At 63.2% G+C, this 57,671-nt stretch carries 48 protein-coding genes and 5 pseudogenes (2 of these 53 only partly in view); 31 read left to right on the top strand and 22 right to left on the bottom strand.

The annotated features are described in order from the left end of the window. Nucleotides 1-763 carry the 3' portion of an acyl-CoA thioesterase gene (locus ACQP2U_RS24245; RefSeq protein ID WP_433709583.1) on the top strand. 116 nt of this gene lie to the left of the window's left edge, so only the last 763 of its 879 coding nucleotides appear in the window; its start codon lies beyond the left edge, outside the window; the stop codon is at nt 761-763. A gap of 58 nt (nt 764-821) precedes the next feature. Then, a complete protein-coding gene (locus ACQP2U_RS24240) occupies nt 822-2,006 on the top strand; it encodes an acyl-CoA dehydrogenase family protein (RefSeq protein WP_433709582.1) in 1,185 nt (394 codons plus the stop codon). A 6-nt stretch (nt 2,007-2,012) separates the two neighbouring features. Here the strand turns inward: ACQP2U_RS24240 and ACQP2U_RS24235 are convergent, their stop codons facing one another. Together ACQP2U_RS24235 and ACQP2U_RS24230 are read right to left on the bottom strand one after the other, a co-directional pair. Further along, nucleotides 2,013-3,026, bottom strand: coding sequence for a transposase (locus ACQP2U_RS24235; RefSeq protein WP_433709485.1), 1,014 nt, complete (start codon nt 3,024-3,026; stop codon nt 2,013-2,015). Between the two features lie 106 nt (nt 3,027-3,132). After that, nucleotides 3,133-3,459, bottom strand: a pseudogene (locus ACQP2U_RS24230) (hypothetical protein); the annotation flags it as partial. A 113-nt stretch (nt 3,460-3,572) separates the two neighbouring features. Here ACQP2U_RS24230 and ACQP2U_RS24225 point away from each other — a divergent pair. Together ACQP2U_RS24225 and ACQP2U_RS24220 are read left to right on the top strand one after the other, a co-directional pair. Beyond that, nucleotides 3,573-4,676 (top strand): acyl-CoA dehydrogenase family protein, encoded by a 1,104-nt coding sequence (locus ACQP2U_RS24225; RefSeq protein WP_433709581.1) that lies wholly within the window; start codon nt 3,573-3,575, stop codon nt 4,674-4,676. A gap of 1,172 nt (nt 4,677-5,848) precedes the next feature. Beyond that, complete coding sequence (locus ACQP2U_RS24220; protein ID WP_433709580.1) at nt 5,849-6,295, top strand: SRPBCC domain-containing protein; 447 nt, start codon at nt 5,849-5,851, stop codon at nt 6,293-6,295. 913 nt (nt 6,296-7,208) lie between these two features. Here the strand turns inward: ACQP2U_RS24220 and ACQP2U_RS24215 are convergent. After that, nucleotides 7,209-7,580, bottom strand: coding sequence for a hypothetical protein (locus tag ACQP2U_RS24215; protein ID WP_433709579.1), 372 nt, complete (start codon nt 7,578-7,580; stop codon nt 7,209-7,211). Between the two features lie 690 nt (nt 7,581-8,270). On the opposite strand from ACQP2U_RS24215, the gene ACQP2U_RS24210 reads away from it, so the two are divergent. After that, the gene (locus ACQP2U_RS24210) at nt 8,271-8,720 is read left to right on the top strand and encodes a WhiB family transcriptional regulator (protein WP_433709578.1); all 450 of its coding nucleotides are present in this window, start codon (nt 8,271-8,273) and stop codon (nt 8,718-8,720) included. A 1,123-nt stretch (nt 8,721-9,843) separates the two neighbouring features. Here the strand turns inward: ACQP2U_RS24210 and ACQP2U_RS24205 are convergent. After that, nucleotides 9,844-10,203, bottom strand: a complete 360-nt coding sequence (locus ACQP2U_RS24205) for a nuclear transport factor 2 family protein (protein WP_433709577.1) — start codon at nt 10,201-10,203, stop codon at nt 9,844-9,846. Nucleotides 10,204-10,534: 331 nt separating this feature from the next. Further along, nucleotides 10,535-10,792, bottom strand: coding sequence for a hypothetical protein (locus tag ACQP2U_RS24200; protein WP_433709576.1), 258 nt, complete (start codon nt 10,790-10,792; stop codon nt 10,535-10,537). Nucleotides 10,793-10,991: 199 nt separating this feature from the next. On the opposite strand from ACQP2U_RS24200, the pseudogene ACQP2U_RS24195 reads away from it, so the two are divergent. Beyond that, nucleotides 10,992-11,288, top strand: a pseudogene (locus ACQP2U_RS24195) (Tn3 family transposase); the annotation flags it as partial. A gap of 153 nt (nt 11,289-11,441) precedes the next feature. Here ACQP2U_RS24195 and ACQP2U_RS24190 read toward each other — a convergent pair. The 3 genes from ACQP2U_RS24190 to ACQP2U_RS24180 all read right to left on the bottom strand — a co-directional run bounded on the left by ACQP2U_RS24190 (nt 11,442) and on the right by ACQP2U_RS24180 (nt 15,236). Then, nucleotides 11,442-12,866 (bottom strand): MFS transporter, encoded by a 1,425-nt coding sequence (locus tag ACQP2U_RS24190; RefSeq protein WP_433709575.1) that lies wholly within the window; start codon nt 12,864-12,866, stop codon nt 11,442-11,444. A gap of 32 nt (nt 12,867-12,898) precedes the next feature. Then, nucleotides 12,899-13,906, bottom strand: a complete 1,008-nt coding sequence (locus tag ACQP2U_RS24185; protein ID WP_433709574.1) for an alpha/beta fold hydrolase — start codon at nt 13,904-13,906, stop codon at nt 12,899-12,901. 70 nt (nt 13,907-13,976) lie between these two features. Then, nucleotides 13,977-15,236, bottom strand: coding sequence for an SGNH/GDSL hydrolase family protein (locus ACQP2U_RS24180; RefSeq protein ID WP_433709573.1), 1,260 nt, complete (start codon nt 15,234-15,236; stop codon nt 13,977-13,979). Between the two features lie 95 nt (nt 15,237-15,331). On the opposite strand from ACQP2U_RS24180, the gene ACQP2U_RS24175 reads away from it, so the two are divergent. From ACQP2U_RS24175 to ACQP2U_RS24160, 4 genes and pseudogenes are all read left to right on the top strand, one after another. Continuing rightward, nucleotides 15,332-16,264, top strand: a complete 933-nt coding sequence (locus ACQP2U_RS24175; RefSeq protein ID WP_433709572.1) for an AraC family transcriptional regulator — start codon at nt 15,332-15,334, stop codon at nt 16,262-16,264. A gap of 183 nt (nt 16,265-16,447) precedes the next feature. Beyond that, nucleotides 16,448-16,564, top strand: a pseudogene (locus ACQP2U_RS24170) (zinc finger domain-containing protein); the annotation flags it as partial. 174 nt (nt 16,565-16,738) lie between these two features. Then, entirely contained in the window at nt 16,739-17,143 is a 405-nt protein-coding gene (locus ACQP2U_RS24165) for a recombinase family protein (RefSeq protein ID WP_433716571.1), read from the top strand. A gap of 2 nt (nt 17,144-17,145) precedes the next feature. After that, the gene (locus ACQP2U_RS24160; protein WP_433709571.1) at nt 17,146-17,340 is read left to right on the top strand and encodes a hypothetical protein; all 195 of its coding nucleotides are present in this window, start codon (nt 17,146-17,148) and stop codon (nt 17,338-17,340) included. Nucleotides 17,341-17,482: 142 nt separating this feature from the next. Here the strand turns inward: ACQP2U_RS24160 and ACQP2U_RS24155 are convergent, their stop codons facing one another. Together ACQP2U_RS24155 and ACQP2U_RS24150 are read right to left on the bottom strand one after the other, a co-directional pair. Further along, nucleotides 17,483-18,829: an alpha-amylase family protein gene (locus ACQP2U_RS24155; RefSeq protein WP_433709570.1), complete on the bottom strand. Its 1,347-nt coding sequence runs from the start codon at nt 18,827-18,829 to the stop codon at nt 17,483-17,485. Then, the gene (locus ACQP2U_RS24150) at nt 18,826-19,992 is read right to left on the bottom strand and encodes an acyl-CoA dehydrogenase family protein (protein ID WP_433709569.1); all 1,167 of its coding nucleotides are present in this window, start codon (nt 19,990-19,992) and stop codon (nt 18,826-18,828) included. Before ACQP2U_RS24150 ends, ACQP2U_RS24155 begins: the two co-directional genes overlap by 4 nt. 129 nt (nt 19,993-20,121) lie before the next feature. On the opposite strand from ACQP2U_RS24150, the gene ACQP2U_RS24145 reads away from it, so the two are divergent. From ACQP2U_RS24145 to ACQP2U_RS24135, 3 genes are all read left to right on the top strand, one after another. Next, nucleotides 20,122-21,300, top strand: coding sequence for an acyl-CoA dehydrogenase family protein (locus tag ACQP2U_RS24145; RefSeq protein WP_433709568.1), 1,179 nt, complete (start codon nt 20,122-20,124; stop codon nt 21,298-21,300). Between the two features lie 456 nt (nt 21,301-21,756). Continuing rightward, entirely contained in the window at nt 21,757-22,110 is a 354-nt protein-coding gene (locus ACQP2U_RS24140) for a hypothetical protein (protein ID WP_433709567.1), read from the top strand. After that, a complete protein-coding gene (locus ACQP2U_RS24135) occupies nt 22,107-23,795 on the top strand; it encodes a hypothetical protein (RefSeq protein WP_433709566.1) in 1,689 nt (562 codons plus the stop codon). Before ACQP2U_RS24140 ends, ACQP2U_RS24135 begins: the two co-directional genes overlap by 4 nt. On the opposite strand, the gene ACQP2U_RS24130 is transcribed toward ACQP2U_RS24135, so the two are convergent. Together ACQP2U_RS24130 and ACQP2U_RS24125 are read right to left on the bottom strand one after the other, a co-directional pair. Then, nucleotides 23,734-24,297, bottom strand: a complete 564-nt coding sequence (locus tag ACQP2U_RS24130) for a hypothetical protein (protein WP_433709565.1) — start codon at nt 24,295-24,297, stop codon at nt 23,734-23,736. The two genes, ACQP2U_RS24135 and ACQP2U_RS24130, sit on opposite strands and share 62 nt — an antisense overlap. 515 nt (nt 24,298-24,812) lie before the next feature. Continuing rightward, the gene (locus tag ACQP2U_RS24125; protein ID WP_433709564.1) at nt 24,813-26,279 is read right to left on the bottom strand and encodes a purine-cytosine permease family protein; all 1,467 of its coding nucleotides are present in this window, start codon (nt 26,277-26,279) and stop codon (nt 24,813-24,815) included. A 106-nt stretch (nt 26,280-26,385) separates the two neighbouring features. Here ACQP2U_RS24125 and ACQP2U_RS24120 point away from each other — a divergent pair, with 106 nt between their 5' ends. Next, nucleotides 26,386-27,951, top strand: a complete 1,566-nt coding sequence (locus ACQP2U_RS24120; RefSeq protein ID WP_433709563.1) for a PucR family transcriptional regulator ligand-binding domain-containing protein — start codon at nt 26,386-26,388, stop codon at nt 27,949-27,951. 163 nt (nt 27,952-28,114) lie between these two features. On the opposite strand, the gene ACQP2U_RS24115 is transcribed toward ACQP2U_RS24120, so the two are convergent. Genes ACQP2U_RS24115 through ACQP2U_RS24105 form a run of 3 tightly spaced genes read right to left on the bottom strand, consistent with a single transcriptional unit; the run spans nt 28,115 to nt 30,730 of the window. Further along, nucleotides 28,115-29,005 carry a polysaccharide deacetylase family protein gene (locus ACQP2U_RS24115; protein ID WP_433709562.1) on the bottom strand — a complete coding sequence of 297 codons (891 nt, stop codon included), beginning with the start codon at nt 29,003-29,005 and terminating at the stop codon, nt 28,115-28,117. Then, the gene (locus ACQP2U_RS24110) at nt 28,981-30,102 is read right to left on the bottom strand and encodes an NADH:flavin oxidoreductase (RefSeq protein ID WP_433709561.1); all 1,122 of its coding nucleotides are present in this window, start codon (nt 30,100-30,102) and stop codon (nt 28,981-28,983) included. Before ACQP2U_RS24110 ends, ACQP2U_RS24115 begins: the two co-directional genes overlap by 25 nt. Further along, entirely contained in the window at nt 30,089-30,730 is a 642-nt protein-coding gene (locus ACQP2U_RS24105; protein WP_433709560.1) for a DUF1989 domain-containing protein, read from the bottom strand. Before ACQP2U_RS24105 ends, ACQP2U_RS24110 begins: the two co-directional genes overlap by 14 nt. Nucleotides 30,731-30,883: 153 nt before the next feature. On the opposite strand from ACQP2U_RS24105, the gene ACQP2U_RS24100 reads away from it, so the two are divergent. Then, nucleotides 30,884-32,239, top strand: coding sequence for an amidase family protein (locus ACQP2U_RS24100; RefSeq protein WP_433709559.1), 1,356 nt, complete (start codon nt 30,884-30,886; stop codon nt 32,237-32,239). A gap of 431 nt (nt 32,240-32,670) precedes the next feature. Continuing rightward, nucleotides 32,671-32,925: a hypothetical protein gene (locus ACQP2U_RS24095; RefSeq protein WP_433709558.1), complete on the top strand. Its 255-nt coding sequence runs from the start codon at nt 32,671-32,673 to the stop codon at nt 32,923-32,925. A 256-nt stretch (nt 32,926-33,181) separates the two neighbouring features. On the opposite strand, the gene ACQP2U_RS24090 is transcribed toward ACQP2U_RS24095, so the two are convergent. Next, nucleotides 33,182-35,323, bottom strand: coding sequence for an acetate--CoA ligase family protein (locus ACQP2U_RS24090; RefSeq protein WP_433709557.1), 2,142 nt, complete (start codon nt 35,321-35,323; stop codon nt 33,182-33,184). Between the two features lie 78 nt (nt 35,324-35,401). Further along, nucleotides 35,402-36,184 carry a TetR/AcrR family transcriptional regulator gene (locus ACQP2U_RS24085; RefSeq protein ID WP_433709556.1) on the bottom strand — a complete coding sequence of 261 codons (783 nt, stop codon included), beginning with the start codon at nt 36,182-36,184 and terminating at the stop codon, nt 35,402-35,404. Nucleotides 36,185-36,337: 153 nt separating this feature from the next. On the opposite strand from ACQP2U_RS24085, the gene ACQP2U_RS24080 reads away from it, so the two are divergent. Genes ACQP2U_RS24080 through ACQP2U_RS24050 form a run of 7 tightly spaced genes read left to right on the top strand, consistent with a single transcriptional unit; the run spans nt 36,338 to nt 42,723 of the window. Continuing rightward, nucleotides 36,338-37,117, top strand: a complete 780-nt coding sequence (locus tag ACQP2U_RS24080; RefSeq protein WP_433709555.1) for an enoyl-CoA hydratase/isomerase family protein — start codon at nt 36,338-36,340, stop codon at nt 37,115-37,117. Nucleotides 37,118-37,134: 17 nt separating this feature from the next. Further along, nucleotides 37,135-37,914 carry an alpha/beta fold hydrolase gene (locus tag ACQP2U_RS24075; RefSeq protein ID WP_433709554.1) on the top strand — a complete coding sequence of 260 codons (780 nt, stop codon included), beginning with the start codon at nt 37,135-37,137 and terminating at the stop codon, nt 37,912-37,914. Beyond that, nucleotides 37,911-38,891, top strand: coding sequence for a MaoC/PaaZ C-terminal domain-containing protein (locus tag ACQP2U_RS24070; protein ID WP_433709553.1), 981 nt, complete (start codon nt 37,911-37,913; stop codon nt 38,889-38,891). The genes ACQP2U_RS24075 and ACQP2U_RS24070 overlap by 4 nt, the downstream gene beginning before the upstream one ends. Next, nucleotides 38,884-40,179 carry an acyl-CoA dehydrogenase family protein gene (locus tag ACQP2U_RS24065; protein WP_433709552.1) on the top strand — a complete coding sequence of 432 codons (1,296 nt, stop codon included), beginning with the start codon at nt 38,884-38,886 and terminating at the stop codon, nt 40,177-40,179. The genes ACQP2U_RS24070 and ACQP2U_RS24065 overlap by 8 nt, the downstream gene beginning before the upstream one ends. Further along, entirely contained in the window at nt 40,179-40,595 is a 417-nt protein-coding gene (locus ACQP2U_RS24060) for a Zn-ribbon domain-containing OB-fold protein (protein WP_433709551.1), read from the top strand. Before ACQP2U_RS24065 ends, ACQP2U_RS24060 begins: the two co-directional genes overlap by 1 nt. Beyond that, complete coding sequence (locus ACQP2U_RS24055) at nt 40,592-41,806, top strand: thiolase family protein (protein WP_433709550.1); 1,215 nt, start codon at nt 40,592-40,594, stop codon at nt 41,804-41,806. The genes ACQP2U_RS24060 and ACQP2U_RS24055 overlap by 4 nt, the downstream gene beginning before the upstream one ends. After that, complete coding sequence (locus ACQP2U_RS24050) at nt 41,803-42,723, top strand: SDR family oxidoreductase (protein WP_433709549.1); 921 nt, start codon at nt 41,803-41,805, stop codon at nt 42,721-42,723. Before ACQP2U_RS24055 ends, ACQP2U_RS24050 begins: the two co-directional genes overlap by 4 nt. Nucleotides 42,724-43,064: 341 nt before the next feature. On the opposite strand, the gene ACQP2U_RS24045 is transcribed toward ACQP2U_RS24050, so the two are convergent. After that, nucleotides 43,065-44,120 carry a sigma-70 family RNA polymerase sigma factor gene (locus tag ACQP2U_RS24045; RefSeq protein WP_433709548.1) on the bottom strand — a complete coding sequence of 352 codons (1,056 nt, stop codon included), beginning with the start codon at nt 44,118-44,120 and terminating at the stop codon, nt 43,065-43,067. 111 nt (nt 44,121-44,231) lie between these two features. Between ACQP2U_RS24045 and ACQP2U_RS24040 the strand changes: the two genes are divergently transcribed. The 3 genes from ACQP2U_RS24040 (at nt 44,232) to kynA (ending at nt 47,588) form a co-directional block, all read left to right on the top strand. Continuing rightward, nucleotides 44,232-44,852: a dihydrofolate reductase family protein gene (locus ACQP2U_RS24040; RefSeq protein ID WP_433709547.1), complete on the top strand. Its 621-nt coding sequence runs from the start codon at nt 44,232-44,234 to the stop codon at nt 44,850-44,852. Nucleotides 44,853-45,439: 587 nt separating this feature from the next. After that, complete coding sequence (locus ACQP2U_RS24035) at nt 45,440-46,426, top strand: menaquinone biosynthetic enzyme MqnA/MqnD family protein (protein WP_433709546.1); 987 nt, start codon at nt 45,440-45,442, stop codon at nt 46,424-46,426. A gap of 214 nt (nt 46,427-46,640) precedes the next feature. Further along, nucleotides 46,641-47,588 (top strand): tryptophan 2,3-dioxygenase, encoded by a 948-nt coding sequence (gene kynA, locus ACQP2U_RS24030; protein ID WP_433709545.1) that lies wholly within the window; start codon nt 46,641-46,643, stop codon nt 47,586-47,588. Nucleotides 47,589-47,871: 283 nt separating this feature from the next. Here the strand turns inward: kynA and ACQP2U_RS24025 are convergent, their stop codons facing one another. Then, nucleotides 47,872-48,501: a hypothetical protein gene (locus ACQP2U_RS24025; protein WP_433709544.1), complete on the bottom strand. Its 630-nt coding sequence runs from the start codon at nt 48,499-48,501 to the stop codon at nt 47,872-47,874. Between the two features lie 313 nt (nt 48,502-48,814). On the opposite strand from ACQP2U_RS24025, the gene ACQP2U_RS24020 reads away from it, so the two are divergent. Continuing rightward, nucleotides 48,815-49,306 carry a hypothetical protein gene (locus tag ACQP2U_RS24020; RefSeq protein ID WP_433709543.1) on the top strand — a complete coding sequence of 164 codons (492 nt, stop codon included), beginning with the start codon at nt 48,815-48,817 and terminating at the stop codon, nt 49,304-49,306. A 166-nt stretch (nt 49,307-49,472) separates the two neighbouring features. Beyond that, the gene (locus ACQP2U_RS24015; RefSeq protein WP_433709542.1) at nt 49,473-49,898 is read left to right on the top strand and encodes a hypothetical protein; all 426 of its coding nucleotides are present in this window, start codon (nt 49,473-49,475) and stop codon (nt 49,896-49,898) included. Nucleotides 49,899-50,169: 271 nt separating this feature from the next. On the opposite strand, the gene ACQP2U_RS24010 is transcribed toward ACQP2U_RS24015, so the two are convergent. After that, the gene (locus ACQP2U_RS24010) at nt 50,170-50,550 is read right to left on the bottom strand and encodes a hypothetical protein (protein WP_433709541.1); all 381 of its coding nucleotides are present in this window, start codon (nt 50,548-50,550) and stop codon (nt 50,170-50,172) included. Between the two features lie 751 nt (nt 50,551-51,301). Here ACQP2U_RS24010 and ACQP2U_RS24005 point away from each other — a divergent pair. After that, nucleotides 51,302-52,294, top strand: a complete 993-nt coding sequence (locus ACQP2U_RS24005) for a GlxA family transcriptional regulator (RefSeq protein ID WP_433709540.1) — start codon at nt 51,302-51,304, stop codon at nt 52,292-52,294. An 875-nt stretch (nt 52,295-53,169) separates the two neighbouring features. On the opposite strand, the gene ACQP2U_RS24000 is transcribed toward ACQP2U_RS24005, so the two are convergent. After that, nucleotides 53,170-53,769: a TetR/AcrR family transcriptional regulator gene (locus ACQP2U_RS24000; RefSeq protein WP_433709539.1), complete on the bottom strand. Its 600-nt coding sequence runs from the start codon at nt 53,767-53,769 to the stop codon at nt 53,170-53,172. 457 nt (nt 53,770-54,226) lie between these two features. Here ACQP2U_RS24000 and ACQP2U_RS23995 point away from each other — a divergent pair. Then, nucleotides 54,227-54,712 (top strand): annotated as a pseudogene (locus ACQP2U_RS23995) (ATP-binding protein); the annotation flags it as partial. A gap of 234 nt (nt 54,713-54,946) precedes the next feature. Beyond that, entirely contained in the window at nt 54,947-57,133 is a 2,187-nt protein-coding gene (locus ACQP2U_RS23990; protein WP_433716570.1) for a LuxR C-terminal-related transcriptional regulator, read from the top strand. Between the two features lie 42 nt (nt 57,134-57,175). On the opposite strand, the pseudogene ACQP2U_RS23985 reads toward ACQP2U_RS23990, so the two are convergent. Beyond that, a pseudogene (locus ACQP2U_RS23985) lies at nt 57,176-57,671 on the bottom strand (MFS transporter); it runs 890 nt beyond the window's last position.

Here is a 57,671-nt window from a genome sequence, read left to right as displayed (position 1 = left end):
CGGCGGCCAGATGGCAGCACAAGCGTTGGCCGCCGCCGGTCGAACGGTGCAGGAAGGGAGCGAACCTCACTCCCTGCATGGGTACTTCATTCGCGCAGCCGACGCTGAACGGCCTATCACCTATATGGTCGAGCAAACCCGCGACGGCCGTTCCTTCTCAACTCGTCAGGTAACCGCTGGTCAGCACGGTCGGACAATCTTCACGTTGATGGCATCATTTCACCGTGGCGAAGATGGTCCGTCGTATGGGCCCCCGATGCCCGACATGCCGTTGCCCTCGGACGTGCCCAGTCCTGCCGAATTGGCAATGCTCGCAGGAGGATTGGCCGGCGATATTTGGCGGATGCAGCAGACGCCGTCGCAGGTGCTCGATGTCAGGGTCGTTCCGCAACCGATGATTGCGACCCCGGCAGGCGAGGATCGTCGGCTGTTCTGGGTACGAGTGCGTGATCGGCTCCAGGAAGAGCATCTGGCTCATGCCAGCATGCTGACATATATCTCCGATATCAATATCGCCAACACGGCGGGGAGGCGCACGCCCGGCGAGCGCCGGATAGCTGCCTCACTGGACCATGCCGTGTGGTTTCATCGCCGGTTCCGGGCCGACGAGTGGCTGCTGTATGTCCTGCGCAATGAAACTGTAGCGGCGGGCAGAGGCCTCGCACGGGGTGAGTTCTACACCCTCGAAGGCGATCTTGCTGCGTCAGTGATGCAGGAGGCGCTAGTTCGAGAACTGCACACGGACAGCAACCCGAGCGCATGACTCTGCAGCTCGGCCAGGGGCGCGAAGCGTACCCGCTGTAGGGAAAGGACGACACCCAATGAACCTTGAACTCACCAACGCGGAGATCGCATTCAGGAACGAACTGCGAGCTTTCTTCACCACAGCCTTTCCGGACGACATACGGGAACGCGCGGCCTCCTTCGGCCAGCTGGGGCGCGAGGACATCGTTACCAGTCAACGGATCCTCAATTCCGCAGGCCTCGCGGTCCCCCACTGGCCGATCGAGTGGGGCGGTAAGGACTGGACGCCTGTGCAACGTCATATCTACCAGGACGAGATGGACCTTGCTTCGGTTCCGGCACCGCTCGCCTTCAACACCGCCATGGTCGGTCCGATCATCGCGACGTTCGGATCGCGAGAACAAAAAGAGCGTTTCCTACCCGCAACAGCCAACCTCGACATCTGGTGGTGTCAAGGGTTTTCCGAACCGGAGTCAGGATCGGACCTGGCCTCTCTCACGACGCGAGCCGTCCGGGACGGCGCGGACTACATTGTCGACGGGCAGAAGACCTGGACCACCCTCGCCCAGTACGCCGACTGGATCTTCTGTCTCGTCCGCACCGATCCGAACGCAACACGGCCTCAACACGGAATATCGTTCCTGCTCATCGACATGACCACGCCCGGGGTCACGGTGCGCCCCATTGAACTGATCGACGGCACCTACGAAGTCAACGAAGTCTTTTTCCAGAACGTGCGGGTGCCGGTCGAGAATTTGGTAGGCGAGGAGAACGCCGGTTGGAGCTACGCCAAGTTCCTGCTCGGCAACGAGCGCACCACCGTGACCCGGACCGGGCAATCGAAGGTCATGATCGCCGCCGCCAAAAAAGCCGCCGCGGGCGTGCGGCTCCCGCGCGGAACGTTGCTGGACGACCCGATTTTCGCTGCACGCCTGGCCGAACTCGAGAACGAACTGATGGCGCTCGAATTGACCCAACTGAGGGTGGTCGCCACGTCCGCCGAAGGCAAACCTAATCCGGCGTCGTCGGTGCTCAAACTGCGGGGATCACAGTTGCAACAGGCCGCGACCGAACTAGCGGTGGAGGTAGCAGGCCAGGACTCGCTGCCGATCGGGATCGACGGCATCGGCTCGCCCAACTGGGCACAGCGCTCGGTGCCGCATTACCTGAATAGCCGGAAAGTCTCTATCTATAGCGGATCCAGTGAGGTACAGCGTTCCATCATTGCCTCGTCGATCCTCGGAATCTGTCAAACCGGATGAGACCGGTCATGCCACGAATTCTGTGTTGATGTTCTCCTTCGCCGGTTCGTTGATCCAGGCCGCGCTGGGCAGCTTGGGTGGGGTGGGAGGCCGCCGGAACCGGCCGGGGTTGGCTGCGTAGGCGGCGGACAGCACCGTGGCGCGCTCGGCGCGGATCTGGTGGGCGGTGCCGTCGTGAACCGTTGCGGGGGTGTGCAATCCGATGCCGGAGTGCCGGTGATGGTTGTTGTAGTAGGTGAAGAACGCCTCACAGAAGCGCTGGGCCTCGCGGATGGAGGCGAAGCGGTCCGGGAAGGCCGGACAGTACTTGAGGGTCTTGAAGTTGGCCTCGGAGTACGGGTTGTCGTTGGACACGTGCGGGCGCGAGTGCGAGCGGGTGATGTTGAGGTCGATCAGCAGCTCGGAGACCGGTTTGCTGATCATCGGGCCGCCGTTGTCGGCGTGGATGTAGTCGGGCACGACCCCGTCGTTGGCGGCGATCGCGTCGAGCTGGAATTGCTTGGCGATCCACTGGGATTCACGCGGGACCACCCGCCAGCGGATCGCTTTGCGGGAGAAGATGTCCAGCATCACCAATAGCACGTAGTAGATTCCTTTGCCCGGTCCCGCCAATTTCGTTGTGTCCCAACTCCATACCTGGTTCGGGCCGGTGGCCACCAGCTCCGGTTTGGTCCGGGCCGGGTGGGTGGCCTGGCGTCGGCGCTCGGCCACCTCGCCGTGACCGCGCAGCAGCCGATACATCGTCGAGACCGAGCACAGATACCGGCCCTCGTCGAGCAGGATCGCCCACACCTGCGCCGGAGACTTGTCCACGAACCGCTCGCTGCGCAGCTCGGTCAGCACCGCGGCCTGCTCGGCCGCGGTCAGGGCGGCCGGATGCACCGCTGGCCGCCGCGGACCCTGGACTGGTGGTTTCGGGTTTCGGTGCCGGTGCAGGGTCGCCCGCGACTTGCCGGTCAACCGGCACGCCGCGCGCTGGCCGACCAGCACCTCCAACTCGCCGGTCGCGGCGTCGATCACTTCGGCGGCTTCGGCTCGGAATCCGAGCTGCTGGAGAGCATCTCCAGCAGCTCGACAGCTTTCCCAGCACGGCCATCGCTTTGTCCTTGCGCTCGAGCTCCGCCCGCAAACGCGCGTTCTCCGCTTCCAGCTTCTCGGCCCGGCGATCGGCCTCGGATTTCGCCGGCTTCGGCCCGGTTGTCTTGGCAGCCAACGCATTCAACGCACCCGCGTCCCGCGCCCGCCGCCACTCGATCACATGAGAGTGATACAGGCCCTCCCTGCGCAGCAGCGCGCCCCGCGCGCCCGGCTCGGTCAGCAAGTCGTACTCGGCCACGATCGCGGCCTTGTACTCCGGCGTGAACGATCGTCGCTTCGGCCGCGCCGAATTCGTCCCCTTCTTCTTCGGCTTCTTCGCCGCGCCGTTGTCGGCGGGCAGATCGGCCGCACCCATCGTCACCTTGCTCGTTGTCCCTGAACTCGCCCTACATCATCTACAGGAAAGATACAGACCGCATGGTCTCATCCGAGTTTGGCAGGTAGGGCCTCGGATTGTGAGTGGCAACAATGAATTTCGAGCTCACCGACGAGCAGATTCTGCTGCGCGACACTACCCGTGAAGTGCTGAGGCGCAGGTCCAATACCGAGCCGGGTGGGAACGAACCTTTATGGAATCAACTCGCCGAGATCGGCCTTCTGGGACTCACCTTCAGCGAAGCGGACGGCGGATCGGGTGCAGGCCTTGCCGAGGCCATGATGGTCATGACCGAGATAGGGCGCGCCCTCGCACCGGTGCCCTACCTCGAGGGCGTGCTCATTCCCGGTGAACTGATCGTCGCCGTCGGGACCCCGACGCAACGCACCCGATATCTGCCGGCACTCGCATCTGGCTCGACCACCCTCGCGTTTGCCCATCAAGAACCCGGCAGCAGATGGCCTGCCAACACCGTCGCGACAACAGCGGGGAAGTCGGATGATAGGTGGACAATCACCGGTGTCAAGAACCCTGTACTCCACGGGGACCGCGCGAAAACCTTGATTGTCACGGCCACACGGCCTGGTGATGGCATTGGACTCTTCCTTGTCGACGCCGACTCGGCCGATGTAACCCGCACGTCATACCGCACCCACGACGGGCGAGGTGGTGCCCAGATCCGCTTCGAAGCCGCTGAGGCGGAACCTCTCGGAAGCGACGACGAGTCGGCCGCGATCGCTAGGATCGACGTATTAGCCCAAGGCGCACTATGTGCCGAGGCGGTCGGACTTATGGAAGAAGTCCTGAAGCTGACCGTCGACTATCTGAAGCAACGCAAACAATTCGGTACTGCGCTCGCGAAGTTCCAAGCACTTGCCCACCGAGCGGCCGACATGTACGTCGCGTTGGAGCTGGCAAAGAGCATGAGCTTGTACGCGACAATGTCACTGGCCGACCGGATCAACGATCCCGTGCGTGCATCGCGGGCCAAGCTCGCGGTCGGGAGGGCCGCACTACTGATCGGGAAAGAAGCGATACAGATGCACGGCGGCATCGGGATGACGTCGGAATACGCTGTCGGACACTATGTCTCGAGGTTGATGGCGATCGAGGACACGCTGGGAAGCTCCGACACGCACCTTCGGGTGCTTGCAGACAATATCGCTTCGTACGCCAGGGTCAACGTGACCGAATGACGATGCGAACCAAGAACAGCCCCCAGCCACCCTTGGGTTCCAACCCGGGGCGCTCTGTGCGGGGAGGCCGGTAAACGTTGATTGTGCTGTCCGTGGTCGGTGACCAATGCCAAGTAGAACAGTCCAAGATCACCACCGAGGGCGGCGACACCAGGTGGATCACCTGGGGAACCGACAACCGCCACCTGCTTCCCAGCTGCATCGCCGGCCGCGAGTCCTGCCCGCTGTACCTGTCGGAACACCGACCGGTCCGCACCGCGGGCCACCATCGACCCGAACGACATCTGCCCGGAAACAGGCCGCGTCCGGCTCGGCTACGACCGTGCCTGCATCCTGCTCGCCCACTACGGCGACGGCTTTGGCTGCACCTCCGGCACTCCTCGGCCACCCACCTCAGCGACGCCAACGTCATCACGACCAAGCCCGGACGCAAATCTCTAGGTCAGTGCAGCGCTACGTCAAACCCGGCCTCGCTGCCTTCCACGAAGCCACGAGCCCTGACCAGCCCTGCCCATACGGCAAAAGCACCAGGTCAGTGGGCTGCAGCTCGGCTACCTGACCCCTGGCCGTAGCCTCGGGAGTATTGGCCTGATCCGACGGTCGGGTGGGAGCATCGCTGGGTGATAGACGACAGTTCCAGCCCATCGGCAGTGACGTTGAAGTTCAAGACACAGCACTGGTCGGTGCGTCCGTCGATGGTTGCCGTCGGGGCCGCGGGAGAACAGCACCCAGCAGGGCTGGAGATGTCCACTGGCAGCCAACTGTCGGCGCATTTGCCGGTGCGATCGGGACAGGCCAGCATGTTGGACATCATTCAACGTCGTCATGTTGGGCTGGTCGTAATTCCAATAGCGGCAGTACTTGTCCGGATTGGTAGTGGCGTCGGCTGAGGCGGTTGCCTATGCGAACGGGACAACCGCTGCAATGGCGAGGACGAAGGTGGCTGCTACCAGGACGCGTCAGCTTAGCGTGGCCGTGGAGGTGACCGCGGCGAGTGCGTTGTCGAGCCGGCGTAGGCGCCGGCCCGGTCGCGAAGTAATGACTTCGATCTGAAGATGCGTCAGAAGCCACGCCGTCACAAAGACGGATCGGCCACGGTGACGCCTATTTACAAGACGACCGTCCGCTGCGGTCATACCGTCGACGTAATCGATCGATGGGAGTTGAAATCAATGACCGGATACGTGGCCACCGCGGAAACCGATATCAGTGCCTCGCCGGCGCAGGTATGGGCTGTGCTGGTCGACCCCGAGCAGATCCGCCGGTTCATGTTCGGGGCCGAGGTGCACACCGACTGGCAGGCGGGCAGCTCGATTGTTTGGAAGGGCGAGTTCGAAGGGCGGGCGTACGAGGACAAGGGCGAGATCCTTGCCGTGGAGCCCGGCCGGTTGCTGAAGGTAACCCACTACAGTCCGCTCGGCGGCCAGCCGGACGCGCCAGAGAATTATCACACGCTCACATACAAGCTGACCGAGAACGACGACACCACGACCCGCCTGTCGCTGAGCCAGGACAACAACGCCAGCGCCGAGGAGGCCGAGCACTCCCGCGGCATGTGGGAGGCGCACGTCAGCGGCATCAAGGAGGCCGTTGAGCGCTTAGTTGAAAAGCGGGAGTAGTGGTGCTGGGACCTCGCTACGCAAAGCGATACCGCTCAACCACGCTGCGGCGACCCGTACCGCCGGGCGAAGTATGATCATTTCGCCAGGTCCTCTGCGGTGGCATAGGTGAGCAGTAGGCGCTTTCGGAGCATGTCGAGTTTCGTCGGCCATAGCACTGTGTTTCTGGTGTTTTAGGTTCACGGTACCCTCGGTTGGGCCATTGCTCCACGGCGGGGTGAGCCCCGCGGTGACCGCGGCGAAATCGTGTTCGAGACCAGTGACGAACGGGTGCAGTGTGGGCACGTCGCCGCGTGCGTGATTCATTCCAGGAGGCGGTTGCCGCGCCGGTCCCACATCATGACCGCGCAGGCGCCGACACGGTGGCGGGCGGCCGTGATTTCCGCGCGACAGGCGAGGATTCCGACGAGCCGTTGGCATCGTCGCTGGCGAGCGCGTCCGGGTCGCGCATGCCCATGCGGTCACGGGTGCGAATCTTTGGTGCCGCCGACGGGATCGCCGCCCGCCGCCGTGTCGATTTGCGGTCGGCGCGGTAGGGCTGTAGGTAACGGTAGATGGTGCGCTCGCTGCCGCGGTATCCGAGTTGATCAGGTCAGCAGTGAGGACTGCATGTCGGTGCAGCCGTCATTTCACCGCGTGAGCAGATGCGGGATGAATCCATCGAGCAGCCCCCAGGAGGTGGCGGCGGCAATCACGTCTTCGGGGGCGGAAGCCGCAACGAACCGGCGAGCCGTTTTCCGCTCGATGCCAAGCTGTTTCGTGATCGTGCGCAGCCCCCTGTGCCTTGGCGGTGCAGCGGGTGGATGGTGTTGTAGCGTTTGATGGTGTGGGCACGCAGTCGCGAAGGACGATCGTCGGCCCCAGCTGTATGTGGCGGTGAAACTGCACCGCCTCGATCGACTGCCATGGGTTCTTAAAATAAGCCTTTCGGCAACCGACGGCTGACCATCGGCTCGGTGACCCGCCCCCTCGACGAACTCACCCCCTGATCGACTGGCTCGGATACCGGCAGGGACGCTGGCGTGACACCGCCAACCCGCACCTGATCATCAACAAACGAGACTGCCTCGACACCCGAGCCATCAGCGACATCGTTCTCAACGCGCCGTTCCGCCCCCGAGCTGCCACCCTGGAAGCCCTCCGCGTCGACGGTCAACTCGACGACGCACTCACCCACGGACCCGACACGCTCCACCTGGCCATCGTGTTCGGACTCGACGAGACCACAGCGATCCGATACGGCGCAGCCGCGCGACAACTCATATAAACCCCAGCCGAGGAACATGATCCACTCCACTGGATTAAGCACGAACCCAAGGATCAACTCGCCCTAAATCTACATCAGCATCCTTGGGTTCCCGCCGAGAAACCCTCAGTCGCATGAACCCCGGGCAAAGCCCGGCCCTCCCGCCGTACCCAGCGTGCCCATTATTCAGCACCGGACTCTGCACGAGATCACGCCGCAGGACTGGATGATTGCGATGCTGTCGGCCAGCGTGCGGGAATTGTTTTGCACCGGTAGCGAAATCGGATAGTCGACACCGCCGAGAGGTCGAACAGTTCGACTCCGTCGAAGGCGATCGGTTGCCATCCCTGTTGGGAATTTAACCGCCGCTGGATAGCCTCCCAGGACAAGCGATGTCGATGCATAACCCAATCCGCGTGCAACGACCTCCGCGAGGCCATTGCGTGCTCAAGTTTCGCCACGACTGTATGCCGATCGTGGATGACGGCGCTGACTGCACGGATTTCAGAGCATCAATAGGCCCATAACTCCACCTTCGCAAGATCATCCGCGACCAGCCTGGCCCATTGGTCTCGATCTGAGATCAGCCAAGCCACGGAAGTATTCGATCGTCGGTAGGCGAACACAGTGTGCGCACCACACGGGAGGCCAAAATCTGCGTAGGTTCTCCGATGTTTGCTGGGAGTGTTCCGGGCAGGCTCAAGTCCAGACCTGAGCCCGCAGGAGGCCATGATGAGCAACATTGAGGACAACCTAGCGCTGAGGCAGCGGACCAAGCTACGGGTTCCGTGTTCGGCCCGGCCCACCGACTGGGACTTGGACGCGGGTGGGCCGCAGGAGTGGCAGCAAGCTATCGAGACATGTAGGCAATGCCCTGTGCTTGCACAATGTAGTGACCTCGCCCAGGTATTCACCACCGCGGGTATGGAGCCGCGCGGGGTGATTTGGGCCGGAGTGCCATACGACGACAGAGGCAGAATCGTCGTGGATTTAAACCAGTACAAGAATTCTCTAGTGCTCCGCGGTCCGACAAGAATTTCCCGCAGGAAGGTGGGCGCGTCGCCATTTCATCGACCGATATGCGAGTCGTTCGAGGTCACCAAGGTGAAGGGCGTGCAGTTGACCATACGCCGCCGGAGCCACATCAGAGGATTGCCAGACGCGGGAACTTCCCACTGAAATCCCATGCAGGGCACCCACATCGTGTAACCGGCCATTAACTAGTTCGGCGAAATCTACGCATTTGTACTCATGTCTTCCGCGATGTCGATGTGAGGAATCAGGACTTCCTTGACTGTCTGTTATCAAGTGACGCTTGACGTTTCAGCCAGCTAGTGATGGTGTGTCGGCCGTTGTCGGTGTCGATCGGGAAGGCGGTTCGTGTATCAGCAGGCGCTGGCGGAGTATCGGTATCGCGCAGTGTGCGAGGTGCTGGGTGTTGCTTGATCGGGGAGGTCGCGGTGCGGTACGGCAAATCGCGGCAGTCCGTGCACACTGGCGTAAACGGCTCAAACAAGCGAGGAATGGCGGGCTTGGTCGATCGGTCCAGGCGGCCACACCACAGCCCGACCAAGCCGTCCGCCGAGGTGGAAGCGCTGATCTGTTAGCTGCGGCGTGAACATCACTGGTGAGGTGCCCGCCGGATCAGCCACGAGCTCGCCCGCCGCGGCACCGACCCGAGGCCGTCACGGCCGACGGTGCACCGTGTTCTGATACGCAACGGGCTGGTCAGCGTGCAGGTTCAGCAGCACAAACGTAAATATCGACGCTGGCAGCGCCAAGCGCCTATGCGTCTGTGGCAGCTCGACATCGTCGGTGGGTGCCGCTGGCCGATGGCCGCGAATGCAAACTGTTGGCCGGCATCGACGACCACTGAGGTTCGTGGTGGTGTTCGCGATATTACGAACGCCGTCGGCGTGCAGGACAGAGGCACTTTCGCATTTCCGCACAGCCGTACCAGCGGCCTTTCGCAAAAAATCTAGGCTCGTCTGCACTGCGACCCAGCCAGAATCGGGCTGTGCGGCGCGGACGAGTCAGACCGTGCCGTCGCGGAGTGCGCCTTCTCCACCCGACCCAGCGAGATCGTCGCGGTCAGGGGCGCGTGGCTCCGTGGAGTGTGAAGCCTCCAAGCCGGATGCGATCCATGCTTGAAGCGTCGAGATCGGTTGTGATGCATGGTTTTTCGTCGTGGCTGTCGATTTGTCCAGGTGATTGGTGCCGCACGCGTTGGTAGGTCAGGTCGAGCTGGAGTCCTGACCGCACACCGGTGGCAGCATGTCTCACGCAGACCGCAACGCCCGTGTCATGTGGTCGTGCCGGCATGCGCGGCGATGATCCGCCAACCGTGGACGTTGTCGTGCAGCCAGGTGCGGGTGTAGCGCATCCTGGCCGAAAACGGTGTCCCGTGCACAGTCCCTTCGACAACACCAAGGAACCAGGTCACCCCGGTGTGTCCGTCGACGAGCACGGTCAAGTCCTCCTCGAGGAGCTTCGTTATCACCTGCGCCCTCGTGCGATGGAGCTCGAGGTCGTCGCCCTTGGTGTAAACGTCACCACCGAACGTGAAGATCAGGCGGTCGTCCAACAGCTGATCCAGCACACTGACATCTCCGGCGAGCTGCGCGGCCTGTAACCGACGCTCAGCGTCCTGCAAATTATCCATGCGTCTCATCCTGTCAGTCTGAGCAGCTCACCATTCACGAGTTCGCGCTCAGCTGAAGTCATTCCGCCTGGTCGCTTCCCACAGAATAACCGCTACCAGTGCGCCAGCTTGTCGGGAACCGAAGCCCCACCACCAGCTACACTGGGCCAGTTCGCACGCCGAGCGCTGCTCGGCTAGGCGCACGTTGAACGTCTGAGCATATGAGCCGAACCGGGGTTCGGCTCAAGAGTGCGCAGCGAGTTTTCGTACAATCGAACCGCATCGTCGTGCCATCCGGCGAGTTGATGCGCGAGGCGATCGTGTTCTTGCGGTATATCTAAATTCGTCCGAATTATTTTGTGTAGACCGGGTTTGCCTTCCGATCAGTATCTAGTTCTTTGGCGATCCTGCGTAATCCCTTGGCCTGGGCGCGCAGTCGATGCACCGCGTCGTAGCGTTCGATGGTGCGGGCACGCAGGCGCGTATACCCGCAGTGGTCGCTGTCGAGCACCGGTGCGGCATGCTCGGCGGTCTGCGCTGACCGGCCGAGCAGGAAGTCGCGCTGAACACTTGGAAACCCACTGTCGCAGTGACGGATTCGGTTAGACAACCGCGGTGGGCGTGGACCGTCTTCTCGGCTGCCTGGCCGATTTTCGCCGACAGATGCCATCTGTCCGCGCATTGGGGGGCCTGCGGTGCGCCGCGGCGGGCACCCCTGGCGTGAGCCCCAGCTCGATCTCAAGTGATGACCTCGGTCTTCTGGTGCACGGACGGTCGCCGCGCGAGCGTGTCGGCGTCACGGCCGTCGAATACGTCGACCGGCCGATGGGTCCTACCAAGCCCTCAAGGAACTGGGACGGGCGGTGCGCACGATTTTCGCCTGCGACTATCTGGCATCGGAAGAACTCAGACGCGAGATCAACAGCGGGTTGCAGGTGGTGGAGAACTGGAACTCCGCCAACACGGTCGTGTTCTACGGCAAGGATTCTCAGCTCACCGGCGCCGACCGCGAGCACGCCGAGGCGTCGATGCTGGCGCTGCACCTGCTGCAATCGGCGATGGTGCACATCAATACCCTGCTCCTACAAGCCGTTTTGGAAGATCCGCAGTTCCACGATCTGATCGGCGACACCGAGCGGCGGCGCCATGTCCCCGCTGTTCTGGTCCAACATCAATCCTTATGGCCGGTTCCGGCTCGACATGACCACCCGCCTGGACCTCGCCCGGGAACGAGTCTCCGGATAACAGCAGGGGGCGTGTTATGGCTGTATATGTTCGTGCTGCCTGGTGGTTGTGGTGGCTACCGGAGCCGGCGGTTTGAGTGTGGCGGCGATCGCCGCCGCGCAGAGCAGGACTGCTGCGGCGGTCCAGCCTGCGGCGCGTAGACCGGCCGTGGTGACAGGGGTGGTTGTGGATTCGCCGGCGGCGTTGGTGATGGCGACGAGGACCGCGAGGCCGACGGCGCCGCCGATCTGCAGGGCGGTGTTGGCGAGCCCGGACGTGACGCCTTGTTGGGCGGTGGGGACGTCGGAGGCGGCGGCGGCGAACATGGCCGCGTAGGTGAACGAGCCTGCGCCCCAGATGATGATGCCCGGCAGTAGTGCCCAGTAGGAGCCGCTGGTGTTCATCGCGGCGGTGAACGCGAGCATGCCGAGGGCGTTGATCAGCAGGCCTGCTGTCAAGGTGGTGCTCAGGCCCCATCGGTTGAGTAACGGGGCCACCAATCGTTCGGTGGATGCGATGGCGATCAGGGTCAGAGGGAGGAAGGCCAGGCCCGCGTGCAGGGCGTCGAAGCCGAGAACGTCCTGTAGGTACATGGTGAATACGTAGTACTGGCCGCTGAGGGTGCCCATGAAGATGAACATCACCGCCATCGCGGTGGTGAGGCTGCGGATGCGTAGCAACCGCAACGGCATCAATGGGTCGCGGGTATATCGCTCGATGAGTACGAACACGGCCAGCAAACCGACGCCGACGGCGATGGCGCCGACGCCACGTGGACTGGTCCAGCCGGACTCGGGCCCGCTGGCCAGCCCGAAGACCAGTACAGAGGCGCCGAGGGTCGCGACCAACGCGCCCGGAAGGTCGAACCCGTCGCGGATACGGGGTGGCGGATCGACCGGCTGCACACGCGGTGCCGCGAGCGCTGCCGCCGCTGTCAGGGGAACGTTGACGAAGAACACCCATTGCCAGCCCAGGGTTTCGGTGAGTATCCCACCGATCAGGGACCCGGCGGCGAGCCCCGCGCCGCCGGCGGTTCCCCAGACGGCCATGGCACGGTTGCGCGAGGGTCCTTCAGGGAAGACGGTGGAGATGGACGCGAGAGTTGCCGGGGTGAGCAGGGCGCCGCCGAGTCCCTGAAGCGCTCGGGCGGCGACCAGCATGCCGGGCGCCACTGCCAGACCGCCGAGCAGCGAGGATGCACCGTAGAGGGCCAGGCCGAATACGAACAGGCGACGTTGGCCGAGCCGGTCGACCGCGCGTCCGCCCAGCAGCAGCAGTCCACCGAGCCCAACGGCGTAGGCGCCGACCACCCACTGCACGGACTGGGTGGAGAAGCCCAGGGCGCGGCCGATGTCGGGAAGGGCGACGTAGACGATGTTGTAGTCCATGGCGATGATGAACTGCGCGAAGGCCAGCAACGCCAGGGTGAGCGCGTGCCGTGGCCGCGGAGGGGAAGTCATGGGGAGTCCGTGGTGAGGATTGTCGGTGGGGTTCACAGCGACCGCAGGAACCGGGTGAGTACGTGGTTGACCTGGTCGGGTCGTTCCTGCTGAATGGCGTGCCCGGCGCCGGGGAGCACGACTGTTTCGCGCAGATCGCGGAAACCACTGTCGCCGGACATCATCCGTTGGGATTGCGGCAAAGCAAGTGCGCCGTCGCGACCGCCGATGAGATAGAGCGCAGGTGCGTGAACATCGTTGTCCCGCCAGCCTGTTGACAGTTCCCAGTTGCCGTCGAGGTTTCGATACCAGTTGATGCCGCCGGTGAATCCGGACCTCTGATATTGGGCCGCATAGGTTTTCGCGTCCTGGTCGCTCGCCCAGGCCAGTGGAGTTGGTGTGTCGTCGGCCAGAGAGTCGACGATGGTGCCGCCCTCGGGAACCATCCCGGTCCATCCCGGTCCCTCACCGGCGGCGGTGCGGAAGATCCGTCGGAACAGTGCCTCGGGGTCGTGCTCGAGGGCCGATTCCAGGGCGGCGTCGGCGACACCGGGTTGCTGGAAGTGCACGATATAGAAGGCGGATCCGAGCGCGGTCTGCAGATCGGCGATGGGTGTGGCCGCACCGCCCTGGGGTTCGGCGAACCGGTCAGGAATGCTGAGTCCGGCCACGGCCGTGATCCGTTCCGGGTGCATCTTGGCTGTTTCCCACGCGACGATGGCGCCCCAGTCGTGGCCGATCACCGTCGCGTGCTGCTCGCCGAGCGCATCGACCAGCCCGGCAACATCGCCAGCGAGATGATCGATGGTGTAGTCCTCGACACGTTCGGGGACATCGGTGTCACCGTAGCCGCGCTGGTCGGGGGCGACGACGTGATAGCCGTCGGCGGCCAGCGCGGGAATCTGGTGCCGCCAGGAGTACCACGATTCCGGCCAGCCGTGCAGCAACAACACCAGCGGACCGGATCCTGCTTCGGCGACATGCATGCGGAGGCCGTTGACGTCGAGAGTGCGGTGGGCGATCTCGACGGCGGGCGACGCGACGGCGGTCTCGGTATTCATGTATTCGCTCCTTGTGCGCAAAGATATTGGGGCAGTACATATTTCGAACAGAGTGTTTCGAGAGGGCGCGTCAATCCAGGGTGTCGAGGTCGATCGCCTCGGCCATGGCCCGGTACCCCAGGTCGTTGAGGTGCAGATGATCTCCGGAGTCGTAGGTAGGATGCAGCCGTTGCTGATCGGCGGGTGAGCGCAAGGCGGCGTCGAGGTCTGCCACGGCGTCGTACTCGCCCGAAGTCCGAATCCAGGCGTTGATCGCGGCACGCTTGGCTTCGCTGCGAGCGGTGATGAACGGAGACGGTTTCGCGGGCAACACTGTCGCGCCAACCACCCGCAGACCGGCGTCGCGCGCTTCGCGGATGAGATTGCGGTGCGCGGCGATGACGTGGTCGGCGGACACCACGGTGTAGGGCTCGAAGATCGGCAGCGGGGAGGTGTCGATGGCTTCACTGATGCCGATGTCGTTGATTCCCAGCAGAACGATGACTGTGCCGATACCGGGCTGGGACAGGACATCTCGGCGGAATCGGGAGGTCGCCTTGTCGCCGAGCCATGCCGAATCGACGGTCAGCCGATTACCGCCGATGCCGTGATTCAACACTGCGCGCGGCCTGCCTGCAGCCGCCAGCCGCTCGGCCAACATGTCCGGAAAACGACGGTTGACGTCCGGGGTGCTGAACGATCCGTCCGTGAGGGAGTCGCCGAGGACGACGATGCCGGGCGACCGCGCCGGACTACCGGCCACATCCACGCCACTCAGGTAGTACCAGGACCGCGAGGTCTCGGCGAACACCGCGCCTGAGCTGTCGCCGCACTGATCTCCGGTCGCGCGGAAACTGGTGGCCAGGGCCTGGGAATGGTATGTGGCGGGACCCGTCGACGCGGCCGAATACATCGTCACCGCAATCGAATCCAGCGGCGTCGACCGGAAAGCTACCGGATCGCTCGCGACCTCCGCACCGACCGGGATCGTGAACGTGATTTCCCCATCAACAGTGAGGGACCGAACCGTATCCGCCCGGATCGCCGTGCCACCACCGCTCGCGGCCACGGTGGCCCTGGTGACCGTGAGTGGCGTGCGGCCGAATACATTCGACAGCCGAATGCGAAGCTGGTTGCCGCCCGCGGTGAGCCGAACCACCTGCCGCAGCGTCTGATTCGTAAAGCCCCGCTCCGACCAGTTCGGGTCGAAGCCGGCGCTGGGTCGCTGTAGCGACGTCGACCATGCCGCTCCCCAGGCATCCGCCGGCATCGCGTCCGGCACCGCAGCTCGGATCGGATCGGCGTCGACGACCGAGCCCCCGGACCTGCCGGCGATCTTGTGTCCATCCATGACACGACCGTACGAATAACGGCTCGGATGATGAATGGCCTGACGTCCGGATTTCTTGTCCGATCGTCTGACTTCAGCGCCAGTAGGATATCTGCATGGACGTTCTCAGCGACGTGCTCGCCGCCATGCGGGCTGGTCAGCCGTACGCCGGCCGCAGCACCTGCCGCGCCCCCTGGGGTGTGCGATTCCCCGCCAGCGACGCGGCCTGCTGCCATATCGTCCTGCAGGGTGGCTGCACCCTGATCCCCGCCACTGGCACTCCCACGCTCCTGGGGGTCGGGGACATCCTGTTTACCGGACCGCGACACGCCCACACCCTCGTCGACCAACCCGGAAGTCCGGCCATCGACTTCCAGCCCGACAAAACCAGCGGCTACTCGGTTATCGAACTCGACATCCCCGGTCCCGGCGCCACAACCGAAATGCTGTGCGTCTGTTACACCTTCGACCTGGTCCGGCAACACCCGCTGCTCCGCAGCCTGCCCCCGGAGATCCACCTGCCCGCCCGCGTCGGCGACCACAACGCGCTCCGCGCCACCGTCGACATGCTCGGCACCGAACTACACCAGCCACGCTCTGGGACTGACGCCATCCTGCCCGCACTCATCGACATGCTGCTGCTCCACGTGCTGCGGGCCTGGCTCGACGACAGTAACCTACACGCCGACACCGGATGGGCCACCGCGCTCACCGACCCGGCCGTCGCCACCGCCCTGCACCTCATCCACCACCAGCCCGAAAACCCCTGGACGGTAGAAAAACTCGCCACACAAGCCGGAATTTCCCGCGCCACCTTCGCCAAACGCTTCACCACCGCCGTCGGGCAACCGCCCCTGACCTACCTCACCTGGTGGCGGATGACCACCGCCGCCCGGCACCTGCACCGCACCGACACCCCCATCCACACCATCGCCCACCGCTGCGGATACAGCTCCGAATTCGCCTTCTCCAAAGCATTCAAACGCGAATTCGGCCTCCCCCCGAACCAGTACCGCCGCCGACATCAACCCACCACGACGCGAACCTAAAAACGATGCCCTCATGTGTTTCATGGGCGATCGCCTGTGAAACACGTAAGATCCGGCGGCGCCGTCCCGGGCGGATCATGTTTCATGGGTTGTTGCAAACGAGCGGGCGATTGAAACGCTCTCGTGAAACGATGGAAAGTGGTCGGCGACGAATACGTGAGCGTGGAGGCCAACGACTGCCCGATGTCCTCGTGTACCGCGCCAGCCGGGTCGCCGTGCCGGACCGGCAAGGGCAAGGTCGCCAGCCAGTACCACACCGCTCGGTTCCGGCTCGTGCCGTCGCTGGCCAAAACGCTCACCGTAGCAACCCCGGCGATCCGCAAGCCCAGGCTCAGTGTGGATCGAGCTTCCCCGGCCCGCAGGGGTAGGCAAGGCGCCGACCGGGCACGTCCGGATCGGGTATGCCCGCGCGTCCACAGTCCGCCAGTCCCTGGACACCCAGCTCGATGCCCTCGCAGCGGCCGGGTCACCCGGGTGTTCTCGGAGAAGGTCTCCACCCGGGCCACCAATCGCCCAGAACTGGACAAGCCGGTCACCCGCGCGCAGGAGATGCGGATCTCGGGAATCGCGGTCACCATCGTGGTCCACGAGCACAAGCGGCTCGGCTGCGGGATCGAACTGGCGGCACTGGCCGAACAGCTCGAGGCCTCCGGTGTCGGCCTGGAATTCCTCACCGGAGAACTGCAGGGCCAGCACGACCCGACCGGGATCGTGTTACCGTGCTGGCGGCGCTGTCGGGCATGGAACGCGAATACATTCGTGACCGCACCCTCGAAGGCCGCAAATCCGCCCGCAAGCGCGGCAAAACCATTGGTGGTGCCACCGTCGTCGGTGACGACATGCTCGACCTCGCTCTACATCTGCGCGGTCAGGGATTGAGCTTGCGCGATATCGCTGGCCGCCTGGTGATCACAAAGGGCAAGAAGAAGGGCCAGCACCCTTTCCCTGCCACGGTTCTGCGGATGCTTCGCGACCACGACCACGACCACACTACGAGTCGGTCCGACACCAGCAACGGCAGTTCGGACACCGGTCAGCTCCTGGTGCAAGCCGACCGGCCGGTCGCAGGCCACTGAACAGGCCTACGACTATTCATGTACCTGGTGACACGATCCTTACCAGCAGGTCGACTGACGCATACCCCGTCAACCGACGGTTGTTTTACTTTGGGGCTGGGGCGAGCTTCCGGATTCCCGGGCCTTAATCGAGGGCTCTCAGTCATTGAAGGATGGCCCACCCGTGGGCTTCGACCGTTCTCGTAGGCGGACTGTCATCGCTGGCGAGCAAGCAACTCGACGGCAGAGTCGATAACGGGAATTCGGATCTGGACTCGTCGATGTTGAGTAGAACAGTCAGCTGGGAATCGGAGTCGGGATCGGTTGCGGTGTAAGCGATCTGTCTGTTGGTGAGGTGGCAGATCTCGACGCGGCAGCGGTTCAGCCAGGGGTGGGTTCTGCGCAGGCTGATGAGTTTCTGATGGAGGCGGTAGGTCGGCCAGCCGTGTGCGGGGAGAGCTGCTGGTGCGGTGGGGAATTCGGGCCGTATCTCGTCGTCTCCTCCAAGGCGGTCATATTTGACGCCGCGGAAGGCTTGCTCATCACCGGCATAGATGCTGGGGTGCCCGGCGAGGGTGAATAGCACAACAAGAGCGTGGCCGAGGTGCTGCGGATGGTTGAGACGACTGGCGATTCTGGTGACATCGTGGTTGCCCACAAATGTCAGCGGTAGGAAGGCGCGAGCGAAATCGTTGTGCCGGTTGATTGACCAGGCGAGTTCGAAGAAGTTGCGGTCATTGAGGCTGCCCCAGATCGCCTTCCACAACTCGTACTGGGTGACGGTATCGAGGCCGCCGTCGTGTACGAAGGCGCGGTAGTCGCCGTGAATGACCTCGCCGACCAGCATGGCGTATGGGAACTGGGCGGCGACGCGGTTGATGACGGTGCGCCAGAACGGTGCCGGGACCGCGTAGGCTGCATCGAGCCGCCATCCGTCGATGCCACGCTCGAGCCAATATCTCATCACTTCGCAGACGTAATCGGCAATCGCTGGTTCGCAATGGTTGAGCGCGACGAGGTTTCGATGACCCTCGAAGTCGACATAGTTGAATCCGTCGGGTGCGTGTTCATCGAAGTCCACGCGAAACCAGGACGCATAGCGCGAGGCGGCCCTGTGCACTACCACGTCCTGGAAGGCAGGGAATTCGCGACCGACATGATTGAATACCCCGTCGAGCAGGACCCGGATACCGCGCTGACGACAGGCCTGGACGAGAGCGAGGAATTCGGCCTCCGACCCGAGTCGTGAGTCGATGCGGAAGTGGTCGATGGTGTCGTATCCATGAGTCGCACTGGCGAATACAGGACCAAGCGCTAGGCCGTTGCATCCCAGTTCGATCAGGTAATCCAACCATGAGTGGAGCTGGTCGAGGCGGGGGATCGGGGCGGCTGCTTCAGGTAGTGCCGCGGGCTCGGCGCCGGTAAAGGTGAGGGGATGTAGATGCCACCACAGGACATGGTCGTGCCACGCTGTGCCTGATCGCCTCTCCGGAGGGTGGGCCGAGGTCACCGGCTCGAGCTGACAGCTGGACTCGACTTCTGAATTCCTGTGGCATCGGCTTCGACCCGTGCGGCCAGCAGTTCGCGGTGATAGGCGGGGGATCCGAGCAGTAGCTCTGAAGACTTGCCGCGTTTGTAGTAAAGGTGGGCGTCGTGTTCCCAGGTGAAGCCGAGACCGCCGTGGATCTGGATATTCTCCGCGGCGGCACGAAAGTAGGTCTCCGAACAGAACGACTTTGCCATCGCTGCCGCAGTAGCCAGTTCGTCGGAATCCTCGGCGGCAGCCCACGCGGCGTAGTAGGCCGCTGACCGTGCCGACTCGAGGTCCACGAGCATATCGGCGCACTTGTGCTTGATTGCCTGGAAACTACCGATCGGCCGTCCGAATTGGATGCGGGTCTTGGCGTAGTCGACCGAGCTTTCGAGACAGTGCCGAGTGCCCCCCACCTGTTCGGCGGCGAGGGCGACCACCGCGAGTTCGAGAGTTTTCTTCACGCCGGCCGCGGCGTTGCCTGCAGTCCCGATGAGTCGCGCAGGGGTATTGGTGAAGACCAGGCGGGCCTGCTTGCGGGTCTCGTCCATGGTCTGCAGGGGGCTGCGTTGCAGGCCGGGGGCGCCGCCCGCAACTGCGAACAGAGACAGACCCGCGTCACTGCGCCCTACGGCAAGGATGAGATCGGCGGTGTGTCCGTCGATGACAAAGCTCTTGTGTCCGTTGAGGATCCAGTCTTCTTCGCTGTGCGTTGCGGTGAGTTCGACGGCGTCGACCGACCATTGGCCCTTGTCCTCAGCGATGGCCAGCGTGGCGATGGTGGTGCCGCGGGCAATACCTGGCAGCAGATCGTGTTTGGCGGTCTCGTCGTCGGAGGTCAGAAGTGCATTGGCGGCGAGCACTGCACTGGCGAAGTACGGCGCGCACAGCAGGGCGGCACCCATCTCCTCCATCACGATGGCCAGTTCGACGTAGGAGAAGCCAGATCCGCCGTACTGCTCGGGGATGGCCAGTGATTGGAGCTCGAGTTGTTTGCTCATCTGGTCCCAGACGGCCGGGTCATATCCCTCGGCGGTGGCCATCAGGCGACGAACTTCCGGTTCGGGTGACTTGGCCGTGAGGAATCGACGGACTTCCGTGCGCAGTGCATCGTGCTCGTCGCTGAAACTGCCGAATACCACGGGTTTCCCTTTCAGTCGGGACCCACGTCCGGGGATGATCTCGGTCCGAGTCTATGTGTTTTCGACATGCATGTCGATAAAGTGGATAGTGGATCACGTGACTACCCGGATCCAGGAAAGGAAGAGACTGTGATCGAGGATCTGGACACCATGGCCGCGGCACTGTTCGCGGATGCCGTGCCACGAGGGAATTTCGTGCCCAAGATCGGCTACGAGAACGAACTGTCACCCGGCCGGGCATGGCTGCGACGACTGGCAGCCCGGGGATGGAGCACCCCGACGTGGCCGGCCGAATACGGCGGATGTGATGCTTCGCCGGCACGTGCCCGACAGATTCGGGCGACCGTCGTGCGGCATCGACCACGACCGCCGGAGCTGTACGCGTTCGGCATCGGCACCGGCATCGTGGGACCGACCATCCTTACCCATGGCACGCCTGAACAGTGTGCGAAATGGTTGCCGCCGATATCCCGAGGGGATGAGATCTTCTGCCAGATGTTCTCCGAACCCGAAGCCGGTTCGGACCTGGCCAATATCTCCTTACGGGCGGAGCGTTTCGGCGCAACTTGGCGGTTGGATGGTCAGAAGATCTGGACCAGCCGCGCCGCCTATGCCGATTGGGGTCTCTGCCTCGCGCGAACGACGCCCGACCTGCCGAAGCATCAGGGCATGACGATGTTCGTCATCGACATGCACGATCCTGGGGTCGAGGTGCGTCCACTCCGGCAGATGAACGGTGATGCGCGGTTCAACGAAATCTTCGTCACCGGTGCGGTAGTGCCGGATGCCTGGCGAATCGGTGAGGTGGGCGCAGGCTGGACCGTGGCAATGACCGTGCTGGCCAACGAACGTACGGCGATGGCTGCGGCGCGCTCTAGCGCACACCGCGACAGTGGCCGCCGCGAGCCCGAGTGGCTGCAGGCACTGGCCGCCGACGGTGCACTGTCCGATCCGGTTGTCCGCGACCGCGCTATGCGGGTCTACGTCCTCGAGCGGGTTGCCGCTTGGACGGCCATACGGGCCGCGACTGGAACGGGAATGGGAGCGGCGGCGTCGGGCGGAAAGTTGCGTCAGACCAGGGTTTTCAAGGCTCGCGCCGAGTTGATCAAGGATGCGTCGGGTGCGGCCGGGATGGTGAGTGGGTCGGGCGGTGATCGGGATTTTCTCACGGCCCCGTCGATGTCGCTCATGGGTGGCACCGATGAGGTGCAATTGAACGTCCTCGGTGAACAGGTGCTTGGTTTGCCCAAGGAACCACGGCTGGATCGCGATGTCCCATGGGCGGTTTCGCGACGTGGCCTGCTCTGACCGGGGTTTGGGACGGGTGGTGACCGGAGTCAGGCGAGTAACGAAATTCGTGGCCGCCGAGAATGGCCACTGATCGGTGTGCTTGGTCCCGGTGGCACGCCGTGGTCTTGAAGCCCTCGCCGGGGCTCCTTTCGTGTTCGGAGGACGTCGATACCCACCGGCCAAGTCCGAATGTTCGATATTGCTTGTCGAAGAAGAAATCACGTATCGGGAGTCATCGTTCAGCTCGGCGTGGCCCGAATCCGTCCCGACCGGGACGGAACTGTGTCGGGACAGGCGCCCCCGCGCACCCCGGGGTCGCCGCGTCGCGCGCCAAAGGCATCCCAGCCGCCTGTGTTGGTTAGCCGTCACCATCGACAGGGCCGGACCGGCCGTTGCAATCTCGGTGTTATGGCGGATGTCTCCGTTCTCCAGGCGAATAGATTGGTTCCCCTGCGCACCGTTAGGAAGAACACCATGCTGCCCCCGCCAGATCCCCCGGACGGAAGTGACACTGCCGGAACGACCTCGCTGTGGTACGACCCGTCCACATATCCGACTGCGGTCGCAGGTGTCGCCAGCGCACATAACCGGATGTCCGATGTGGTGGCAGCGAACAGCCCGCTGACCGCAAGCCCCGTGGCCGACTTCGGCCCCATCGGGCAGGCGTTGGCGGCGTTCCACTCGGCTTGGAGCTTGGAAGCGAAGTCCGCAACGGAAGCCTTGGATGCGATGGTGCATCTGCTGCCTGCCGCCGCGACGAATCTCGAGCACACCGACCAGCAAGGCGGCACGGTTGTCTCCCACGCGATGCATGACCTGCAGCCATGAGCGCCGCGACCGAGGTGTCGGCCCTACAGCAAATACGGGACCAGCTCGACCAGATATCCGGAACATACTGCACCCCTGCGTTCCTGCGCGGGCTGATCAATGCTGCCCTGAAGGTGCCCGCTCCGGCGGGTGACGTCGGAATCGCGGGCGCTCGAGTGGAGACGTACAAGGCCGCCGTGAGCACAACCGATCTCGCCCTGACAGACATGGGTCATGTGGTGGAGAACGCACTGCCCACCGCATGGCGAGGCGCTGGAGCCGAATCCGCGGCGCAGGCCCTCCGGGCGGTGGGTATGCAGAGTATGAACATCTCGAACGGGTTCGACGACGGTCATACCGCCCTGAGCACCTGGGTGGGGCACTTGAGCGATGCGCAGAAACGCGACGGTCAGGGCCGCAAACAGCTGAACGACGCTCTCGCTAGGTTGTCGTTTCCGCAACCGGCATACATGGCTCGATTCGGTGACTTTGCGAATAGCGAGCTTCCCGGAGCTTTGCACGCGGCCAAATCGGGATGTCAGGACATGATCGGAGCCGCTCAGCTGGCCGCGGGCGCCGCGCACGACGCGATCGCCGCGTTGAACAAGTCGGCAGCAAATGCCCGCATCAACCAACTCACCACCCACAATGTGGACCCCCTCACCGCCGTCACCTTGACCTATGCGAACCCGGGAGTGCTCGATCCGACTGCGCTGACGCAGGGTTCGTTACGACTCGACTCCATGTCCGCCGCCGACCGCGCGGCGTTCGAGAAGTTGCTGGCCGGCGCCCAATCGCTGGCGGAAGCCGGATACCTGTGGAAGGCATTGAGCGCTGGTTACAGCGCGGGCGACATCGCCGCGTTCGATCAGGTCATCCACCCACACGGCAACGATCCCGCGTGGCTGAACAAGCACCTCGATCCCATGGTCAGAGATCTCAATACCACTCCCGGCGCAAACAATGCACAGATTCTGAGCTACGGTGGCGTCAATTGGTACCCGGTCGGCCCCGGCGCGCACGGCGGCTACGCCTACTATTCTCAGGGCGGTTACGATGACTGCGTTGCCGCCTCGACAACTGTCGCGAGCCTGAGCCGTGATCCCGTTCGAATGCTGGGCGTCACCACCGGCCAAGGGCCCGTTGCGGTCGACGGCTCAAAGGTCGGCGACGACGGCACCGATGCGGTACACGCCCGGCTGCAGAAGCTCTACCTGCAGAACTATTACGATGGCCAGACGGCGGACGGGGTGGCGAAACCCAACAATACCAACGGTATAGGCACCCAAGGTCAAACGATGCTGGATGCGCGGTTGCTCGCTCCCTCCACGGGCGGTGACTACCAGATCAAGTCGCTGGACAGTCAGGCGGACCGGGAAGCTGCGCTGCCGGGCGTGCAGGCCGCAGCCGCGGCCGGCAAGCCGGTGCCGGTCGACGTGGTCGGCACGCACACCGAAGTGGTCGGCACGCACACCGAATACGACCATTCGATTCCGCATCACCGCCCAGAACCGTACGACGTGACATCGGCCCACCAACTGGTGATCGTCGGTGCCCAGGGCGATGAACTCGAGGTCTACAATCCATGGGGCCGCACTCAGTGGGTAACCACCCAGCAGTTCGTCGACGGCGAGATGGGCGAGGTCACTTCCGACTCTCCGGACGGCGGCATGCCGAGACCGTACGAGGTGCAAGTCCCCCAGTGAGTGTGGGTGCCGCATCGGCCCACTGTTGCCGCATATTCCATCTGGCAACTTTGTTGGATTTCGGCGCGTGACGACCCTGGGAGTTGGGGGCAGTGGCGGTTGTTGCCGTTGCGGCTATGGCGGCCGTGCTCGCCGGGGTCGTCACGATAGCCTTCAAACCGCATCCCCGGCGGCGCGCCTGCACCGTGGCGAAACGGCCCGCCAGCTCCTCGAGCCGCTGGGAATCGAACTCCGCCCCTCCTCGGCGAGGGAACTGCTCGATCTCCCCGGCCGTCGGTGGAATCCGCAATTGCGGTTCCACCGATCCACGCGGCCTGTTGATCTCGTCGAGCGGGCATTCGACGACACGGCCGGTGAGGTTGTGCAGCTCGACCTTGTGCCGCAGCTCCAGGAAGTGTAAGAACACCGTCAGGGCGGCGGCGCGGCCGGTCCGCGTCGACGGCTTCGCCGACCGCAGCACCTTCCCGAAATAGGTGTCGGCATCGCCGGCTGCATCTCGCACAACGGGCGCCCGAACCAATCCCGAACCAGCTCAAGGTTATTGACGTCGTTGCGGATCGTGGAGTCCACCAGCCCGGCAGACGCACGAGCCAGCACGAACCCGGATAGCGCACGTCGGTCTCGAAGGCCGCGATCTCGTCGTCGGTCGCTGGAGCCCGCAGATCACGCACTGTCGCCAGAGCCGCCCACGCCTCCTTGCCTTCACTCACAGTGAGGAACCGTCGGCCGCGCCACGTTTCGATCGGCCGCGCCGATGTTGTTTCAGGGAAGGATTCGGTGCCGAAGACGCACAGGATGGCCCAGGTCCAGGCCGGATCGGGAGAAGTTAGGGAAGTCGGAGCAGTCAGGAACTCATCGACTGTTGGTTAGCCTATGCTCCGACGTCCAGCAGTGCCGTTGCGACACGATGTCGCTCGATGCGAGTGAACTCGCAGATAGGAGGGCCGAATTCGGTTTCGGCTGTGTTGGTGGACAGGATGCCGACCGCCGGTCTGTGCCCGCGGCCCATCCTTGGAATCAAAGCTTCACGGTGGGTTCACCGTTGGGGCGGCGAGCGGCGGACGCGACGGTCAGGATGGTGTAGAGGCCGGCGGCGACGAGGCTTCCGGACAACCAGGAGAAATCGGTGTTGCCCAAGGCTTTCGCCACCGGACCCTGCATGGCGGAGACCATGCCGTACTGCCAGGACCAACCGGCGAGCAGACCGGCCGCGAGGCTGACCAGACCTTGCGTGTTGAACTTGCCATAGACCGAAGTGGTCGCGTCGCGGTAGAGCTCGGGAACCGAGAAGGTGTGGCGGCGTACCAGGAAGTAATCGACGAGCAAGATGGACATCCATGGGCTGATCCACATCAGGATCGACACCATCCAGTTGTCGAAGGCGTTCGCGAAGCTGGACGAGTTGATGAATACGGCCAAGACCATGGACGCGACCACGCCGGCGAAGGCCGTGATCTTCCACCGGGCGATACGGATGCCGATGGTCAAAGCCGCCAGCGAACACGAGTACAGGTTGAGGATGTTGGTCGCGATCGGGCCGTGCATGATCAGCAACAGCACCGGTACCGCGAGCGCGCCGAATGCGCCGACGACGAGGCTGGACGGGTCATTGCCGCCGCCCGCGCTCGCCAGGCAGGCGCCGAGGGCCGCGAGCCAGACGGTGGGCAGATACATTCCGGCCGCAGATGCCCAGAACACGGTGCGGTTGCGCAGCTTCGGGCGGGCGAAGCGGCTGTAGTCCGCGGCATAGGGAATCCACGTCAGCCCCCAGCCGACACCGATGGCGGTGACGAGTTGGGTTATGGCGGTGAGTTTCGCACCGGGTGTGGCCGCCGTGGCGGCGGTCCAGTCCAGGTGCGTCCGGGCCAGCGCCACCATCGTCATCACCACCATGACCACGATGGTGAGTGGCACGGTGTACTTCTCGAAGGCGCGGATCGCGTAGAACCCGTACAGTGCGAGGGCTAGTTGCACCGCCATGATGACAAGTGCTACAACGATTTTCAGCTCTCCCGCGCCCCGGATGCCGATCTGGTCGAGAACGGCCAATACGAGATCGAGCACGATCCAGGTGTTCACGCCGACCCACGCCATCGTCAGCAGACCCTGTACCAGTGCGGGAAGTATGGCTCCGGTGATCCCGAAGGCCGAGCGCCCGAGCACCATCTGATTGACGGCGGTCCGGTGGCCGATGACATTGAACAGGCCGAACACCATGCAGCCGAACAGGTTTCCGACTACGACGACGATCAGTGTTTCGAACAGACTGAGCCCGAGGGTGATTCCGAGTGCGCCGAGCACCCAGTTGATGGGTGCGATATTCGCGCCGCACCAGATCCAGAACAGTTCCCAGGGGGAGCAGTCGCGTTCACGGTCGGGAATGGGCAGCACGCCGTGAGCGTCGAATCGGACGCCGGTATCGCCGGTATCGCCGGTGGTGTCGGTTGCGACGGTTGCGGTGCCGGGAGGTTGCGGGGATGACATGACTTCCCTCTTTCGGTAGTGATCTACCTCATAGAAGCATGCGAGCAGTCGGCGGTGAATGGATCTTTATCCATCAATTGCTGGTCAGGCATGTATATTCGGCCAGGTGTTGACCATTAGCCGACTCGTCGCAGATGCCGCTCTCGGACTCCGTGTGGTGACGCCCGAACTCACCGAGTCCCTCGCCACGGAGATACGCTGGCTGCACACCACCGAGCTGCCCGACCCGTCGCCGTACGTCCGGCCCGGCGAGCTCGTGTTGACCAACGGTCTATGGCTGGCGCACGTCCCGGCGGATCGGTTCGTGGACGCGCTCGCCCGCGCGGGCGCGGCCGGACTGGTTTTCGGCTTGACGGCCCAGACTGCCGCGCTGCCCGAAGAGCTCCCCGCATTGTGTCTTTCCCGCGGGCTGCCGCTGATCGAACTGTGTATCGGGGTGCCGTTCGCCGCGCTCACTCGGGCCGCCGCGCGAATCCAGAACGAGGTGCTGCAGGCGGAATTGATCGCGACCGTGCATCGCGGGGACGCCCTGGCCACGGCGCTATCGCGCGGCGGCGGCGCGGTCGGTGTGCTCGAAATCCTGCGCGGTGAAACGGAATTGCCGCTCCTGATGGTCGACCGCAAGGGCCGCTGCCTGGCTAGTATCGGCTGCGAGCCGACCGATGAGCAGGTGCGGCTGGCGGCCGCCGCGCTCAACCGCAGGCCACCGCCGATCGAGGTCGAGCTGCTGGGCTCCGGGCCCTCGGCGCTCTATCTCATCGAGGGGGCGATGGGGGAGATCGACGCCGGGCTCTACTGCCTGGAACCGGCCGCGAAACTCGTCGCGGCGGACCGGGAGGCGCTGGCTCAGGCTGCGCGCTTCCTTAGTTTGGAGGTGACCAAACAACAAGCAGTGCATGCCATCGAGGCGCGTTTCGCCGCCGAGCTACTGGAGATGATCCTGTCCGGGCCGCGCCGCAGCGGTGAGGTGAGTCGGCGGCTGCGCGCCTACGGCGTGGCATCGGATCGGCCGCTGGGTGTGTTCGCACTCGCGCCGGTCGCCGACACACCGCCCGATGACATCGCCACCGCGGTCGGCGCGTTCTTCGCCGCCCACGGCATACCCGCGTTCGCCACCGCGGGCAGCCGTGATGTGGTGGCCATCTGTCCGTGGGAGCGCACGGCCGGGGAGTTGGCGCGGTTCGCCGGTGAGCTGTCCGCGCAGATCCGCAGGCGGGTGCCCGGAGGCCGGATCGTCATCGGGCTGGGCGAGCTCGCCGCCGACGTCGGCGCCCTGCGGGAACCGCTGGTACGCGCCAGGGAGGTCTGCCAGGTGCTGCGCGCCCAGGATGGCCCGGACACCGCGAGTTTCGCCGACATCGCGACCTTCCGGATGCTGCTCGGTCTACTCGATGAGCAAGTCCTGCGACGGTTTTCGGATCAAGTACTCGGCGTCATCCGCGACCACGACACCCGTGCCCACACCGAACTCGAACACACCCTGCGCATCTTCCTCGCTAACGACGGCCAGTGGGCGGTCACGGCGGCAGCCTTGCACGTGCACGTCAACACCCTGCGCAACCGCATGGCCCGGATCACTGAGCTGACCGGCCGCAACGTCAATCGCCTCGGGGACACCGTCGACCTGTTCTTGGCCATGGCAGCCGAAACCACCGGCCCGGCCACCGCGTGACGTGCGGCAACGCGCTGACCGGGCAGTGCCGCACACAGCAATGGCGATTGCGCCCGGAATGACGAGGGCAGTAGTCCATCGATGTTCCGAATGCGACACAGCTCAGCGAGCGGTGATCGGATCGCACGGCGATACGGCAGTCGGGGCGATGTGATGCGCGGGCTCAGTTCGGATACACGGCCGGATCCACGTCGTAGGTCGGCAGCGGGCGGGTCGGGGTCTGCGCGTCGGCTCGCGCCCATGCCGCCACGTCGCGGCAGCGGGCGAAGATCACGTCACCGCACTCTTTGGCGTAACCGATGAGGTTGCGCAGGGCCATGATTCGGCCCGGCCGCCCGGTGAGGAACGGGTGCATGCACACGTTGAACAGACAGCCGTAGTGGCGCATGCCGTCGAGTTCGGCGCGCCACGTCTGTTCGACCTTGACCGGTGATTCGATGACCGATCCGATGCGCGGGTCGGGCAGGTACGCGTACTGCTCCCAGTCGTCGAGTGACCAGTGCACGGGCAACTCCGCGACCGGCCCGTGCGCGCTGTCCACGAGATAGGGCCGGTCGTCACCCATCAATGAGGAGTCGTAGGTGAGCCCGTATTCCGCCACCAGGCTCAGGGTTTCGCGGCTGGCGCTCCACATCGCCGCGCGATGACCGGCGATCTCGATGCCCTGCGCCGCGAAAACGTCGAGTGCGCGCTCAAAATCCGCGCGTTCACCACCAGCGGGCAGCGAGGTGGGCGGCCTGTGACTGTAGGAGTGATGCGCGACCTCGTGCCCACGATCGACGATCGACCGGGCCAGACCTGGACGCTGCTCTGCTACCCAGCCCGGCAGGAAGAACGTCGCGGGAACGGCCATTCGGTCGAGCAGATCGAGGATCCGCGGCACACCCACATCCGGACCGTAGGACTGATGCGACATCACCATTGGCTGGTCGGCGTAGTGGCGTCCCGCCGCGAGAATGGGCGTCTCCGCGTCGACGTCGAAGGTCAGCGTCGCGACCGCCGCTGCGCCGCGGGTCCAGTGCCGGTCGTTCATTCGCTGTTTCGCGCGCGCCATGCCGCGGCACAGTCCAGGGTGGCCATGGGGTGCAGCATCTCATGGTCGAACGGCGCGAGTTCGGACCCGGTCTCGACCCGGCGCGGCAGGTCCGGATTCGCGAGAGCACCTGTACCCAGCGACAGCACATCGGCATGTCCACCGGTCAGCACATCGGCGGCTTGGGGCAGGGCGTGCATGCCACCATTGGCGATGACCGGGCGGCCGGACAAGTCACGGGCCAGCTGGGTAATGGTCGCGCCATTGGGGAATTGCGCGGTCTCCAGGAAATTCCGGCCCTCACTGGCAATGTGCAAGTAGGTGGCGTCGGCGACGGCGGCGAAGACGATCTGCGCGTCGGCTTCGGCGCCTGGCCAGCGGTAGGTGAAGTCGTTGACCTTGGTCTGCGAGAGCCGGACGCCGATCGGGAACTTTCCGAGAGCTTCGCGTAGGGCTCGAAGCACGCGCGCGGTCAGGCGGATGCGGTTCTCGACGGGCCCGCCGTACTCGTCGGTGCGCTGGTTTGTGTAGTCGGTGAGGAACTGGTCGAGCAGATAGCCGTTGGCCGCATGGATTTCGACCCCGTCGAAGCCCGCCTGCCGGGCGTTCTCGGCAGCCGCGACGAAACCCGTGACGACATCGTCGATATCGCGCGCGGTCATTTCGCGGGGCACGTTCCAGGCTCCGCCGACTCCGCCGTAATCGGGCATCATTTGCCCGCGCGGCTGGACAGCCGACGGTCCGATGGTCTCGAACCCGTAGGCATTTCCCTGTGAGATGGCCCCGGCGTGCATCAATTGCGCGACGATCGGAGCGCCGGCTGCGTGCACGGCATCGACCACCGCACGCCATCCCGCGATATGCCGCTCGGTGACCAGACCGGGCTGATTGAAGTAGCCCTGGCTGTGAGCGGGATCCGGGTAGATGCCCTCGGTGATGATCAGGCCGAATCCGCCCCCCGCATAATCGCGGTAGTACTCGGCCATCTGTGCCGTGGGGGTGCCGTCGGGTTCGGCGGAGATCCGCGTCATCGGTGCGACGGCGAATCTGTTGCGCAGCGCCAGGGTGCCGAGGTCGAACGGCTCCAGCGCCGGGTGCGCCAGTTCAGTGGTGGTCATCGGTGGTCTCCTCGGTAATCGGGGGGAGGATGGTCATCGCAAGTGGGGTGGGTCCGGCCCCGTTGATGGGGTTGTGGTCCTGCGGGCAGGCCGAAACGACCACGAGGCAGTCCATTTCGGCTCGGAGGGTGATCGCGTCCCCAGGCGCGGTAGCGGCCGCGAGCCAGGTCAGGCTCTCGTCCGCGCCGACCGGGATGCGCATGAAAATGTTGATCGGCTGCGGAATGCACGGCAGTCCACGGTGTCCCAGCTCGGACATGGTCCGCCGCAGATTGTCGGCGCAATTGTCGTGAGTCGGATCGCCGTATGCCGCATAGCGTTCCGGGTCGCAGGCGGCGATAAGCATGTCGTGCACACCCGGTGAGGTGTCGGCCAGATAGGTGAGGATCGGGCGACGCCGATTGGTCACGAAGGATTCGCCGAGCGCGGGAAACAGCCTGCGGGTGTGAGTGCGGGTGTGTGCGGCACTGTGGTGCTCGGTGATGTCGTGGGCGTTATAGGCGAACACGTCCCCGACCTGGCCACCATCGACGTCGGTGATCCGTAAACGCTCGCCGGCGCGCAAGGTCACCGAACGAGCCTGTCTGGCCGGTATGGTGACGGGCTCCGGATAGCTCAACGCTGTCATGCGATCAGTCAATCGAACAGCCGCCACTCCAGATAATGGATGAGGGCACAGCCTTCTGTCGATTCAATGGATGTTTGTACATGCCGACGCGGGAATGTCTCTCGGTAGCGTGCTATCCGACCATTCCGTACCCGACGATCGGATGGACTCACGATGACCACCGCCACCGCCATGGCCGAGGCTCTCGCACGCGGCGAAGTGACATCCGCGCAGCTGGTCGCCGACACCATCGAGCGTGCACGGCAGCCGGATTCGGCCGCGGTGATGATCACCGTCACCGGCGAGCGTGCGGGCTATCAAGCCGAGGCCAGTGATCGCCGCCGGCTGCGCCGCAACCCCCGCAGCTGGCTCGACGGAGTCCCCATCGCGTGCAAGGACGTGTTCGATATGCAGGGCACTGTCACAACTTGCGGCTCGGCCAGCCATCTCCACGACGTATCCGCCGCCGTGGACAGCCATCTCATCCGGCGCGCCCACGACAGCGGACTGGTCACCGTCGGCAAGACCAATCTCAGCGAGTTCGCCTTCTCGGGACTCGGGATCAACCTCTGTTTCGGGACACCCGCCAATCCCGTCGACCCCGAACTGGTTCCGGGCGGCTCCTCGTCCGGATCGGCGGTAGCCGTGGCGCGCGGCATTGTCCCGCTGGCGGTCGGCACCGACACCTCGGGCTCCGTGCGCGTACCCGCCGCCTACTGCGGGATCGTCGGATACCGTGCCAGCCCGGGGCGTTACGGCCCGCACGACTTCGCGCCGCTGTCCGCGACACTCGACAGTGTCGGAGTCTTCGCGATGACCGTGGACGACATCATCGAGCTCGACCGCGTGCTTGCCCCGGCTCGCAATGATAGTCGTTTGCTGCCACCTCGATTTATCGTCCCCGCCGGTGAGTGGACGGAGGACACCGAATCCGCGATCGCCGCCGACCTCGCCCACGCGATCGCCGAATTGCGTTCCGCCGGAGCTGATATCCGCGTTCGCGAGCTGCCTGCGCTGGCGGCCGCCCAAGAACTGATGGACCGCGACGGCACCATCGTCGGTGCTGAGGCATTCCGACTGCACGGACATCGCCTCGATTCGACGATGCCGATCGAGCCCGCCACCCGGCGCAGACTCGAAAGCAACATGCACACATTCGATTCCATAGCTCCCGTCTACGCGGCGATGTCCGGTCTGCGCGCCGAGTTCGCCGCCGAACTCGGCGACGCGACCCTACTGTGCCCCACCGTTCGTCATGCGCCGCCGCGTTTGGCCGACCTCCGGTCCGACCCGGCCCACTACGACAGCGCCAACGCCAGCACCCTGCGCACCACGATGGTGCTCAGCTACCTGGGCACCTGTGGAATCAGCCTCCCCGCAACAGGTTCGGGGTCCCTGCCCGCTACCGGTCTGCTGCTTTCGCGGCCGCTCGGCCACGACAGTGCATTGCTCGCCCATGCGAGCTGGACACAGCCCATCATCGCGGGTAGGGCTGCAGCGCCGCGCGGCGAATCTGCACGACATGGGTAACCTCACCGCTGCGGGCGGGTGCGGGGCACGTCGTCCGTGCGCCGGCAGAGACGTATTGCGGCCACGCCCCAGACCACCATCGGCGCATCGACTCCCGTTAACCGGCGAAGGGCCGCACGAGCCTGGGAACCGGTTCTTGCTATTGCAGGGCTGGTTGAAATAGGCGGGAAGGGCATCCTGGGGTGTGCACGCCAGATCAATGCCTGGCCTGTTCCCATCACGGGATGGAACATGCCGCCGGAGTCCGATTCGACCGGATCAGCCCTAAAGCTGCTGCGGCGCACCGCAACTCCCCGGTGCTGATCTGATACGCCGACGATCTGGTCGCTCTCTGTCACTCCAGGCAGCTGGCCGAGCAGATCAAAGCCCAGCTCGCCGCATGGCTGGCGCCGAGGCCAGCCTTTATAGGGCCGACCGATGATCGCCCGTCTATGGCGTATGTTGCCACTAGCCCCGAACAGATTCGAGCAATCTTCCCAATAGTGGGTATTGCTGGGCCGCAGCCACGCCAGCGCGCGGACCTGCGAGCCGCGATTATCAATGTCATCACCGTGGGTGTCATTGTCTCCCGGCACCTCACGAAGTCCGACCAACTCGCTAGCGCCGATCCCGCAGAGGTTGTCCGGTTGTTGCGTCCCAGCATGCTTTGGCTGATGGCCCAGGCCGACCATAACGGGCCGCGTTAATCCAGATCACGCGCTGCTGGGCTGGACTAGGTTAACAAGCCAATTACCGGAGATGGGCCCCCTGAATGCGGACATCTGCAATGCTGGCGGGCTCAGCCATTCGATTGCAGCAGCCTACGGCAGTAACTTTCTAGCAGTGCCATAGGTGGATCGAATCGTGAGACAAAGGCGGCGACAGTTCGAACCGGCCGACGCTAATCAGTACCCTCTTCCTCCGGGCCTCTGCGTGACGACAGACCCCGGAGCAGGCCGCTGATCAGCCGGTGGCAGCGATCGTGCCCGATGCATCGAGCACGATCGCTCCTTGCCCCTGTGCCCCCACCGACACCGGGTTGAGGTCGAGACCCTCGATCTCAGGATGTGCCGCAACGAAATCGGCAATCCGAACAACCACGTCGATCAGCGCGTCGACATCGGCGGCTGGGCCGCCACGCGCACCGTCGAGCAAAGCGGCTCCGCGCAAACGGCGCAGTCCTTCTGCGACGTCTGGCGCGGACAGCGGCAGAGGCAGGCACACAGTGTCGGCCAAGATCTCTGTATAGATACCGCCGAACCCGATCACCAGAGCAGGGCCGAGGGCAGGATCGCGCACCGCTCCGACGATCATCTCCGCGTGCACGGTGTGCATTCGTTCGATGAGCCAGCCATCGACGCGCAGGTCAGGGGCAGTTTCGGGCAGGGTGGCAGCGATCCGTTGTGCAGCATCGGCGACGGCGTCGACATCCTGTAGTGCAAGGGCCATGGCGCCCACATCGGTCTTGTGTACGAGTGTGCGCGACTGGACTTTGAGCACCACCGGAAAACCGATCTGCTCCGCGGCGTCGCGCAGTGCCGAAATACCGTGTGCGGTCGGTACGAACCGGCCTTCCGGGACAGGAATACCTTGCTTGCGAAGTATCGCTTTCGCCTCCCATTCCGGCCACTGCCCGGGCGCGCCCACCGGTGGATGCGGCACCGTGGCCACACCCACAACTGCTCCGTCGTCTGCGCTCTCGAGGAATAACTCGTAGTCGCGTAGCGAGCGCAATGCGCGCGCTGCCCGCTGGCAACTGGTCGACCACGGAATACGCAGGCGTGCAAGTAGATCAATGGCTTCTTGGGTAGGTCTGGTGTATCCATGAACCAGAACCGGGATGCCGATACCACGAATCCGTTTGTGGTAGGTGTACCAGTCGCGTCGCAGCAATCCGGTGTTCGACAGGGGAGTAACCACGACGACCGTATCGACTTCGCCACTGTCTGCGATCAGTTCGAGAATCGGCATCAGAGTGCCGGAGTGCGCGGCTTGCGCGGTGACATCGACGGGATTCGCCGACGACCCGTACGCTGGCATCAGCGATTGGATTCGCTGGCGAAGGTCGAGAGACAGCGCTGGTACCTCGAAGCCTGCCGCAACCAGTGCATCCGCAGTCCAGGCGCCGGTGCCCCCCGAGTAGGTCAATACGGCGACCCGGTTGCCTGCGGGCCGTGTGCCCCACGCGAAGGCCATTGCTGTATCGATCAGTTCCTCCTGATCCTCGACGACCGTTATTCCGCACCGGCGGAAGACCGCACGGTAGACATCGTCGTTTCCGGTCAGGCGCGCCGTATGTGATTCGGCGGCGCGCTGGCCGGCGCTTGACGCACCGGCCTTTGCGACGACGATCGGCTTCTGTGTAGTCGCCGCCGCCGCGGCGACCTGGCGCAGTCGACTGCCGTCGGCGAGGCCTTCGAGAAATACGGTGATGACTCCGATGCGAGGCTCGGTGACCAGGTAGTCGACGTAGTCCAGAGCTGTCAAACCGTCTTCGTTTCCGGTGCTGATGGCGTAGCCGAAACCCAGACCCCGGGCGCGTCCATCGGCGAAGACGGCGAAGCCGAGACCGCCCGACTGCGCCACGATGGCCACGGGACCTTCCGGCGGGCCATCATTATCTTGGCCGTCCTCGGCTGCCGGGGAAAACGTGATCGGCACCTTGCCGAAGGTGTTGACGAAGCCCTCGCTGTTCGGGCCCACGAGTCGGACCTTCGGGTAGCGCTGCAAAATGTCGTGGAGGTTCCGCAGACGCTGTGCACCGTCGTGGCTCTCGGCGAAGCCGGAACTGATCACGACAACGTTCGAAATCCCGCTTGCCGCACACTCTTCGACGGCTGCCGGAACAGTCTCGGCATTCACCACCAGCACTGCCAGATCAGGGATCTCCGGCAATGCGGCGACGCTGTCATAGCACGGTGTTTCCAGGATTTCGCGATGTCGAGGATTGACTGGATATACCCGCCCCCCGTAGCCGCTCTTCTGCAGGATGTGCAACGGTCGCGCGGCCAGTGACCGTTCCGATGCCGATGCGCCGATGATGGCGATGCTTTGTGGCCAGAACAGCTTGTGCAGCAAGGTGCTGCCTGCGGCTTCGTCTGTCATGCGACGAATCGTAAACCTAATCGACATGCATGTCGATTTTGATTTCAAGGCTTCGCCCGTTGTTGTGCAAGGTTGCTCTTAGCTCGTCGGCGCTTCTTTTCGGACGTGAGTAACCCAGCTTGGGCGGGGCCGCCGTCGCAGATCCACTGCGCGTACCCACAGCATGTTGATGGTTGCTACCGCCTGGTCCTCGTCGTAGCGGTCCTGGCCCACGAACCACCAGTAGCAGAAATTGGACGTCATCGACACGAGGGCGGCTGCGGTGGTCTCGGCGTCAACAGTGGGGTCTGCCAATCCTTGGTGCTGCCATCGGCGAATCCGCTCGGCGACACGCTCGACGTGGTTGCGTCGACTGGTAAGACGAATCTCGTGCAGGTGTTCATCGATCGTCGAGAGCTGCTCGATCAACCCGTAGATGCCGGCGTTGTCTCGGTAAACGTCGATATATCGCCGCTGTGATTGGTTCAGTGCCGCAATGGAATCCAATCCGGCGTCCTCGGGCTGGAATCCAACCGCGTCGCGGATCTGCTGCCCAACCCGGGCGGCCAGGACCTTGAACACCTCGAGCTTGGTCGGGAAATAGGTGTAGAAGCTGCCGCGCGCCACTCCTGCCTCGGCCACTATGTCGTCTACGCCGACATCGAGATAGCCGCCGCGTTCGAATACCCGCCGGGCCGCGACGATGATCTCCTCGCGTGTGCGCTGGCTTCGCTGTCTGCGGTGCTCGTCGCTGGTGGCGCGGCGTTTCGCTGCTGTTCCCGAGGGGGTCCACCCGCCGCGTGTGCGTGGACCCTCGCCGTCGGCGCGGCGGGTTGTCGCGCCGCCCTGATCGGTTGGACCGTCGGCGGTTGGTTCGCTCACCTGGTTCCCCTGCCTTCCTGGTTGCTCGAAGGCAGTCCATCGTATCCGGCGGGAACGATGGTGGTTCTATCAGCGTCATCGACATGTATGTCGATTTTCGACTATCATGTCGAAAAATGATCTGGATGCCGGTAGAAGGAGCGGGTGGTCGGAATGACGGCCGGTTCGAAAGCGCAAGATGTTTCAGTCGTGCTGCGGGATGACCACGTGGCAACCGTGGAGATCCGAAGAGCGCCAAGCAATTTCTTCGATGTCGGTCTCATCGGCCGGCTGGCCGATGCCTGCGACGAACTGGCCGCCGGGAATCAGTGCCGGGCCGTGGTGTTGTGCAGCGAGGGCCGCAACTTCTGTGCGGGCGCGGATTTCGGACACAGTGATCCGGTCGGGCGACGCGGAGGGCCCGACATTTACGACATCGCTATGCGTCTGTTCGAGCAACCACTGCCGATCGTGGCGGCGGTCCAGGGGGCAGCGGTCGGGGGAGGACTCGGGCTGGCGCTGGCGGCCGATTTCCGGATCGCCTCAGAGGACAGCCGCTTCAGTGCGAACTTCGCACTGCTCGGCTTCCACCAAGGATTCGGGCTCAGCGTGACGTTGCCGGCGGTCGTCGGTCAGCAGGTGGCACTCGATCTGCTCTATTCGGGGCGGCGGATGCGTGGCGGCGAGGCTTTCCGCGTCGGACTGTGCGATCGGTTGGTGGAGCCCGATGAGCTGCGTGCGCGAGCACATGCCTTCGCCGCCGAGATCGCCAGATCAGCGCCGCTGGCGGTCCGCTCCATCCGGGAAACGATGCGGCGCCCACTGGTTTCCGAGGTGCGTGCGGTCGTCGGCCGGGAACGTGGCGAACAGCGGCGGCTGATGCAAACCGTCGATTGGCATGAGGGCGTCGCCGCCGTCCGTGCGCGGCGGGCCCCGGATTTCATCGGACGATGACAGCGAGGATGTCGGTAATGCAGTTTCTCGAACGACCAAGCGCACGAGTCGGATTCGAAGTGCGCGGCGACGGTCGGCCGGTGCTGTTCACGCATGGATTCGGCGACACGTCCGCAACATTCGCCCGCACCGCCGACGCGCTCGCCGTCGACCATCAGGTAGTGACGTGGGATCTTCCCGGTCACGGCCTCGGCAAGTATCCACAGGATGCCCACCACTACGCGACCGAGACTGTGACCGACCATATGCGTGCACTGCTCGACAACCTTGCGGTTGCTCGCGCGGTTGTCGTTGGCCATTCCGTGGGCGGATACCTGTCGCTGGAGTTCGCATTGGCCCATCCGGAACGTGGCCGCGTGCTGATACTCATCGACACCGGGCCCTGCACCCGCAGCGAACAAGCGCGGGCTTCTTGGAACGACTTCGCCGACCGATGCGCAGGGGTTTTGGAGGCGGACGGCGCGGTGGAGTTGCCGACGTCTCTCGCACATATTGATGTGCGCCATCGTGATACGACCGGTTTGGCGTTGGCGGCGCGCGGGTTCTTGCGCCAGCAGGACTCTCGGGTCATCGACAGTTTGTACACGCTGACGATGCCCACGCTGGTGATCGTGGGCGCTGAGGACTCCGCGTTTCTGCGCAGCGCCCACTATCTCGCACGGTGGTTGCCCGACGCCCGTTTAGTGATTATTCCCGGTGCCGGGCACACGCCCCACCTCTCGCAACCCGAGCGTTTCGATGCAGCCGTTCGACGATTCCTGGACAAACTCGCCGTCGAGCCGAAAGATCGGTCATGAGTGCATACTTCTTCCCCGTCGATGCCGGACATGTTCTGATTTTCGCCAGGGCAGTCGGTGACACGAACCCGGCGTACCAGCGGATTGCATCCACATGTGGACGAAATCCCGGTGATTCGGCTGTCGTGCCACCGACATTCGTGCAGGCGAGCGCTCATTACGATCCGGGCTATCCGTTGCGCCTGCCAGCGGCTGCCTCTGAGCAATCCCGGTTCCAGCGCGAGACCGCTGGGGCCCGGCGCGGTCCAATTCTGCACGCTGAGCAGCACTTCGAGTATCGGCGGCCAGTCCGGATCGGTGATCTATTTACCGTGACCTCGCATTCAGGTTCGGTGTCGCACAAGCTCAATCGTCGCGGCGGGATGCTCGAATTCTCCGAACGCTTCACCGAATACATTGCCGTCGACGGTGAGCCGGCAGTGATCGCTCGCAGTATCGGAGTGCAGACGGTGCCGACCGAGTCCGACGAAATCGCCGGCGGCGAAACCGCGACCGAGCAAGGCAGGAGCGAGCAAGCCAGTTCGGTCGAGTCACCGCCTTCTCACATAGCCCCCGCGAGCAATCCTGAGGTCGAGCGAAGCAGAACGGTGGAGTTGGGGCGGCTGAGCCGCCAACGCATCGCTATGTACGCGGGTGCTTCGGGCGATTTCAACCGTGTGCATATCGATGAGGAGTTCGCCACCGGACGAGGCGGATATCCGAGCGTCATCGCGCACGGCATGCTCACCATGGCGATGACCGGCACTGTGCTCACCGACTGGTTCGGTGCAAGCCGGTTGCGTTACTACGGCGCTCGTTTCTCGAAACCCGTTCTGCCCGGTGATCTGCTGACGGCGACGGTCACTCTCACGACGGTGCATGACGACGGCGAGTTCCAGGTGGCCGAGATCGACCTGGTGACGCGAAAACCGAGCGGAGAGGTGGTCTTGACCGGGAACGCGGTCGTGGCATTGGATGGAGACGCTGGCGATGAATGAAATTCGGTTGTCGGCCGACGACGTCGATGCGGTGAGAGTCCAACTGTTGGAGTGGGTTACGGCCCACTGGGATCCCAACATGCCGCTCGAACATTGGCGTGCCAGGCTCGCCGAGGCGGGGTGGGCGGCTCCGTCCTGGCCGCGGCGGTGGGGTGGCTTGGATATGCCGGCGTGGGCTGACGAAGTGGTCGTCGGAGAACTGCTGCGTTTGGGGACAGTCGGGACACCGATCGGTGTCGGTGTGTCGCTTGCTGCCCCGACGATCCTGGCCCATGGCAGCGCAGACCTCTGCGAGCGGTTCCTGCGCCCGATCCTCACCGGCCAGGAACGCTGGTGTCAGCTCTTCAGTGAACCCGAGGCCGGATCCGATCTGGCCGGTGTCACCACGACCGCGGTCCTGGATGGCGATGATTGGGTCGTCAACGGCCACAAGGTGTGGAACACGAGCGCACAGCATGCAGATCTCGGGATGCTGCTGGTCCGTACCGATGCGAATGTTCCTGCCCACCAAGGGATCAGCTATTTGATCCTTCCGATGCACCAACCAGGAGTGACCATACGACCACTGCGCCAGATGAACGACCACTCGTCGTTCAACGAGGTCTTCCTCAACGATGCCCGCGTGCCACGCGATTTCGTCCTGGGCGGTGTCGGCAAGGGGTGGGCGACGGCATTGACGACCCTGGCCCACGAGCGCCGTTTCAGTACTCTGCGGCCGCCGAAATATGCAGATAAGCCCGGCCGGACTCTGGCCGAGGCCCGCCGGGAGACCCAGCAGCACTTCGCCACCTACCGGTGGTATCCGCAGCGCGCCGGACGTGCCGACTTGATCGTCGAACATGCCCGTCGCACCGGCGGATTCGATGATCCGCTCATTCGCCAGGAGATTGCCGCAGTGCTCACCCTGGAACGAATCAGCACATGGACCGCCGCGCGGGCCAAGGCGGCCAGAGCGCGCGGTAAGCAGCCGGGACCCGAGGGATCCGTCGGTAAACTCACCGCCAGCCGTTTGGCCCGCGCGGCGTCGCATGCCCACACCTCGATAGCGGGGGCCAGCGCTCTGCTGTCCGGGCCCGAGGCGCCCTTCGAAGGCACCATCGCCGAGATTCTGCTGTCCACGCCCGCTCAGTCCATCGCAGGCGGCACCGACGAGATCCAGAAGAACATCCTCGCCGAGAAGATCCTCGGACTTGCGCGTGAACCAGCTCCCGATCGTGACCGACCGGTCAATCAGACGCGACGCACTCTCCGCCACCCGTCGCAGCACAGACCCCTGGAAGGCTCGTGATGTCCTCGAATGTGCCCATAGTCAATTACCTTGTGCTCGATGGCAATCGTGCTTATTTGCAGACAACCGAGTGCCGATCCTGCAAGGCCACGTTCTTCGGCTCTCGCATCGCCTGCGCCCGATGCGGAGAGACCGAATTCGACACTCACCCCGCGGCGGACACCGGAAATATTCGATGCTTCAGCATCATCCACCGCGCGGTGGGCGGCATTCGAACCCCGTTCGTCTCGGGAATTGTCACGCTCGATTGCGGAAGTGTGGTCAAGACCAACATCATCGGCTGTCTCCCCGACACCGATCACGTAGCCCTCGGTATGCGGGTGCGGATGCAGACCTATGCCGTCGGTACCGACGACAACGGAACCACCGCGGTCGCGTTTGGATTCACGCCTACGACAGCATCGGAGCAGTCATGAGAATCGATGACCACAGCATCTGGGTTGTCGGCGTCTCGATGACACGATTCGCCCGCTACCCTGACCGGGACGTGTTCGCCCTCGGTGCCGAGGCGACACTCGCCGCCCTCGCTGATGCCTCCATCGGGATCAGCGATATCGATGTGCTCGCAGTGGGCAGCGTGGAGCACGCACGATCGAATCCCGCCCAGAAAATCCAGAAGCTCGTGGGGCAGACCGGGATTCCGGTATTCAATGTTGTCAACGCCTGCGCCACCGGTGCCACGGCGGTCCGGGTGGTCATTCAGGCTATCAAGGCAGGCGAGGCGTCCATCGGGCTGGCTGTGGGCTGCGAACAGATGGGGAAGGCTGGCCTGCTCGGAGGAGGATCTCGCCGAGATCGCGGCCGCCGCGAATTTCTTCCCAGCGGCCCGACCGGCGCGGTCATGCCGACCGAAGGCATCCTTGGTACGAGCATGATGCCAGGTGTTTTCGCGCAAGCAGGAATGGCTTATGTCGCCGCTTACGACGGCGTCGGGTTCGACCAGTTCGTCAAGATCGCGGTGAAGAACCACGAGAATTCGGTGCGCAATCCGCTCGCTCAGTACCGAAAGTCGTTCAGCGCTACCGAAATCGCGAGCGCGGAGATGATCGCGTATCCGAACACGACCCTGATGTGTTGCCCGACAGGCGATGGCGCCTCCGCTGTGATCCTCGTATCCGGTGAACGGCTGCGATCGATGCCGACCGAGGTGCGCCGCCGGGCCGTGAAAATTACCGCGTCCGTGCTGACCAGCGATCCGTGGACGCCCGAAGGGCTCGCGCAACCCGACATCAACGTCGTGACCCGCAATGCCGCGCTCGCAGCCTACGACAGCGCCGGTGTCTCGCCGTCGGACCTCGATCTGGTCGAGTTGCACGACTGCTTCGCGACCGCGGAACTGCTCCACTACGACAATCTTGGGTTGTGCGAGCCCGGCGGAGCAGGCGAATTCATCGACCGGGGCGCGCCCTGCCGCGACGGGGAGATACCTGTCAACGTCTCCGGCGGACTGCTATCCAAGGGCCACCCACTGGGTGCGACCGGCGTCGCCAACATCTTCGAAGTGACCACCCACCTGCGCGGTGAGGCAGGCGAACGACAAGTCGATGGCGCACGGGTGGGTCTGACCCACGTCATCGGCCTGGCGTCCGCCTGCGCCGTGCACATCCTCGAGAAGGGCGCAGCATGACCGAACGGATCTGCGAGGACCGGGTTGTCGCCATTACCGGTGCGGGCCGGGGAATCGGACGCGCATATGCGCTCGAATTCGCCCGGCACGGAGCCAAAGTCGTAGTGAACGATCTCGGAGGTGCCCGCGACGGAGAAGGCGTGTCGGAGGCGCCAGCCGCGAGGGTGGCCGAGGAGATACGCGCGCTCGGTGGCGAGGCGGCGGTCACCATCGATGACGTCGCCGCGCCGGAGGGTGCCCGTCGGTTGATCGACACGGCGATCGATCGATTCGGTCATCTCGATGTGCTGGTCAACAATGCAGGCATCGTGCGAGATCGCATGCTGGTCAATATGGACTACGACGATTGGGACGCGGTCATCAATGTTCATTTGCGTGGCACGTTCGGCCCGACCCGCTTTGCCGCCAAGTATTGGCGTGAACGGTTCAAGGTGACGGGCGAACCCATCGGTGCCCGGTTGATCAACACCACCTCTTCTTCGGGTATCTTCGGCAATCCGGGCCAGGCCAACTACGCTGCCGCCAAAGCAGGGATTGCCGCCTTCACCGTCGTGGCAAGCCGCGAACTCCAGCGATACGGCGTCACAGCCAACGCCGTCTACCCGACTGCGCGTACACGCATGACCGAGGACATTCTCCATAATCATGTCCATGTTCGGCCCAGATCGACCACCCTGGACCCTTTTGACCCTCAAAACTTCGCTGCCGCAGTGGTATGGCTCGGTAGCGAGCGGTCCGCAGGCGTCACCGGTCGGGTCCTTGGGCTGCGTGGCGGGCGCTTGACCGTCGCGGAAGGATGGAGCGCTGGGCCGACCGCGACGACCCGCACGCGGTGGGAGCCTGATGAACTCGACGTGGTGCTGCCCGACCTGATCGGGCGGGCTGCGGCGAATGTCGGCGTCGACGGCAAACGTTAACCCGCACCGCTATTCGGTATCGGCCCTATACCTCGTGACATCGATGGGTGACTGGGGGCACCGTATCCGGGGGATTGCCGCCCCGTGTCTACGGAACGAATCCGGGGCCGCCCGGACTGCTCACCGCCGGATGTGCGACGTTCAGACCGCCAAACCCTCAGCGGATTCGGAAGACTACTGGCCGCCAACTCCGCAGATGTCCGTGGCCGCTGTTCAATGTCGCTTCTCCGCGAAATTAGCGCACGACAGTATGGGCTCTGAATTGCGCTGCCTCGATCTCGGGACCGGTGTATCCACCTGCATGGGTTCGGCCCGCGGATGTCCACTGCGCCCAGGCGTGGCTATCGGCTCGCCAGCGATCGCGGTAGTCCGAGCCATGGGAGCACGCTGTCTTCGAAACAAGTAAGGGCGCAGATCCGGTCGCCGGCGAGGGTGAGCACGACAAGGCCGGTTCCGTGACGGATGCCGGTCGGGGTGGCCAGATAGGCCCCGAACGCGGGCTGACCGTTGGCTCGTGTGGGCATGAGGTCGTATCTGCGGTCGGAGCCGAAGATGCCGGCGCAGAAGCGGCCCACGAGGTCTCGACCCTCGTACTCCAGCGGCAGAGGCGGCATGGACATGAACACGTCGTCGGTCAGCAGGGCCACCAGCGCTTCGATATCGGCAGACTCGTAGGCATTGACGAACTTCGTCACGATCGCATCCTCGGCGGGTGACTCGGCCGCAGGAGCCGGTTCGCGCTCGGCGGCTGAGCCGCGGCGCTTCTGCAGGCCCGCGCGCGCCCGCTTGAGTGCGCTCTTGACCGATTCGACGGTCGTGTCCAGCATGTCGGCGACTTCGTCGGCGTGGAATCCGAGAACGTCGCGCAGGATGAGCACAGCTAGCTGGCGAGGCGGCAGGACCTGAAGCGCGGTCACGAAAGCCAGGGAGATGGATTCGGTCTGCTCGTAACGGGCTTCCGGGTCCAGCGGCACCGTGATCGCATCGTCGAGGAGGTCGTCGGGATAGGGCTCCAGCCAGACGACCTCACCGAGGCGAGTCGGTTCGGGCGGTTCAAACCCGGGGATATCCCACTGTTTGGCCGGACGTCGGCTCGCCAAGCGAAGCGCATCCAGGCACCGGTTGGTGGCGATCCGGTAGAGCCAGGTGCGCACCGAGGCGCGCCCGTCGAACCCGGACAGACCCTTCCAGGCGGACAGCATGGTGTCCTGGATGGCATCCTCGGCGTCCTGGAACGATCCGAGCATGCGGTAGCAGTGCACTTGCAATTCGAGGCGGTGAGGTTCGGTCAACGCGCGGAATGCCTCACTATCCCCAGCTCTCGCCCTTGATATCAGGTCGGCTCTCCCCAGCTCCACGCTCGCCACCTCTGTCCTACACGTTGTCCGCACTTCCATCTTGTATGGACGCCACGCGATGGGCGAACGGGGCGGTCGATGAGCGCCTCCTTTTGCGATGCCGCGGCGTCTAGACCAGTGAGCCGACAACATTGTCAAAGGAGCACGGAAATGGGAAAGATCGTCATCAGCACAAATATCACACTCGATGGAGTGGTCCAAGATCCGGACGGCGAGGAAGGCTTCGAGCGGGGCGGCTGGTTCCACCAGTTCGTGGGGGGCAAGGACCTCGAAGACTGGGCCGACCGCGAGACTGAGGAAGCGCTGGGTGCCGAGGCACTACTGCTGGGCAGGCGGAGCAGTGAGTGGTTCGCGTACCGGATGCTATCGCGCGATGGCGCGGATGTCCGCGTAAGCCCCGAGTGGGCGGACAGAATTAACAGCATCCCGAAGTACGTCGTGTCGTCGACTCTCGAAGATCCTCAGTGGAGCAACACTACGGTTCTCAACGGCGATGCGGTAAAGGAGGTTTCGGAGCTGAAGGCGAAAGTGGACGGGGAAATCCTGGTCTATGGCAGCTATCAGCTCGTGCGCACACTGATAGAGCAGAACCTGGCCGATGAACTGCGGCTGGTAGTTTTCCCGGTCGTGGTGGGAACCGGCCTGCGTTTCTTCGACGAGACCAGCGACAAGAAGCCGGTGCATCTGGTCAACACACGAAAGATCGGTGACGGCCTGGTGTTCTACGCGTACGAATTCGTCCGAGACACTGCATCGACTACGGTCGGCTAGTCCCTCCTGTCGAGGGCCAACCTCCACTCGGCAGCATCGAGCTTGAAATCCAACATTGATTTCATGTCGTTGGCCGAATTCTTCAACTTATCCAGATTATTAGACACTCCGGGCGATTGGTTGTTGGGGACACGCGCGTCTGTACCGGGCCCACTGTTCGGGTCGGGTGCCGGTGTGGGCGTCGGCGAACCGCTGCCCCCTGGATCTACCAGCACAATGGTCCCTCATCTTCCATGAACTGCCCTCTTATCGAGTCGTCGTATCGCGGCATTAGCTCACTGTTATTTCCGTACGCAGTATAGGTAAGGAGCCTCTCAGTCCTGGTATTTTATGGGAGCCCTGCAGTCGAAACATCCGCCATATGGCGGAAGTTGATGAACATCGAGCGGACTCCAGTTCGGTGAGAACCGCCGATCGCGCTCGTCAGTCGAGCATTGGGCCGCCTTCCCAGCATTGGTAAATGCGAGCCTGCTGCGGCGAATTCGGGGCTATCCTCGGGCTCTGGCGACGTCGGTTTCGAATCGGGTGCGGTTGTCGGTTCATCCGAATGATCCGCATAGATTTCGCCGCAGTTTGGAGTGTAGAAAATGTCGGAAATAGTGTCGGAATTGGACGTTCGCAGCGAGGAGGACGTCGTCCTCCGGTCGGTTGTGGTGCACAAGATACGAGTGCCACACGGTAGTGTTCCGCTGAAGCGGCCACGCATGGGGCACATCGAATTTCTGAATTGTCTTCCGCTGTATTGGGGTCTGGCGAGGACCGGAAGCCTCGTCGGATTGGAAATGACGGTTGCGTCGCCGGAGTGGCTCAGCGACGCGCTCGCGACCGACCGACTCGATATCGGTCCGATCAGCACATTCGAATTCCTTCGGCATGCTGAGGATCTGACCGCGTTGTCTGGTATTGCAGTGGGCTGTAACGGTCCGGTGATGTCGTGTCTGATCGTCAGCACAGTGCCGCTGGAGGATCTGGACGGTGCGACGGTCGCCCTCGGAAATACGAGCCGTACCTCGGTGCAGTTGGCACAATTGTTGCTGCGTGAAGCCGTCGGTGTCCGATGCCGCTATGTGACATGTTCGCCGGACGTCGATGCGATGTTGCGGGTCGCCGCCGCCGCGGTGATCATCGGCGATGTTGCGTTGATTGCGGCCAGTGATGCGGCCCGCCGAGGCCACCATGTCTACGATCTCGGCCAGATGTGGCATGACTGGACGGGTTTGCCGTTCGTATTCGCGGTTTTCGCTGCGCGACGGTCGTTCTTGGACACTCATCCGGAGATGGTTCGTGCAGTCCATCGCGATCTGCTGGCCGCGCGCGATGTGGCACTCGAGGAGATCGACGAGTTTTGCCGTGAGATTGCACTTTGGGAGACGGTGGATGAAGCCACGCTGCGTCGTTACTACACGGCTGCGCTGGACTTTTCGTTCGACCAGCCGCAACGTGATGGCGTCGCCGAATTTGCTCGTCGGGTCGGCGGTCCCGCCGCCGGTTTCGTCCCGGATGTGGGATTTCGTGTACTCGAATTGGAACAGCCACCCTGGCGTTCGCATCAGCCGCCGCACCCACTTGCGTGAGATCGTATGCCCGGCCAAGCGCGCCCGGATTGCGGCGCAGCCGATCGTGGTTCGCGTCGATCAACCGGATAGACACCGAATCCTCGGACGCTGGTGATCACCTTCTGGCACAGGACATTCGCGCCCGACGAGCATTCCGCGCCAGCGGCTCGGTGCATGCGCTCGTGTTACCGGTGGCGGTGCACTCGAATTTCGATCATTCGCAGTTTGATTCATGGAGTACACGATCGTGAATTCTGACCGGACGCGCCCGCATAGCTGCGGCGCATCAGTGAGCTGCCCGCTCTCGGGTAATCAAACCAAATATGGAGCGCTGCCTATGCCAAGCTGCGCCGGCGAGCCCGTCGGCCACGACAACGGGTCACTCGATTTTACGAACGCGATGAGCTACTACGACTATCTGTCTCTCGGGGCGATCCTGAGCGCACAGCATCTCCTGTCGCCGGATCCCAACGAGTTGCTGTTCATCATCCAGCATCAGACGACCGAGCTGTGGATCAAGCTTGTTCTTCACGAGCTTACTGTGGCACTCGAGGCGATACATCGCGACGAGCTGCCATCGGCTTCGAAGGTGCTCGCTCGGGTGTCACGAATCTTCGAGCACCTGGTGCAGGCGTGGAATGTGCTCGCGACGCTGACACCGTCGGAATATTCGGTGATTCGGCCCTATCTCGCGCAGTCATCTGGATTCCAGTCCTATCAGTACCGGCAGCTCGAATTTCTTCTCGGCAACAAGAACTCGAAATTGCTCCGTTCGCATGCTCACTGCCCCGAGGTGCTCGAGCAGGTGCGTGCGATGCTCAAGGCGCCGTCGTTGTACGACGAAGTGGTCCTTCTGCTCGCTCGGCGCGGTTTTCCGATTACTCCCGCGCGGCTCGAGCGAGATTGGGTACAGCCGACGCAGCGCGATCAGACCGTCGAGGATGCGTGGGTCGAGGTGTATCGCGAGCGGCAGAAACATTGGGATCTGTATGCGATGGCCGAGCAACTCGTCGACCTCGAGGATGTGTTCCGACAATGGCGCTTCCGTCATATGACTACAGTCGAACGCATCATCGGCTTCAAACAGGGGACCGGCGGAACGAGCGGCGTGCCCTATCTGCGGAAGGTTCTGGACGTCACGCTTTTTCCAGAGCTCTGGCACGTGAGGACGATTCTTTGAAGTGTGAGGTGAGCGGGAGCTAGGATCTCGATGTTCGACAGCGGCACGACAACTGGACTGTTTGAGCCGGTTGGAACAGCTTCAACCATGGTGCGGCGGCGATAGATCCGCGGATCAGATCGAACGAGGGTGCACGTCCGGCTGCTCGCCGCCGCCTGTTGACCTGCTGGTCGACACATTGATGATTGCGGCGATCCGGCGGCGACGCAAGTGATCATGGATCGCGCGGGTGGAGTAGCTATTGTCGGCGCAGTGCTCGCATCGGCCGAGTCCACGGCCGACCCTACCGGGACAGCATCCGGATTCCGGCCAGCACCCGTACGAATATGGTGCCATTGTTGACGTTACCGGCGTTCAACGCAGTCGACGTCGGACGATCCAGCCCGTCGCAGGCCAAGTAGATCTTCGTCGTGATCTCCGTGAAACCCGAGCCCCACCGGTGTGCACGGCCTGGGTACCGGCAGCATGCTGATGCGCCTGCGCTGGTCTGTTGCCGCCCATCGCTGGCGATCGACCAGAAGGTCCGCGTCAGCACGCCGTCTGCCTGCACGCAGGTCTGCGATTCGGGTGCGAGCTCGGCGGTGTTGCCGTGTGCGTCCAGCTTCCACTCGCACCCGTCCTCAGTACGCGCAATGAGTCGATCACCCTGTCCCGCACGGTAATTCACTGATACTGGGACCGGAATCGGGATCGGCATGCCGAGCGTGTTCTCGACGTTGGCGACGTTGCGGAAGGTTACCGGATCCGGTGGGGCGAATCGCCACATACCGCTGAACCTTGCCACGGTGTCGGCGCGATCGGCCACCTCGGCGCGGGTGCGCCTGCCGTCGGCGAGTTCGAACGAGAACGCTGCGCCTACCTGATAGCTGTTGGCATGCAGGGTTTCCCGCTCGTGGTCACCGGTGATCTCCACACGCTAGCGATCAATGTTGAGGTGAACGGCGGGGGTGCGAACGCACCGTCCCGCGATGGCGGCGAGCACGTCGAGGTCACGGAGCGCATCGTCGGGCCGATCGGGCCGGGACCGGGAGCTCATCCCGCAGCCGCAATCCGACCGCGAAACCGTCACCGAAGCCAGTCCACGAATCGAAGCTCAGCCAGATGGCGGATGTTTGGAAGCAACGAATTATCTAGCTTAGACACAGCCTTAGAGTCAACGGCTGGTGGCAGCCGCAAAAAGGTGGAGATTGGGTAATTATTGTCGGTTCGAAATCGAAGGCATGCCTATGACGGTAAGAATTCCATCGGAATATCCGGGTTGGTTGGCGGAGATGACCAGTCGACATTTTCCGCGAGCTGACGAAGACGCCATACGCCGGTTGGCTGGTGCCTGGCGCCATAGCTCGGACAGGCTTGCGCAGACTGCCCACCAACTCGATACCAGCGTTGTCGCCGATGAGGTTCTATGGGCGGCACTGCCCGAAGGATTTGGTAGTGTAAGTAAGGCAAGCATGTTGTGCGTTGATGCCTCTCGCGAGCATTCAGACATCGCTGAGCGTTTACATGAAGCGGCTGCAATGATCGAGAATGCAAAAAAATCAATCATTGCAACTGCGGACATGGCGCGCATCGGCATTGCTGAGGATCTCGTCGAAATGGACAACGCCATAAAGGTGTCGATGCGGGCTGGTGTCGAGGAAACAATGGTGAAGATCTCGCGAGAACTTGAATCGAAACTAAAGGAACTCGATTTCGCCGGATTGCGCGCTGATTCGTAAACCGGTCGCACATGCTGCAACCGATCCATGATTACAACGAGAATTCGGTGTAGACTTCGCCGAGGCTGAGGAATGTTTGCGAAGGAAGTTACGGCGCCGCCAGCATTACAGTATATGGTCTTTAGCTCGCATCCTGTACGGATACCACGAAAATTTCTGGGAGTTCATGAAAATGAAAAAATCGAAAATCCTCGCCGCTTTCATCGCAACCAGTGCGGCATTGACAGTTGGCGGAGTTGCGCTCGGCTCGGGTTCCGCCTCCGCCGCAACGTACAACGGCGTATGCGGGCCGGGCTACTCGGTGATCGACCATCACGACCTCGACGGCGGTACCATATTTCTCACTTACAACAACGGATGGAATTGCGTTGTGACAGTGCGCAACCAACCCGGCCAAGCAGAGAAGATGTTGGCTAGTCTCAACATCTTCGGCAGCTCGGACAAGCATCGGGACTCGGGGTGGTATACCACATATGCTGGACCGGTGTTCGTGAATGCGCCACACCAATGCGTCGACTGGGGAGGTGGGATTACACCTCCTGGCTATGAGAACGGCGGTGTATGGAACGTAATCGGAGGGCATTGCGGCTGATTTTTGCTCGTTGCGGCACACTGCGCCCGCATTGATTTTCGGGCTACACCATCTCCAGGTGCCGCGGCAGAGTCGGTTTCAGCAGGTGAACAGCGGTTTGAGGGCTGATGAAAGTTGCGGTCGTGGAGTCGCATTGCTGCGGTGATGGTGGTGTGACCGTCAGCCGGAGCCGGCTGACGGCGATGTTGCGGGCGGTCCAGCTAGGATTGGCTGATAATCTGCGGTAGTGACTGCTACAGAAACCGACGAAATCAGCGATATGTGACACTATCTAAGGCCGAAACAGCAAGCCGCAACGCGAGTTCCAGCCGCCGATGTCGGCAGCGCTCCAAACGACCGGCTCATTACCGATCGTGAGGTTGATGACCTGTTGAGATCCCGGATCGTCGAGAGGATCGGCCTCCAAGCTCTTGCTCCAGCCAAACGGCACGAGATGGACGTATACGCCGTGTGCCCTCAGGCGTTTCGCTAGTTGTGACAGCGCATCCGTCGTCTCGATGGCCGGGGAGGGGAGATACCCTGGGACGGTCGTCCACGCAGCTGAGCTGTGGACAAATCCGTCGATGACGGTGGTCGCCGCGTCGGCTTCGTGGGCAATTCGGTAAACCATCTCTGCGGCTGTGTCGGCCAGCACGATGTCACCGCGTTCCACGCCGACTCTTAGAAGAAGACAGTCGAAGAATCCTCTGGTCGAAGACAAGGACCCTGGCTCGAACTCGACGGCGCCTGGGTCCGTGGCTGTGACGGTTACCTTGTATTCGACTGTGCGGCAGCGGCTGCAGTAGATACGCATTCTCTTCGTCCCTTGCTGCGAGTTAAGTCAGAGGTACGGGTCGTTCCGAGTGGGTTTGTCGGGATCCCTGAACGACAGGATCGCGACGTCGAGCCAATCGAGTCCTGCGGCCTCGCCATGGACGATGTCGGCGTCATTCAAACGCCCTGCCATCAGCGACAATTCATCGTTCAACGGGAGCGAGAACCCGAAGTCGCCGAGACCGACTCGTTCTGACCTGAACAATTGGTCGCAGCGGCAACGGGATGTAGCTCGGAGAGCGTTCCGTCGGTCGCGAATGCGACGCCGTCATGTAGCCGTGGCGGATCGGCCTGCAGTGGATCTACAGGACCTTGCGATTCCACGGCGACCGCCCACTCCTGCAAGTTTTGGTAGAGCACGCATGAGCGGTCGAGGTCGGTGACGGTCGGACGCAGATGATGGATACCGGCGGACTCGACCACGGGCATGCGAACCTCCGCTGTATCGGTGACAAATGCGCCGTAAAGGCACCGTTCAGGTTTCCTGCGACTCCGCAACCGTGATGTCGCGAGTAGCCGTATCCGAACTCTAGAGCGACGGCAGCGCAATTGCTGGTGTCGCGGCGGACAGAATTGGTACTGTTTACGACATGGAAGTCGCGGTCTTCGTCGTCGATGGAGTGGCCGATTTTGGATTCGCCGCTGTGCTCGAGACATTCAATATGGCCAATGCCGCACTGAACGACCTGGAATCCCCGCCGGCACCTTGGCACATCCATACGGTGTCGCTTGGTCACGTTGTTCGGTCAGGTCACGGCCACCTGATACCGACCACATCACTGGACGATCTGAGCGCTGAAATCGATGTGATGATTGTGCCCGCAGTCGGGGTCCTCGATGCGGAGGCACTGATCAGTCTCGTCTCTTCCCGGGCGAGTCGCCCTATACTGGAACGAATTTCGGCTACACGGCACAACGGAGCACACGTTGCCGCCGCATGCACCGGAACATTCTTCCTAGCCGAGGCTGGTGTACTGGACGGCCTACAGGCGACCACGAGCTGGTGGCTTGGCCCTACATTCCGGCGTAGATATCCCGGAGTTGATGTGCACGAGGGCCTTACGCTGTGCCGCGCGAGTGGGGTCACCACCGCGGGCGCGGTGTTGTCGCATCTGGATCTTGCTCTGTCGCTGATCGTTGCGGTCAGTCCGGCGGTGGCGGAACTGGTCGCGAGATACATGACGGTCGGCAGCCGAAGGACGCAAATCGAGTTCGCGATACCAGAAGTAATCGCCCGAGGCGACTCGCTGGTGGCATCGTTCGAGCGCTGGGTGCGCAACCGCATTGCCGATCAGTTCTCGATCGCCGATGCGGCCAAGGCTCTTGGCGTTACCTCTCGCAGCCTGCAACGCGCCACCCAGGCCGAGTTGGGCATGTCCCCAAGAGATTTTATCGACGAGATTCGGTTGGAGCGAGCAACCCGACTGTTGCGGACGACGTCTCTGACTGTTGGCGCGATCGCAACCAAGGTTGGTTATCTCAACGCCGGCACGCTGCGCGCACTCTTTCGGCGACGTCGTAGCCGAACCATTGCCGAAGTCCGTGCTTCTGAGACGTATTGGCAGCCTGCGTCCGCGCGATAACGGGCCGCCGCGAAGCGGTATCGCGTACCAGCGTAAAGGATTCTGGCGCCGAGGTCGTGACGCTGCTGGTCGAGTGTACTGTTGGATGCTGACGCTGATTGGCCCATTCGCGACCGGTGGAATGGGGCCAATTCACTTTCGAGTTGGGCTGTTCAAGAACTTTGACGAGTCAGACCAATCGCCATCTGAATCCGCGACTGCAGGTTCATCTTCGCCAGAATTCTCGAGACGTGCGTTTGCGCTGCCGCTCCACCGACGTCTGCTGTGTCCCACTTCCTGCTGTATCAATGGGTTCGCGAAGGAACGAACACCCGACAGCACTTGAACCAACGGCGCCGCGCGCACCGCTGGGATCACTCTCGGCAGCCAGCCCATCCGCACGCTTTACGCAGACCTCATTGGCGGGCCGGCGGGCTACTGGCGGGACCCAGGTATTCGGTACACCCGGACCGAATACCTGGGGTCAGGTCACTACGGCTGGGTCGCGAAACTGGAGACCTACGTTTCGTTTCGTTTCACCCCCCAGACACTGACTTTCTAGTAGGTCAGATTCTGATCGGTGCTTGCCTGATGGTCAAGGAGTTGATCGACCATGACGCCTCGACCCTCGAACGCAGACGACGGCACATACTCGACGTAGCCGAACGGCTCGCGCAGAGTCGCAGGTCCAACTCGAACTGGGGCCTGGTTGCGGAAATCGATTTGTACATAGCACCGGTCGTGCTCGGGTTCGGCAGTCCGGCTCTTCGGCAACGCGTGCAGGCGCCGACCATCTACGCTGAAGCGGCGAAGGCCATCCCGGCTCGGACGTCAACGTATCAGTTCGGCCCTTGCCTGTGTGAGGCTTCGGCTGCTTGATGACCGCGCGCCACGAATCACAATGTGGAGCTGGTGATTTCATCAGTAGTGACGGGTGCAAGTCCTATTAGCAGATGCGTAGTTGTCGTCTGCAGAATGTCGAGATTGCCATATAGTCGGGAGACGAGCATCGCGCCTTCAAGAGAGCCAATGATGACGTGCGCCCGCTCGTGCGGCGATCCGGCGAAGCTGAGCGTGCCTTCCCTTCTGCCCTGCGTCAGAACTTCGGAGAGCCATGCCTCGTTCCGGTCGAAGAAGCGGATCACCGACCTCTGCATCGGATCGGACAACGTCGTGTACTCGGCGGCGAGCATGCCGCACAAGCACATTCGTTGTTCGCGCAGGACCCCGATATACAGGCTCGCATAGTATTCGAGCCGCTGAGGAGCTCTCTGCTCGTCGACGGCCGACAGTGCCCCGAAGAAGCGGTGCTCGTACCGTCGGATGAGTGCTAGGCCGAGTTCCGCCTTGCCTGGAAAGTGATAGTGCAGAGCGGGTTTGGAGATCGACAGTTCGGCGGCGATGTCCGCGTAGCTGAATCCGTTGAACCCGCGACTCTGCACGAGCCGTTCGGCTGCGTCGAGGATGTGCGACCTGGTGCTGCTGTCGCCGCTCACGGAGCGTGGCGTCATCGTCGGTTACCCCTTGACTATCGGGCGAGTACTGATGAGAATCTGACCTACTGGTAAATCAGCATACCTCCAACGGGATCAGAAATGACACAGGTCCTTTCCGGTTTTGCATAGAAGGTCGCAATGGCGCGGCAGTGCCGTCGATGCCAGTGCGAGACATGACACCTGGTCGGCAACTCCGCGAGTCCGTTCGAGCGCGAAGCTCGGCGTTGTGTGCCGCTCCGAGGTTGTGGTCGCGAACCGAAGTGAACCGAACGGGAAGAGGGTGAGGCAGCCGATCGGTGGATTAGAGGACCTGATCGAATTGTCCTCTCCACCCTTCACATTCACGTGACCGTGATGTTCTCGACAGGTCGCGGCCGCGGACAGGTCAGGGTTGCCCACGGGTAGGCCCATTTGCCCACAAGAAGATGATTGACCTCTCGATTCCCAGGCAGCAGACATGATGGAAATGCACTTCGAAACCGCGTCGCAGGTCGAACCGATCGGACAGTCCGACGTCGATGTGTCCCGCGAATCCACTCGCAAGCACGGACTGATCGGCCAGCTGATCGGTCGCAGAGAGGAACTCGATCGGATCGACCACTGCCTGCGAAAAGCGATGACAGGGCGTGGCGGGATGGTCATTCTCGAAGGCGAACCAGGCATCGGCAAGACCGCTCTGCTGTCGGCGGCCACGCGACTGGCGGCTGCGCGTGGTGTGAGAGTTCTTCGCGGCGACGCCAAAGAGCTCGAACAGCGCGTACCGTTCGCCACTTTGAGCGCCATCGCAGCGGCTTCGGGAGAGCGCACCCCGGTCACTGTACGACCGGACATGAACCCTGACAGCGTGGCGATCGGTCAAGAGATGGCGATGGTCGAGTCCTTGGTCACTTCCTTCAAGGACAGTTGCATGTCGGGGCCCACTGTGTTGATCTTGGACGATATGCACTGGGCCGATCCGTCGAGTCTGCTGACGTTGCAGCGCCTAGGCGAATCCGTTGGTGAGCTTTCGCTTTCGATAATTCTCGGGCTTCGGCCGCTACCGCGCGATAAGAGTCTGTCATCCCTGCTCGGTCAATTCGAGTCGTGGGGTGCAGAGCAGCTGCGGCTCGGTCCCATGAACGATGCGGAAGTGGCCGAGTTGGTGGAAGACTCCCTCGGCTTGCCCGCCGGACCGCGGTTGTCCGCCGCCGTCTCGGGTGCTGCCGGAAATCCGCTGTACGTCATCGAACTGGTGGCTGGATTGATTCAGGCCGGTTTGATCGAGCTCGGCGAGATCAGACCCGACCCAGCTGCATTCGAAGAGGAAGGGCCTGGTGAAATCCGGCTGCCGGAATCGCTGACCGATGTGATTGTGCGCAGGCTGGATTATCTACCTGCGCAGTCACGGCAGGTTCTGTCTATGGCGGCCGCCTTAGGGCCAGGTGTGGAGGCGATCGAGCTGTCGTCGGTGCTTGGAGCGGCACTTATCGACGTGTGGAACGTCATCAGCGTGGCGGTCGAGGCGGGAATCCTGGTACGTGCCGGTTCGGACTTGGTATTCCGGCACGATCTGATCCGCCAAGTTCTTGCCGATCAACTCCCGCCGTCGACACGCGTGACGCTGCAGTTGCGGGCAGCGCGTGTCTTGATGTCGATGGAGGCACCGGTCGAGCGCATTGCGACATATATGCTGGCAAGCGATGCGCAGCTGGATAGCGCCAGTTTGGATTGGCTCATCGAAGTTGCGGAGAGACTGACGGTTCGCGCTCCCGAGCTGGCAGTAGGGCTGCTCGATCGGGCCATCGAGTCTCCGACGCTGGACACGGCACGCTGCGATGTGCTGCGACTCTGGTATGTCAGGGCGCTGTTATGGAGCGGAAATCCCGGCAAGGCCGAAGCCGTAGCATGGCGGACATTGTCGGACGATACAGCCTCGGCAGGGCAGGAACCAGCGGCCAGCAACCAGCTCCACTGGCTGTTGGCCCACGCGTGCTTCGCCCAAGGAAACGTGGGCGCCGCCGTTGCTGTCGCCGAATCCGTTCTTGCCCGGCCTGGCCTCACGCCGCTACAACAGGGCCAGTATCACGGGTTCCGCGCCTTGTCCTATCTGCTTCTCAGGCGCCGAGATATCGTCGAAGAGGCATCGGCACTGGCGATTTCGACTGGTGAAGCCTGCGCGGATCCCATCGCGTGGGGACTGGGTGCCTTTGCGCTTGGCCTACTGCGGTATCACCAGGGATTTCTCGGTGAAGCGCAGGAACTCGGAGATCGGCTGGTTCGAAGCTACGAACGTAGCGGCCGCCGGCGACTTTCCAACATCGACCCGTACTCCCTGAGCGGTCGTTGCCTGACCGAGCTCGACCAGCACGCGGCGGCAGAGAGGACGTTCACACTGGCAATTCGATTGAGCGAAAGTACCTCTGGGATGTATCTCGGGTCCATTCGGCTGGACTTGGCGCGCATGCACTACTTGGAAGGCCGCTGGGACGACGCCCTCGCCGATGTGCGAGTCTGCCAAGACGGACCGGACATCTTCGGATATGCCGCAGCCGCCGAGTGCTTTGTCGCTCTCGTTGCAGTGCGCCGTGGCACCTTCACCGGTGCTCCCGCGTCGCTGCCCTCACCAGACGACCGCCTGGGCAGTCGCAATTCTCGCCATCTGCGTCCCTGGGTTCATGCGCTGGTGTGCGAGGCCCAAGGCCGTCCAGATGAGGCGCTTGAAGCGGTATCGGACATCTGCGATGAACTCGTCGAACCGGCGGCTTCCGTCGCGGTGTATCCGCTGTATCCGGATCTGGCGCGGCTGGCCGTTGTGATCAACAGACTCGATATTGCCAGCAAGGTCGCCACCGCCGCGGAATTGCTCGAAGCGCGTTACTCCACACACAGTCGCCACGCAACTGCGGTGTTGTGCCGTGGGCTGGCCGTAGGCAGCATCGAACTTGTAGCCGAGTCTGTAGATTCATTTCGGTGTGCCGGGCGGCCTTGGTATGAAGGCCAGGCTAACGAAAACCTCGCCGTTTTGCTCGCGAGCGATGGCCGACTGGACGAGGCTCGGTCGGCACTGGAAAGGGCGATCGAACTGTACACCCGCTTCGAGGCCGAATGGGACATTGCGCGGGCCGAGGCACGTCTACGCGATTTCGGGATACGGCGCGGTCGCCGCGGGTCTCGCAACCGGCCCAAGACTGGCTGGGACGCTCTGACGCCAACCGAGAGGAAGGTCGTCACGCTGATCGCGCAGGGACGGTCGAATTCCGACATCGCGACCAGGATGTTCCTGTCTCCGCGCACGGTGCAGTCACACGTCTCCAGCATTCTGACGAAGTTGAATCTGCAGTCGCGGGTACAAGTGGCGATCAGCGCGGCCGGGCAGAGCTTGTAAAATTCCTGCCTAACGGCGAATCTGAAGAATAGAAAACAGCTCTCAGCGCGTAAGCAGTAGATTCGGTTGGTTTGGCGGCAGTAACACGCTCGCAACGGCAATAGTGCAGGCGAGCCCGGCCGCCAGTAAGAAGACCAGGTTATAACTCGTAGCGACGGCGGAAAGGGGGTTCCCGGCTTCCCGCGCCACATTGGTCCCGGCAGCAGCGGAGAGTACAGCCAGGCCGATCGAGCCGCCCACCTGATTGCCGGTGGTTGCGAGGCCGCTGACAATTCCGGTGTCGCTGTCGAGGGCATTGCCCGTCGCGGTAGCCATAAGCGTTGGAAAGGTCAGTCCGATTCCGACCGCGACGAGCAACGTCGGAGCGAGCACGCAGAAGAGGTAGCCGCTACCGATGTCGGCGTGGGCGAGCCATCCGAAACCGGTTAGGAGACAAGCACATCCAGTCAGCACCAGCGGGCGCGGCCCTGTCTGCGGTAAGATTGTCGCAGCAGCTCGCGCGACAATCAAAAATGTCATCGCGGCCGGTGTTTGCGCG

The organism is Nocardia sp. CA-084685 (assembly GCF_050955785.1).
Lineage (GTDB): Bacteria > Actinomycetota > Actinomycetes > Mycobacteriales > Mycobacteriaceae > Nocardia.
The sequence above is the reverse complement of the archived record's forward strand: the minus strand, read 5'-3'. Positions and strand labels throughout refer to the sequence as shown.

What these genes read in the sequence shown, in the direction of transcription:
- ACQP2U_RS24205 (WP_433709577.1), bottom strand. Translation starts at nt 10,203, where the DNA reads ATGGATAATTTGCAGGACGCTGAGCGTCGGTTACAGGCCGCGCAGCTC.
- ACQP2U_RS24090 (WP_433709557.1), bottom strand. Translation starts at nt 35,323, where the DNA reads ATGACAGACGAAGCCGCAGGCAGCACCTTGCTGCACAAGCTGTTCTGG.
- ACQP2U_RS24050 (WP_433709549.1), top strand. Translation starts at nt 41,803, where the DNA reads ATGACCGAACGGATCTGCGAGGACCGGGTTGTCGCCATTACCGGTGCG.
- ACQP2U_RS24135 (WP_433709566.1), top strand. Translation starts at nt 22,107, where the DNA reads ATGAGCGCCGCGACCGAGGTGTCGGCCCTACAGCAAATACGGGACCAG.
- ACQP2U_RS24040 (WP_433709547.1), top strand. Translation starts at nt 44,232, where the DNA reads ATGGGAAAGATCGTCATCAGCACAAATATCACACTCGATGGAGTGGTC.
- ACQP2U_RS24185 (WP_433709574.1), bottom strand. Translation starts at nt 13,906, where the DNA reads ATGAATACCGAGACCGCCGTCGCGTCGCCCGCCGTCGAGATCGCCCAC.
- ACQP2U_RS24140 (WP_433709567.1), top strand. Translation starts at nt 21,757, where the DNA reads ATGCTGCCCCCGCCAGATCCCCCGGACGGAAGTGACACTGCCGGAACG.
- ACQP2U_RS24015 (WP_433709542.1), top strand. Translation starts at nt 49,473, where the DNA reads ATGAAAATGAAAAAATCGAAAATCCTCGCCGCTTTCATCGCAACCAGT.
- ACQP2U_RS24035 (WP_433709546.1), top strand. Translation starts at nt 45,440, where the DNA reads ATGTCGGAAATAGTGTCGGAATTGGACGTTCGCAGCGAGGAGGACGTC.
- ACQP2U_RS24105 (WP_433709560.1), bottom strand. Translation starts at nt 30,730, where the DNA reads ATGACAGCGTTGAGCTATCCGGAGCCCGTCACCATACCGGCCAGACAG.
- ACQP2U_RS24075 (WP_433709554.1), top strand. Translation starts at nt 37,135, where the DNA reads ATGCAGTTTCTCGAACGACCAAGCGCACGAGTCGGATTCGAAGTGCGC.
- ACQP2U_RS24110 (WP_433709561.1), bottom strand. Translation starts at nt 30,102, where the DNA reads ATGACCACCACTGAACTGGCGCACCCGGCGCTGGAGCCGTTCGACCTC.
- kynA (WP_433709545.1), top strand. Translation starts at nt 46,641, where the DNA reads ATGGAGTACACGATCGTGAATTCTGACCGGACGCGCCCGCATAGCTGC.
- ACQP2U_RS24115 (WP_433709562.1), bottom strand. Translation starts at nt 29,005, where the DNA reads ATGGCGCGCGCGAAACAGCGAATGAACGACCGGCACTGGACCCGCGGC.
- ACQP2U_RS24080 (WP_433709555.1), top strand. Translation starts at nt 36,338, where the DNA reads ATGACGGCCGGTTCGAAAGCGCAAGATGTTTCAGTCGTGCTGCGGGAT.
- ACQP2U_RS24225 (WP_433709581.1), top strand. Translation starts at nt 3,573, where the DNA reads ATGAATTTCGAGCTCACCGACGAGCAGATTCTGCTGCGCGACACTACC.
- ACQP2U_RS24125 (WP_433709564.1), bottom strand. Translation starts at nt 26,279, where the DNA reads ATGTCATCCCCGCAACCTCCCGGCACCGCAACCGTCGCAACCGACACC.
- ACQP2U_RS24100 (WP_433709559.1), top strand. Translation starts at nt 30,884, where the DNA reads ATGACCACCGCCACCGCCATGGCCGAGGCTCTCGCACGCGGCGAAGTG.
- ACQP2U_RS24180 (WP_433709573.1), bottom strand. Translation starts at nt 15,236, where the DNA reads ATGGATGGACACAAGATCGCCGGCAGGTCCGGGGGCTCGGTCGTCGAC.
- ACQP2U_RS24215 (WP_433709579.1), bottom strand. Translation starts at nt 7,580, where the DNA reads ATGTTCCTCGGCTGGGGTTTATATGAGTTGTCGCGCGGCTGCGCCGTA.
- ACQP2U_RS24240 (WP_433709582.1), top strand. Translation starts at nt 822, where the DNA reads ATGAACCTTGAACTCACCAACGCGGAGATCGCATTCAGGAACGAACTG.
- ACQP2U_RS24220 (WP_433709580.1), top strand. Translation starts at nt 5,849, where the DNA reads ATGACCGGATACGTGGCCACCGCGGAAACCGATATCAGTGCCTCGCCG.
- ACQP2U_RS24070 (WP_433709553.1), top strand. Translation starts at nt 37,911, where the DNA reads ATGAGTGCATACTTCTTCCCCGTCGATGCCGGACATGTTCTGATTTTC.
- ACQP2U_RS24005 (WP_433709540.1), top strand. Translation starts at nt 51,302, where the DNA reads ATGGAAGTCGCGGTCTTCGTCGTCGATGGAGTGGCCGATTTTGGATTC.
- ACQP2U_RS24065 (WP_433709552.1), top strand. Translation starts at nt 38,884, where the DNA reads ATGAATGAAATTCGGTTGTCGGCCGACGACGTCGATGCGGTGAGAGTC.
- ACQP2U_RS24210 (WP_433709578.1), top strand. Translation starts at nt 8,271, where the DNA reads ATGATGAGCAACATTGAGGACAACCTAGCGCTGAGGCAGCGGACCAAG.
- ACQP2U_RS24020 (WP_433709543.1), top strand. Translation starts at nt 48,815, where the DNA reads ATGACGGTAAGAATTCCATCGGAATATCCGGGTTGGTTGGCGGAGATG.
- ACQP2U_RS24055 (WP_433709550.1), top strand. Translation starts at nt 40,592, where the DNA reads ATGAGAATCGATGACCACAGCATCTGGGTTGTCGGCGTCTCGATGACA.
- ACQP2U_RS24060 (WP_433709551.1), top strand. Translation starts at nt 40,179, where the DNA reads ATGTCCTCGAATGTGCCCATAGTCAATTACCTTGTGCTCGATGGCAAT.
- ACQP2U_RS24095 (WP_433709558.1), top strand. Translation starts at nt 32,671, where the DNA reads ATGGCGTATGTTGCCACTAGCCCCGAACAGATTCGAGCAATCTTCCCA.
- ACQP2U_RS24190 (WP_433709575.1), bottom strand. Translation starts at nt 12,866, where the DNA reads ATGACTTCCCCTCCGCGGCCACGGCACGCGCTCACCCTGGCGTTGCTG.
- ACQP2U_RS24045 (WP_433709548.1), bottom strand. Translation starts at nt 44,120, where the DNA reads ATGGAAGTGCGGACAACGTGTAGGACAGAGGTGGCGAGCGTGGAGCTG.
- ACQP2U_RS24175 (WP_433709572.1), top strand. Translation starts at nt 15,332, where the DNA reads ATGGACGTTCTCAGCGACGTGCTCGCCGCCATGCGGGCTGGTCAGCCG.